Annotated in this window: 55 protein-coding genes and 1 tRNA gene (1 of these 56 running past the window's edge); 43 read left to right on the forward strand and 13 right to left on the reverse strand. The window is 46.2% G+C overall.

What is annotated here, in order from left to right:
* Positions 1-328: 328 nt before the first annotated feature.
* Together G9G57_RS00005 and gyrA are read right to left on the reverse strand one after the other, a co-directional pair.
* Positions 329-1,417, reverse strand: a complete 1,089-nt coding sequence (locus G9G57_RS00005; protein ID WP_126666364.1) for an HD-GYP domain-containing protein — start codon at positions 1,415-1,417, stop codon at positions 329-331.
* Between the two features lie 206 nt (positions 1,418-1,623).
* Positions 1,624-4,188, reverse strand: a complete 2,565-nt coding sequence (gyrA, locus tag G9G57_RS00010; RefSeq protein WP_016822436.1) for a DNA gyrase subunit A — start codon at positions 4,186-4,188, stop codon at positions 1,624-1,626.
* Positions 4,189-4,654: 466 nt separating this feature from the next.
* On the opposite strand from gyrA, the gene G9G57_RS00015 reads away from it, so the two are divergent.
* A complete protein-coding gene (locus tag G9G57_RS00015) occupies positions 4,655-5,482 on the forward strand; it encodes a YheC/YheD family protein (protein WP_016822437.1) in 828 nt (275 codons plus the stop codon).
* Between the two features lie 141 nt (positions 5,483-5,623).
* Here the strand turns inward: G9G57_RS00015 and gyrB are convergent, their stop codons facing one another.
* From gyrB to dnaA, 6 genes are all read right to left on the reverse strand, one after another.
* Positions 5,624-7,534: a DNA topoisomerase (ATP-hydrolyzing) subunit B gene (gyrB, locus tag G9G57_RS00020; protein ID WP_016822438.1), complete on the reverse strand. Its 1,911-nt coding sequence runs from the start codon at positions 7,532-7,534 to the stop codon at positions 5,624-5,626.
* Positions 7,535-7,565: 31 nt separating this feature from the next.
* Positions 7,566-7,817 (reverse strand): extracellular matrix regulator RemB, encoded by a 252-nt coding sequence (gene remB, locus G9G57_RS00025; RefSeq protein WP_007433255.1) that lies wholly within the window; start codon positions 7,815-7,817, stop codon positions 7,566-7,568.
* 16 nt (positions 7,818-7,833) lie between these two features.
* Positions 7,834-8,949 (reverse strand): DNA replication/repair protein RecF, encoded by a 1,116-nt coding sequence (gene recF / locus G9G57_RS00030; protein WP_016822439.1) that lies wholly within the window; start codon positions 8,947-8,949, stop codon positions 7,834-7,836.
* A 54-nt stretch (positions 8,950-9,003) separates the two neighbouring features.
* Positions 9,004-9,222 (reverse strand): S4 domain-containing protein YaaA, encoded by a 219-nt coding sequence (yaaA, locus tag G9G57_RS00035; RefSeq protein WP_016822440.1) that lies wholly within the window; start codon positions 9,220-9,222, stop codon positions 9,004-9,006.
* Between the two features lie 37 nt (positions 9,223-9,259).
* Entirely contained in the window at positions 9,260-10,402 is a 1,143-nt protein-coding gene (dnaN, locus tag G9G57_RS00040; RefSeq protein WP_016822441.1) for a DNA polymerase III subunit beta, read from the reverse strand.
* 186 nt (positions 10,403-10,588) lie between these two features.
* Positions 10,589-11,935 (reverse strand): chromosomal replication initiator protein DnaA, encoded by a 1,347-nt coding sequence (gene dnaA, locus G9G57_RS00045; protein WP_013368644.1) that lies wholly within the window; start codon positions 11,933-11,935, stop codon positions 10,589-10,591.
* Positions 11,936-13,014: 1,079 nt separating this feature from the next.
* On the opposite strand from dnaA, the gene rpmH reads away from it, so the two are divergent.
* From rpmH to G9G57_RS00100, 11 genes are all read left to right on the forward strand, one after another.
* Positions 13,015-13,149, forward strand: coding sequence for a 50S ribosomal protein L34 (gene rpmH / locus G9G57_RS00050; RefSeq protein WP_007433250.1), 135 nt, complete (start codon positions 13,015-13,017; stop codon positions 13,147-13,149).
* Positions 13,150-13,407: 258 nt separating this feature from the next.
* Positions 13,408-13,758, forward strand: a complete 351-nt coding sequence (gene rnpA / locus G9G57_RS00055; protein WP_013373922.1) for a ribonuclease P protein component — start codon at positions 13,408-13,410, stop codon at positions 13,756-13,758.
* Positions 13,759-13,829: 71 nt separating this feature from the next.
* Complete coding sequence (locus G9G57_RS00060; RefSeq protein ID WP_016822442.1) at positions 13,830-14,699, forward strand: YidC/Oxa1 family membrane protein insertase; 870 nt, start codon at positions 13,830-13,832, stop codon at positions 14,697-14,699.
* Positions 14,696-15,454, forward strand: coding sequence for an RNA-binding cell elongation regulator Jag/EloR (jag, locus tag G9G57_RS00065; protein WP_016822443.1), 759 nt, complete (start codon positions 14,696-14,698; stop codon positions 15,452-15,454). The genes G9G57_RS00060 and jag overlap by 4 nt, the downstream gene beginning before the upstream one ends.
* A 128-nt stretch (positions 15,455-15,582) precedes the next feature.
* Entirely contained in the window at positions 15,583-16,959 is a 1,377-nt protein-coding gene (gene mnmE / locus G9G57_RS00070) for a tRNA uridine-5-carboxymethylaminomethyl(34) synthesis GTPase MnmE (RefSeq protein ID WP_164964349.1), read from the forward strand.
* Positions 16,960-17,056: 97 nt separating this feature from the next.
* A complete protein-coding gene (mnmG, locus tag G9G57_RS00075) occupies positions 17,057-18,946 on the forward strand; it encodes a tRNA uridine-5-carboxymethylaminomethyl(34) synthesis enzyme MnmG (RefSeq protein ID WP_113050390.1) in 1,890 nt (629 codons plus the stop codon).
* Entirely contained in the window at positions 18,946-19,668 is a 723-nt protein-coding gene (gene rsmG, locus G9G57_RS00080; protein ID WP_031462540.1) for a 16S rRNA (guanine(527)-N(7))-methyltransferase RsmG, read from the forward strand. Before mnmG ends, rsmG begins: the two co-directional genes overlap by 1 nt.
* Before the next feature lie 386 nt (positions 19,669-20,054).
* Entirely contained in the window at positions 20,055-20,873 is an 819-nt protein-coding gene (gene noc / locus G9G57_RS00085; protein WP_013373916.1) for a nucleoid occlusion protein, read from the forward strand.
* Positions 20,874-21,059: 186 nt separating this feature from the next.
* Positions 21,060-21,821 carry a ParA family protein gene (locus G9G57_RS00090; protein ID WP_013373915.1) on the forward strand — a complete coding sequence of 254 codons (762 nt, stop codon included), beginning with the start codon at positions 21,060-21,062 and terminating at the stop codon, positions 21,819-21,821.
* Positions 21,814-22,656 (forward strand): ParB/RepB/Spo0J family partition protein, encoded by an 843-nt coding sequence (locus G9G57_RS00095; RefSeq protein ID WP_016822448.1) that lies wholly within the window; start codon positions 21,814-21,816, stop codon positions 22,654-22,656. Before G9G57_RS00090 ends, G9G57_RS00095 begins: the two co-directional genes overlap by 8 nt.
* Positions 22,657-22,860: 204 nt before the next feature.
* A complete protein-coding gene (locus tag G9G57_RS00100; RefSeq protein WP_164964350.1) occupies positions 22,861-23,382 on the forward strand; it encodes a DUF4446 family protein in 522 nt (173 codons plus the stop codon).
* Here the strand turns inward: G9G57_RS00100 and yyaC are convergent.
* Positions 23,336-23,938: a spore protease YyaC gene (gene yyaC / locus G9G57_RS00105; RefSeq protein WP_019689093.1), complete on the reverse strand. Its 603-nt coding sequence runs from the start codon at positions 23,936-23,938 to the stop codon at positions 23,336-23,338. The two genes, G9G57_RS00100 and yyaC, sit on opposite strands and share 47 nt — an antisense overlap.
* 250 nt (positions 23,939-24,188) lie before the next feature.
* On the opposite strand from yyaC, the gene G9G57_RS00110 reads away from it, so the two are divergent.
* The 3 genes from G9G57_RS00110 to G9G57_RS00120 all read left to right on the forward strand — a co-directional run bounded on the left by G9G57_RS00110 (position 24,189) and on the right by G9G57_RS00120 (position 25,521).
* Complete coding sequence (locus G9G57_RS00110; RefSeq protein ID WP_019689092.1) at positions 24,189-25,139, forward strand: mechanosensitive ion channel family protein; 951 nt, start codon at positions 24,189-24,191, stop codon at positions 25,137-25,139.
* A complete protein-coding gene (locus G9G57_RS00115) occupies positions 25,129-25,353 on the forward strand; it encodes a DUF951 domain-containing protein (protein WP_016822452.1) in 225 nt (74 codons plus the stop codon). The genes G9G57_RS00110 and G9G57_RS00115 overlap by 11 nt, the downstream gene beginning before the upstream one ends.
* A gap of 77 nt (positions 25,354-25,430) precedes the next feature.
* Positions 25,431-25,521: transfer RNA gene (locus G9G57_RS00120), tRNA-Ser, on the forward strand.
* Between the two features lie 206 nt (positions 25,522-25,727).
* On the opposite strand, the gene G9G57_RS00125 is transcribed toward G9G57_RS00120, so the two are convergent.
* The gene (locus G9G57_RS00125) at positions 25,728-26,045 is read right to left on the reverse strand and encodes a hypothetical protein (protein ID WP_016822453.1); all 318 of its coding nucleotides are present in this window, start codon (positions 26,043-26,045) and stop codon (positions 25,728-25,730) included.
* 366 nt (positions 26,046-26,411) lie between these two features.
* A complete protein-coding gene (locus G9G57_RS00130; protein ID WP_013373906.1) occupies positions 26,412-26,606 on the reverse strand; it encodes a YjzC family protein in 195 nt (64 codons plus the stop codon).
* Between the two features lie 318 nt (positions 26,607-26,924).
* On the opposite strand from G9G57_RS00130, the gene rpsF reads away from it, so the two are divergent.
* From rpsF to G9G57_RS00250, 24 genes are all read left to right on the forward strand, one after another.
* Entirely contained in the window at positions 26,925-27,209 is a 285-nt protein-coding gene (rpsF, locus tag G9G57_RS00135) for a 30S ribosomal protein S6 (RefSeq protein ID WP_007433230.1), read from the forward strand.
* A gap of 49 nt (positions 27,210-27,258) precedes the next feature.
* Entirely contained in the window at positions 27,259-27,750 is a 492-nt protein-coding gene (gene ssb / locus G9G57_RS00140) for a single-stranded DNA-binding protein (protein WP_010346813.1), read from the forward strand.
* Between the two features lie 21 nt (positions 27,751-27,771).
* A complete protein-coding gene (gene rpsR, locus G9G57_RS00145) occupies positions 27,772-28,044 on the forward strand; it encodes a 30S ribosomal protein S18 (protein ID WP_013312800.1) in 273 nt (90 codons plus the stop codon).
* A 529-nt stretch (positions 28,045-28,573) separates the two neighbouring features.
* Entirely contained in the window at positions 28,574-30,313 is a 1,740-nt protein-coding gene (locus tag G9G57_RS00150) for an ABC transporter substrate-binding protein (protein WP_164964351.1), read from the forward strand.
* A gap of 68 nt (positions 30,314-30,381) precedes the next feature.
* Complete coding sequence (locus G9G57_RS00155; RefSeq protein ID WP_016822455.1) at positions 30,382-31,344, forward strand: ABC transporter permease; 963 nt, start codon at positions 30,382-30,384, stop codon at positions 31,342-31,344.
* An 11-nt stretch (positions 31,345-31,355) separates the two neighbouring features.
* Positions 31,356-32,279, forward strand: a complete 924-nt coding sequence (gene opp4C / locus G9G57_RS00160; RefSeq protein ID WP_016822456.1) for an oligopeptide ABC transporter permease — start codon at positions 31,356-31,358, stop codon at positions 32,277-32,279.
* Between the two features lie 13 nt (positions 32,280-32,292).
* Entirely contained in the window at positions 32,293-33,276 is a 984-nt protein-coding gene (locus G9G57_RS00165; protein ID WP_016822457.1) for an ABC transporter ATP-binding protein, read from the forward strand.
* The gene (locus G9G57_RS00170; protein WP_016822458.1) at positions 33,273-34,238 is read left to right on the forward strand and encodes an ABC transporter ATP-binding protein; all 966 of its coding nucleotides are present in this window, start codon (positions 33,273-33,275) and stop codon (positions 34,236-34,238) included. The genes G9G57_RS00165 and G9G57_RS00170 overlap by 4 nt, the downstream gene beginning before the upstream one ends.
* 160 nt (positions 34,239-34,398) lie before the next feature.
* Complete coding sequence (locus G9G57_RS00175; RefSeq protein WP_019689089.1) at positions 34,399-35,340, forward strand: D-alanyl-D-alanine carboxypeptidase family protein; 942 nt, start codon at positions 34,399-34,401, stop codon at positions 35,338-35,340.
* Positions 35,341-35,573: 233 nt separating this feature from the next.
* Positions 35,574-36,635, forward strand: coding sequence for an LCP family protein (locus G9G57_RS00180; RefSeq protein WP_019689088.1), 1,062 nt, complete (start codon positions 35,574-35,576; stop codon positions 36,633-36,635).
* A gap of 45 nt (positions 36,636-36,680) precedes the next feature.
* Positions 36,681-37,109 (forward strand): CBS domain-containing protein, encoded by a 429-nt coding sequence (locus tag G9G57_RS00185; RefSeq protein ID WP_013373897.1) that lies wholly within the window; start codon positions 36,681-36,683, stop codon positions 37,107-37,109.
* Positions 37,110-37,298: 189 nt separating this feature from the next.
* The gene (locus G9G57_RS00190) at positions 37,299-37,601 is read left to right on the forward strand and encodes a MazG-like family protein (RefSeq protein ID WP_013373896.1); all 303 of its coding nucleotides are present in this window, start codon (positions 37,299-37,301) and stop codon (positions 37,599-37,601) included.
* A gap of 5 nt (positions 37,602-37,606) precedes the next feature.
* A complete protein-coding gene (locus tag G9G57_RS00195) occupies positions 37,607-38,524 on the forward strand; it encodes a DUF2232 domain-containing protein (protein ID WP_164964352.1) in 918 nt (305 codons plus the stop codon).
* A gap of 11 nt (positions 38,525-38,535) precedes the next feature.
* Complete coding sequence (locus tag G9G57_RS00200; RefSeq protein ID WP_016822462.1) at positions 38,536-40,524, forward strand: DHH family phosphoesterase; 1,989 nt, start codon at positions 38,536-38,538, stop codon at positions 40,522-40,524.
* Positions 40,521-40,964 carry a 50S ribosomal protein L9 gene (gene rplI, locus G9G57_RS00205; protein WP_016822463.1) on the forward strand — a complete coding sequence of 148 codons (444 nt, stop codon included), beginning with the start codon at positions 40,521-40,523 and terminating at the stop codon, positions 40,962-40,964. The genes G9G57_RS00200 and rplI overlap by 4 nt, the downstream gene beginning before the upstream one ends.
* A gap of 2 nt (positions 40,965-40,966) precedes the next feature.
* On the forward strand, positions 40,967-42,325 hold the full coding sequence (gene dnaB / locus G9G57_RS00210; protein ID WP_013373892.1) for a replicative DNA helicase: 1,359 nt from the start codon (positions 40,967-40,969) through the stop codon (positions 42,323-42,325).
* Positions 42,326-42,702: 377 nt separating this feature from the next.
* Positions 42,703-43,989 carry an adenylosuccinate synthase gene (locus G9G57_RS00215; protein WP_016822464.1) on the forward strand — a complete coding sequence of 429 codons (1,287 nt, stop codon included), beginning with the start codon at positions 42,703-42,705 and terminating at the stop codon, positions 43,987-43,989.
* 229 nt (positions 43,990-44,218) lie between these two features.
* The gene (locus G9G57_RS00220) at positions 44,219-44,875 is read left to right on the forward strand and encodes a hypothetical protein (protein ID WP_017425989.1); all 657 of its coding nucleotides are present in this window, start codon (positions 44,219-44,221) and stop codon (positions 44,873-44,875) included.
* 309 nt (positions 44,876-45,184) lie between these two features.
* Complete coding sequence (locus tag G9G57_RS00225; protein ID WP_044786754.1) at positions 45,185-46,708, forward strand: M23 family metallopeptidase; 1,524 nt, start codon at positions 45,185-45,187, stop codon at positions 46,706-46,708.
* A 232-nt stretch (positions 46,709-46,940) separates the two neighbouring features.
* Positions 46,941-47,672: a response regulator YycF gene (gene yycF / locus G9G57_RS00230; RefSeq protein ID WP_013373888.1), complete on the forward strand. Its 732-nt coding sequence runs from the start codon at positions 46,941-46,943 to the stop codon at positions 47,670-47,672.
* 71 nt (positions 47,673-47,743) lie between these two features.
* Entirely contained in the window at positions 47,744-49,498 is a 1,755-nt protein-coding gene (walK, locus tag G9G57_RS00235) for a cell wall metabolism sensor histidine kinase WalK (protein WP_373364934.1), read from the forward strand.
* The gene (locus G9G57_RS00240) at positions 49,495-50,835 is read left to right on the forward strand and encodes a YycH family regulatory protein (protein WP_164964353.1); all 1,341 of its coding nucleotides are present in this window, start codon (positions 49,495-49,497) and stop codon (positions 50,833-50,835) included. Before walK ends, G9G57_RS00240 begins: the two co-directional genes overlap by 4 nt.
* A gap of 18 nt (positions 50,836-50,853) precedes the next feature.
* Positions 50,854-51,618, forward strand: coding sequence for a two-component system regulatory protein YycI (gene yycI, locus G9G57_RS00245; RefSeq protein WP_013373885.1), 765 nt, complete (start codon positions 50,854-50,856; stop codon positions 51,616-51,618).
* A gap of 6 nt (positions 51,619-51,624) precedes the next feature.
* Positions 51,625-52,431 (forward strand): MBL fold metallo-hydrolase, encoded by an 807-nt coding sequence (locus G9G57_RS00250; protein WP_058712154.1) that lies wholly within the window; start codon positions 51,625-51,627, stop codon positions 52,429-52,431.
* On the opposite strand, the gene G9G57_RS00255 is transcribed toward G9G57_RS00250, so the two are convergent.
* Positions 52,400-52,606, reverse strand: coding sequence for a hypothetical protein (locus tag G9G57_RS00255; RefSeq protein ID WP_013373883.1), 207 nt, complete (start codon positions 52,604-52,606; stop codon positions 52,400-52,402). The genes G9G57_RS00250 and G9G57_RS00255 overlap by 32 nt on opposite strands.
* A gap of 503 nt (positions 52,607-53,109) precedes the next feature.
* Between G9G57_RS00255 and G9G57_RS00260 the strand changes: the two genes are divergently transcribed.
* Positions 53,110-54,345, forward strand: coding sequence for a S1C family serine protease (locus tag G9G57_RS00260; RefSeq protein WP_025366251.1), 1,236 nt, complete (start codon positions 53,110-53,112; stop codon positions 54,343-54,345).
* An 86-nt stretch (positions 54,346-54,431) separates the two neighbouring features.
* On the opposite strand, the gene G9G57_RS00265 is transcribed toward G9G57_RS00260, so the two are convergent.
* Positions 54,432-56,153 (reverse strand): cellulase family glycosylhydrolase, encoded by a 1,722-nt coding sequence (locus tag G9G57_RS00265; protein ID WP_044786752.1) that lies wholly within the window; start codon positions 56,151-56,153, stop codon positions 54,432-54,434.
* A 232-nt stretch (positions 56,154-56,385) separates the two neighbouring features.
* Here G9G57_RS00265 and G9G57_RS00270 point away from each other — a divergent pair, with 232 nt between their 5' ends.
* From G9G57_RS00270 to G9G57_RS00280, 3 genes are all read left to right on the forward strand, one after another.
* Positions 56,386-57,150: a class I SAM-dependent methyltransferase gene (locus G9G57_RS00270; protein ID WP_164964354.1), complete on the forward strand. Its 765-nt coding sequence runs from the start codon at positions 56,386-56,388 to the stop codon at positions 57,148-57,150.
* A gap of 105 nt (positions 57,151-57,255) precedes the next feature.
* Positions 57,256-57,423, forward strand: coding sequence for a CxxH/CxxC protein (locus tag G9G57_RS00275; protein WP_013373879.1), 168 nt, complete (start codon positions 57,256-57,258; stop codon positions 57,421-57,423).
* Positions 57,424-57,502: 79 nt separating this feature from the next.
* A protein-coding gene (locus G9G57_RS00280; RefSeq protein ID WP_164964355.1) for a helix-turn-helix domain-containing protein crosses the window boundary here: on the forward strand, positions 57,503-57,671 show its 5' portion. 797 nt of this gene lie beyond the right edge of the window; 169 of the gene's 966 nt are visible here — the first part of the coding sequence; it begins with the start codon at positions 57,503-57,505; its stop codon lies off the right edge, out of view.

The following is a 57,671-nucleotide window of genomic DNA, read 5'->3' on the forward strand; positions in this document are numbered from 1 at the left end:
CTCCATTAAAGACCAACCGAAGTTGGTTATAGAAAGAGCGATTAGCTCATTTTGAAACTGACGAGATAAAATATCTCATTGTTTGATTTTGCGAACAAAATCAATTCACTCACTCGTTGTTCAGTTTTCAAAGATCAAACATTCCTTGTTTGCTTTAGAGTAACTCTCGTTCCCCTCAGCAACTTTTATAGTATATCATGTTATTCAGGTTTGTGTCAACACTTTTTCAAAAGTGTTTTTCGCTTCTTTATTTCAACACTTGAAGCGACAAGAAAGAATATATCATATCTTCACTATATTGCGCAACTATTTTTTTGAAAAGACCCAGTTAAGTAACAATACACTCGATATAAAGCTCTCTTTGAAGCATAAGGTTAATGATCTCCCCCTCTACTTGAATCAACGGACGAGTCGGGTGGTCTCGATCAGCAAATATAATTTCCCCTGTACGGTTATCATTGAGACGCACCTTGGTCCCATTATTAAATTGGGTTAGCTTTTGAATGAAGACTTGCACGACACTTGGGTCCAGCTTTCCAAATGATTCTGATTTGATTTGCTCTAGAACCAGATACGGTGATTGGGCAGGTCGGTATGTTTTCTCCAGAGTCATGGCATGGAATACATCAGCCACCCCTACAATTTTAGCGTATATATGGATTTGCTCTCCCTTAAGGCGCAATGGATATCCAGTACCGTCCACTTTCTCATGATGCTGAAGAGCTGCCAAACGTACACCTTCGTTAATAGCCTTCACATTTTTAAGCAATTGGTATCCTAGTGATGTATGGAGGCGTACTTCTTCTTGCTCTTCTCGTGTTAGTTGGGAGGGCTTGTACAGAATGGACGGGTCCATCTTAGCATTCCCTATATCATGAAGCAATCCGGCAAAAGCCACCTGCATCCAATCCTTTTGAGGCAACCCAATCCATTGTGCAATGGAGTAAGAGGTAAGGGAGGTTAGCACGGCATTGTGAAAAATATAGTCCACTTCGATCATAGCAGGCGGAGTATAGGTCATTACATTATAGCGTTGGATATATGCCAGCAAGGACTCCAGTTGTCCGCGCAACTCATATATAGATAAATTAGAGACAAGTACGGATTGAAACGCATTCTTAACAAGCATCACCATTTTGTCATACTCATCCTGGAATTGTTCGGCTTCATCTCGCCCATCTAACGAAGCTCCCTGCGATTCAGCTGTCCCAGATCGAACAGTGGTAGGCTCGCTACTGGATTTTGCAATATCATCCGTCCCTACCTCTACTTGTTGAATCAGGAACGCCTCTAAAATCTCTAAGTCACGTGGTAGCAAAATACGCCCTTTCGGTAGCAGCAGGCTGCCCATTTCAGTAAAAACGTCGCTTTGCAATTTAAGTCCTGCTTTTAATTCGGATACGGGTACAGTTGTCATGGTCAACCTCTCTGTTCTCACAACAGCTGCTCCAGCTGCCAGTTATGATGTCATTATATTACTTGGAAATGATCCTGTACATTCATTTTATGCCATTTAAAACGTGCTAGTCTGAATTGGTCAACCTGAACAAGAAAAAAAGACTCTCTTGACCAAATAGCCAGAGAGTCTCTTCAATCTAAATTTGTTGCTTCTATATTCAGGGCTTATTCGTCCCCAGAAGATTCTGAACCGTTACCTTCCGTATCTTCTGCATTCGCTCCAAGAGTTGGTTCAGCAGATGACAGAGTTGGCTCCTCACCAGTTCCTCCATCCTCTAATAAATCCTCAAGCAGTTCATCTTGCTCCTCATTCTTGTTCGCCCGACAAACCGTTGCAACCGAATCATCATCGCGAATATTAATCAATCTTACCCCTTGCGTATTCCGACCCATCGTGGAGATTTCCCCCATGCTAGTCCGGATCAAGGTGCCACTAGCTGTAATAATCATCAAGTCCTCTTCCGCTTTTACTACCTTGAGGCCGACCACTGGACCATTTTTATCGGTAACGTTAATCGTCTTGATCCCCTTGCCTCCACGGCTCTGGATACGATAATCCACAGCAGGGGTACGTTTGCCATAACCCTTGGCCGTTACGATCAGAATATCCAGGTCGGTATTGACGATATCCATGCCGATTACAGCATCGCTTTCGTCAAGACTAATCCCTTTAACTCCTGTAGCGCTACGCCCCATAGATCGTACGTCACTTTCAGGGAAACGGATAGACATACCTTGTGCTGTACCGATAATCATTTCCTGCTGTCCATCAGTCAGCTTCACTTCGATCAGGGCGTCATCTTCACGCAAGTTAATGGCAATTAGGCCGCCTTTGCGGATATTCGCATAGTCATCAAGAGGTGTTTTCTTAATAATCCCATGTTGGGTCGCAAAGAATAGATAACTATCCTCCACAAATTCCTCAATTGGAATTACTGCATTGATCGACTCACCCTGCTCAATCTGAATCAGGTTAATAATCGGTGTCCCCCGAGCTGTCCGGCTTAAATCCGGAATCTCATAGGCCTTAATCCGGTATACCTTGCCCTTGTCCGTAAAGAATAACAAATGATGATGTGAATTCGTAATGAACAGATGCTCTACGAAGTCCTCATCTTTGGTATCCATACCTACTACACCACGACCACCGCGTTTTTGACTACGATACGTAGTAACAGGGAGGCGTTTGATATATCCAGTATGGGTTACAGTAATAATAACGTCTTCACGCGGAATGAGATCCTCATCCAGAATACTTTCTTCACCCACTGTAATTTCAGTGCGACGTTCATCGGCGAAGCGTCCTTTCAACTCATTCAGCTCTTCGCTAATGATGTTGAGTACCAGATGCTCATTCGCCAAAATTTCGCGGTATTCCATTATCTTTTGAATTAGCTCGTTATATTCGTTCTCGATCTTCTCACGTTCCAAACCGGTTAAGCGTTGCAGACGCATATCGAGAATAGCCTGAGCCTGCTCAAGAGTCAGTGAGAAACGCTCAATCAGTCCTTCACGGGCTGCTTCTGCAGTTTGGGAAGAACGAATCAAGGAAATAACTTCGTCCAGATGGTCAAGAGCAATACGCAAGCCTTCCAGAATATGTGCTCTAGCTTCGGCTTTTTTCAGATCAAATTCTGTCCGACGACGAATAACCTCAACCTGATGCTTGAGATAATAATACAAGACATCTTTCAGGTTCAAAATCTTCGGCTCATTGTTTACAATCGCAAGCATATTGATACCGAAATTGGACTGCATGGCCGTATGTTTAAACAAATTATTCAGAACGACGTTCGGGTTCACATCTCTACGCAACTCGATCACAATACGCATACCCGTACGGTCGGATTCATCGCGAAGATCCGTAATGCCCTCAATACGCTTGTCACGTACTAGTTCAGCAATTTTCTCGACCAGACGAGCCTTATTCACTTGGTAAGGCAGCTCATGCACGATAATCCGTGCTTTATTGCCAATTTCCTCTATGGTGGTCTTCGCACGCATAGTCACAGATCCGCGGCCAGTCTGGTACGCCTGACGAATGCCTGAGCGACCTAAGATATAACCTGCTGTCGGGAAATCGGGCCCTTGAATGTAATCCATAAGTTCCATCGGCGTAATGTCAGGGTTTTCGATCAGTGCTTGTACACCATCGATAACCTCTCCCAAGTTATGCGGAGGAATGTTGGTTGCCATACCAACTGCAATCCCGCCGACACCGTTAACCAGCAAGTTAGGATAACGTGCAGGCAATACGACAGGCTCGTTCTCTTCACCATCGTAGTTAGGCATAAAATCAACGGTCTCTTTGTTCAAATCACGGAGCATTTCCATGGCAATCTTGGACAGCCGTGCTTCAGTGTAACGCATTGCTGCTGCCATATCTCCATCCACGGAGCCAAAGTTACCGTGTCCATCCACCAACATATAACGCAAGGAAAAATCCTGCGCCATCCGCACCATCGTATCATATACAGCCGTATCACCATGAGGGTGATACTTACCGATAACTTCACCGACGATTCTTGCCGATTTTTTATAAGGCTTATCTGGCGACATGCCTAGCTCGGACATCGCGTACAGAATACGACGGTGTACCGGCTTCAGTCCGTCCCGCACATCAGGCAAGGCACGGCTAACAATAATACTCATGGCATAATCCATAAAGGATTCGCGCATTTCCACTCCGATATCCCTATTGATGATTTGCGAGTTATTTTGATCCGCCATGCTGGTCCTCCTTCTCATCCTTCAATACAGCGCTCTCTATGTGAAAAGCCTAACAAGACACTGCCTATATACTCCGCTCCTTGCGCAGGATTTTGGCTGAAATCCTCATCTGTATAATTATATTACTTTCACAAAAAGAGCACAATTAAACGCATTTGTCCTCTTTACAGCGTAAAACCCTCGTCATTCCCCTTCTGCCTGTAGCAGATTGCTATTTTCTTGTACAACTTACAAGCCCTGATTATAACAAATTCCCCTGAACTGGGGATTAGCCCCCACCCTAAGGGCCTTTTCCACATACAATACGTATACGGTCAGGGTTCTACTTAGCAAAATTCCGAAAAACGCCGTATTTCTCTATTATATCATTGTTTTACGCGCTTGTCCTTTAGTTTCCCTTGTTTTGTTAAAGGGTGTGAATTCCAGGTACATGACTCATAATTCGAAAAGAAAGGGATGAGAATACTTGTCTATTCAGCGAGTATCCAGTAAGTGGGCCAAAACAAATGCCATTCTTCCCCATCCGACATTGGCCGCTTATATACCGGAAACACGTTTGTACACGTTTGAGCATCTGAATGAAATGTTGGCGGTGTATGGAACTGTCTATATTAAGCCGGATAATGGTACCTACGGCAAAGGGGTTATGCGTGCAGAAAGGCAGACAGAGCAGCTTCCGCCGACAGAAGAAGGAATCATCGAGGAGAGAACTTGGTATGTACTTCGCTATGAAGTAGATATCCTCACCTTTGAAAGCCTGGATGAGCTGCATAGGGTGGTTTCTTCTCGTATAAAGAAACGTCCATATCTGATACAGCGCGGAATTCCTCTTCTTCAGCATGAAGCCCGTCCCTTCGATCTGAGGGTATTGACCCAGATGAACTTGAGACATCACTGGGAAACAACGCTTATTGTAGGACGTGTAGCTGCTCCTGACAAAGTCGTCACCAATCATCACAGCGGTGGGACAACGCGTTTTTTCAATGAACTGGTGGCTCCATATATGGATGTAAAGGAAGCCGTACGACTGGAGCAAAAATTATCGAAAATGGGCGAGCGAGTAGCCTGGCAGCTACAAAAAAGATACCCTCGTTTAAGGGAAATCGGGTTAGATGTGGGATTGGACCAGCAAAACTATCCATGGATTTTGGAGGTCAATACAAGACCAGCCATCAAAGTGTTCGCTTCCCTCCCAAATAAAAGCCTCTATCATAAAATATTCAGATATGCAGTAGGCTACGGCCGGTATACAGCATCCACAGGTAAACCTGTACGCTCTAAGAAAAAGGCCTAAAACATTGAAATTAAATATTCAAATCCATCCGGGCTGGTTAATGACAAGAAAAGGGACGCCCATTTGGGCGCCCCTTGTACACTCTTGCTTATACAACCCTAATGAACAGATAACATAGCCATCAGGATGGAATAACACACTTTAGAAATCTAGGTTTTTCACGTACTTCGCATGTTCTTGGATAAAGTCACGGCGAGGCTCTACATTGTCACCCATTAAGGTATTGAACAGCGTATCAGCCAGCATCGCGTCACTGACAGTTACCTGCAGCATTGTACGGCTCTCTGGGTCCATCGTGGTTTCCCAAAGTTGGGTCGCATTCATCTCACCCAAACCTTTATAGCGCTGTACATTGTACTTCGCATTTTCTCCAAATTCCTTGATGATCTCGTCACGTTCCGCTTCAGAGTTCGCATAACGCACAACTTTGTTACGCTCAACTTTGAATAGTGGTGGCTGAGCAATGTATATATAGCCTGCATCAATGATTTTGCGCATGTAGCGATAGAAGAATGTCAGCAACAATGTGCGAATATGAGCACCATCGACATCGGCATCTGTCATGATAATAACCTTGTGGTAACGGGCTTTGCTGATGTCAAAATCATCTCCAATCCCTGTACCCATTGCTGTTACCATTGACCGTATTTCATCACTGGACAAAATACGGTCCAAGCGTGCCTTTTCCACATTCAGGATCTTACCGCGAATTGGCAAAATCGCTTGAAAGTGACGATCACGCCCCTGCTTGGCCGATCCCCCTGCTGAGTCACCTTCGACGATGTACAGTTCACTGATCGAAGCATCCTTAGAGGAGCAATCCGCCAGCTTACCTGGGAGCGAACTGATTTCCAGCGCACTTTTGCGACGTGTAAGTTCACGCGCTTTGCGTGCTGCTTCCCGGGCACGAGCTGCTTGTAACGATTTATCAACTACACGGCGGGAGACGGACGGGTTCTCCTCCAGAAATTCCTGAAGTTTCTCTGCGAACAGGGACTCGACAATTCCTCGAACTTCACTGTTGCCAAGCTTTGTTTTAGTCTGACCCTCAAACTGTGGTTCAGGAATTTTGACGGAGATAATCGCTGTCAAACCTTCGCGTACATCGTCACCAGTCAAATTGGCATTGTTGTCCTTAATCAAGCCATTTTTGCGTGCATAATCGTTAATAATTCGGGTTAATGCACTCTTGAAACCTGATTCATGAGTTCCGCCCTCATGAGTATTGATATTGTTGGCGAAAGAATAAATATTCTCGGTATAGCTGTCGTTATATTGCAATGCAACTTCGACTTGAATCATGTCACGAGAGCCTTCGACATAAATCGGCTGTTCATGCAGGGCTTCTCTTTTTTGATTCAGAAATTGCACATACTCACTGATTCCACCCTCATAGTGGAATGTATCGCTGGCGCCTGTCCGTTCATCGGTCAAGCTAATTGCAATGCCTTTGTTCAGGAAAGCCAGCTCACGAATCCGCGTCTGCAGCGTATCATAGTCATATACGGTCGTTTCGGTAAAGATTTGTTCGTCCGGATAGAAGGTCGTTTGGGTACCTGTCTCTTCAGTGTCACCGATGACTCTGACATCATACTGTGGAGCACCACGATGGTATTCCTGCTCATATACATGTCCATCCCGTTTAACATGAACAATCATTTTGCTGGAGAGCGCGTTCACCACGGATACACCAACCCCGTGCAGACCACCAGACACCTTGTACCCTCCGCCTCCGAATTTACCACCTGCGTGAAGTACGGTCATTACGACTTCCAGCGCTGATTTTTTCATTTTGGCGTGTTCACTTACCGGAATACCGCGGCCGTTATCTGTAACGGTAATGCTATTATCTTTGTGAACGACAACTTGAATGCTGTTACAATAACCCGCCAGCGCTTCGTCAATACTGTTGTCCACAACTTCCCAGACCAGATGATGGAGCCCCTTGGCGCTCGTGGAGCCAATATACATCCCGGGACGTTTCCGAACCGCTTCCAGGCCTTCGAGGACCTGAATCTCGCCCGCATCATAAGACGGTTGATTCATAGACATGCCTTTCACCTACTTCTATAGATTTCTATGGTTAAGCATTGGCAACAAACTGGTTTGCCCGCTTTTTGAGTGTTGTTGAGGAGATGGGGGAATAATACACCGTATTCTGAGTCACTACGATGGACTTGGCTTCCTCTTCGCCAATCATCTCGACATGCTTTTGCTGTTGGGCGTGGTTCACGTATTGTTTGGAGATTTTAGAGGATTTTTCAATCGAGATATCGAAAATAGCCACAAGCTCGGACGAGCGGATGATCTTTTCTCCACCCAGATGAATATACATAGCGGTCACTCACTCCTTAGTGTTCCACATGCCCGTCGTGGACGTGATAAATATGGGCACCCTTAAGTCGTTCTGCGTTCAACGTCTCAATCCCGGTTGCCGTGATAAAGGTCTGTACCTTGCTTTGGAAAGTCTCGATCAGCTGAGTCTGACGATAGGGGTCCAGCTCGGACAATACATCATCCAGCAGCAGGATAGGATACTCCCCAATTTCCTCATGAATTAATTCTATTTCGGCCAGCTTCAAAGACAGGGCCGTCGTCCGCTGCTGCCCCTGAGAGCCATACGTATGCACTTCTCTGCCGTTAATGGCAAAGGCCAAATCATCACGATGGGGTCCCGCCAAAGTCATGCCACGGCGGATTTCCTGTTCCCTCATTTGGGATAACTTTATCATAAATCGCTCCAATAAGACAGCTTCATCTTCTTCCTCTGGCTCACCGAAGGAGGGAACATAGGTTAATTTTAACTCTTCTGTCCCCCCTGCAATCCCTTCATGAATGGCTTGGGCCCACTTTTGTAGCTTTGTTATAAATTGTTTCCGCTTTTTTACAATTTTAACACCATGCTCAACAAGTTGCTCATTCCATACCTCCAGCATCAGCTGCACGGACGCCATATCTTTACCCCAAGCTTGCTTGAGCAGATTATTTCGCTGAACCAGCACTTTCTGATATTGCTGCAAATGATACAAATATCCTGGCGCAACCTGTCCGATTTCCATGTCAAGAAACCGGCGGCGAACCCCCGGTGTTCCTTTGACAATTTCCAGATCCTCGGGCGCAAACATGACCACGTTTAACGAACCGATAAAATCGCTCAGCTTTCGCTGCTCTAGCCCGTTGATCTTTGCTTTTTTGCCTTGTGTGGATAACGAGAGATCCAATCTGATTTTCCCGTATTTTTTATCCACATCGGCAGCTAGATGGGTGGAAGTAGCCCCGAAAGAAATTAATTCCTTATCGCGGGACGTTCGGTGACTTTTAGTCAAAGCCAATACAAAAATCGCCTCAACCAGATTCGTTTTGCCTTGCGCATTTTGTCCGATCAGCAAATTAACGGGCCCGAATTCATTCAGCTCCAACTGTTGATAGTTCCGGTACTGCTGCAAAACAATGTTGTTCACAAACACATAGGGTCCCCCTTGTTATTCCGCACCTAAAAGGAGTCCTTACCGTTCAGGCGATCATGCTCCTGCCGTAACCTCGAAACGTCCAATGTCCTCTACTTCTACGGTATCGCCTGGGTACAATTTTCTCCCCCGACGTTCTTCTGGCTCACCATTAACGCGGACTTGTCCCTCCTGCAGCAGGGCTTTAGCCATGCCTCCTGTGGATACACAATCGGCTAATTTCAAAAATTGATCGAGCTTGATGTATTCGGTCTGTATAGATATTGGTTTCAAGGCCTATTCATCCTTTCGCTTGTTCGGGTGGGTGACGCTAGTTGGTTGTGCGATATGGCAGGATGATGTACAGCGCATTGCTGGAATCTGCCGGTTTTAAAATAATGGGGCTCATAATGCCAGTAAAAGCAATCGTCAACTGCTCGCTGTCAATCACCTTCAGCACGTCGAGCATATATTTGGAGTTGAACGAGATTTTGAGTGGCTCTCCCTCAAATTTAGACACATTTACTTCCTCACGCACTTTACCAAGCTCAGATGAGCTGGAGGAAATCTCTAGATCACCGTTTTCCAACGATTGCATTTTTACAATATTCGTTTTTTCCTCACGGGACAACAAATAAGCACGGTCAATAGACTCGCTCAAACTTTTTGTGTCCACAACCAGTTCTGTTTTGTAGGAAGTCGGAATAATTCTAGAAGTATCAGGATAGGTGCCGTCCAAGATGCGGGAATAAAATAACACGCGATCCACCTTAAATAATACCTGATTGTCCGCTACGACGATATCCACAAGCATATTTTGATCCGGAATAATTCTGCTCAGCTCATTGAGCGTTTTACCTGCAATGACAACATTGCTAAAACGCAAGCCTTCAGAGGTCTCCAAATGAGCGCTGCGGGTGGCAAGGCGGTGGCGGTCCGTGGCGACAAATTTCAATTCACCCTCAGCCAGATTCCACAATACACCCGTCAAAATAGGTGTCGTTTCATGGGTAGAGATGGAGAATACCGTCTGTTTAATCATATTTTTAAGCAAATCACCTGGCACAGAGATGACTTGATTTTCTTCAATGTTGGGCAGCACCGGGAATTCCTCAGGGTCCAAACCAACGATTTGAATTTCAGTAGCACCGGATGAGATAAAGGTTTGGAATTGGTCTTTTACCTCCATGCGGATCTCCTGAGACGGCAACTTTTTAATAATTTCGACAAAGAATTTAGCGGGCAGCACTACACTGCCAGGTTGTTCAATCTGAACGACAGTTTGGTCACCATCCTCCATCGGAATAAAGGATTGAATAGAGATGTCTGTATCGCTAGCGGTCAGTGTGACTCCCTGGTGATTCACATCCAGCTTAATACCACTCAGAATTGGAATCGTGGTCCGACTGGATATCGCTTTGGATACATGTTGTATAGCCTCGTTCAAAACGTTTTTCAGAATGCTAATCTTCATAAGTTCCTCCTACGGGTTTTAATCCTGCAAGCACGCGTTGACGCGGGCCTTATATAGGTGATGTATATCTTTAAAATATATTAGTAATAGTAATAGGCGCACTGAATATGTGGATAACTATCTGTAACCCTAATAAAATCAAGCCTATCCACATGTGTATAAATTGTGTATAGGCTCTGAACTTGTTCAGGTTGGATTTTTGATTTTTTCTATTAGGTTGTTGATAACTTTAAATAGATCCTGATCCACTTGAATGGATTTGGAGATTTTTTCGTGCGCATGAATGACAGTCGTGTGATCACGTCCACCAAAAGCTTCGCCGATTTTCGGCAAGGAATAGTCGGTTAGCTCACGGGAAAGATACATGGCAATCTGCCGTGGAAAAGCTACAGCCTTCGTACGCTTACGCGCTTTAAAATCCTCTAGCCGTAGATTATAAAATTCCCCGACTTGATGCTGTATATCCTGAATCGTGATCATTTTTGGACGGCTGGATGGGATAATATCCTTTAACGCCTCAGCCGCGAGATGGCTTGATACATCCTGATTGGTTAAGGAAGAATAAGCGACAACGCGAATGAGCGCCCCCTCCAGCTCACGGATGTTTGTATCAATTTGATTTGCAATATACATCATGGCCTCATTAGGAATATCCAGGTTTTCTGCCCGCGCCTTTTTCCGAAGAATAGCAATTCTCGTCTCCAAATCCGGCGGTTGAATATCCGTAATAAGTCCCCACTCGAAGCGAGAGCGCAGCCGTTCTTCCAGCGTTGGAATTTCTTTAGGCGGTCGATCGCTTGAGATTATAATCTGCTTGCGTTCCTCATGAAGCGCGTTGAACGTATGAAAAAATTCCTCTTGCGTCGATTCCTTGCCCGCAATGAATTGAATATCATCAATGAGCAAAATATCAATGTTGCGATATTTATTCCGGAAACTTTCCCCGCGGTTGTCCCGGATGGCATTAATGAATTCATTCGTAAACTTCTCCGACGATAAATAAACGACCTTGCTGGTCGGATTGTGCTCCAAAATATAGTGTCCGATAGCATGCATCAGATGCGTTTTCCCCAGACCTACACCACCGTATAGAAACAGCGGATTGTAAGCTTTGGCCGGCGCCTCGGCGACGGCCAGCGATGCCGCATGGGCAAAACGGTTCCCCGATCCAATGACAAATGTATCGAATGTATATTTGGGATTCAGCATATGGGATACAGCTTCTTCTTGAACGACCGGCTGCTGCTGAGGTTGTTGCTGAAGGTCGACCTCGGCGGGCTTGTTCTCTTCAATAACGAACTTGACCTCTAAATGTTTGCCCAAAATCTCATAAACCGTTGCTCCGACTAACTTGGTATAGCGGCTTTCAAGCCATTCCACGGCAAAAGTTGTCGGTGCAGAAATCACAATGGAGTGGTCATTTAGTTTCGCTGCCTTGGTAGCCTTAAACCAAGTGTCGTAACTCGGCTTACTCAGCTTGGTTTGTATGATGGATAGAATTTGCTGCCATAGTTCAGAGGTATGGCTGTCCACAGACGTCACTCCTTTTAAATCCTGACATTTTGCCGAATTAAGCTGCAGAGAGCTGCTCTCGGCGCTTCGGCAAAACGCCTAAAATCACAAAAATATTGTTGAAGGCCATAAAAAGACATACCGCCGCCTAAATCATGCGGCAGTGTAGTGAGAGAACGCAGCACAAAATGCCCTGAAAAATAGTAATGGAAAATTCCACTGCTGATCGGCAGAAGAAAGGCGATATTTCTCAGGAGGGAATGTGCGGCACGATCCGTTCTCTTGATCCCGCAGGCCAAAACGGGACTGCAATATGTCGAAATCAAATGAAAAATGTAGAATATATCCCCAGAATCCCGAATCCGCACAAAAATAAAAAGATGGATAAATTGAACTTGTTCACAACTTTATCCACAGGGTGTTGATAATATGGAGGGTAAAACAACATATTCACATTCAAAAGTAATATCATCATAGCAAAAGAAGCCTTGTATTTCAATGACTCGTGGTTATTTATCCACAAATTCAATCTGTTGTGTACAATTTTTATTCACAACACAAGATATTGTTTATAATTTGTTCAGTTTTCGACAATAACTCTTTTTCGCTCTAAAATGTTATGCACAGGTTATGACCATTTAAATCACAATTCCATTCTTTTTGTGGATCTGTGTATAACATCCGTTGCCTTTTGGTTACACCGGGTTATTTTTGTGTTGAAAATTTCCGGTAACGTTTCCGACAATATTTTTGACGAAACTGATAGTGGGGATTTGGAACGGCCTGGATTTAAGCCGTAAATGAATAGATGGTAAAAAAAGGCGTTTTTAGAATAGGAACGTAAGCTACAGTAAAATGCTGATGAATGTTGATCATGGAGAAGAAACGAAAAAATCGGGAATAAAGGGATAGAAAAGAGTAGAGTGGGTGATGCAAAAAGAGGGAGAGGACTTGTGAATGTGAAAAAGAGGGAGAGAATTCAGAAGTACATTGACTTTGACCGCTATTTGTGGTTAAATGTACAAAGGTGTTTTTTGTGGAGATTGCTATGTTAGGTATATTCCATATAAAACGTATTCCTTGTAAGGAGGTGCAGCACAATGAGACCGACTTTCAGACCGAATGTCAGCAAACGTAAAAAAGTTCACGGCTTCCGTAAAAGAATGAGCACGAAGAATGGCCGTAAAGTTTTGGCAGCTCGTCGCCAAAAAGGTAGAAAAGTATTGAGTGCGTAATGCGTGCATAAAGACCACTACGGTGGTCTTTTTTTTCATAATTGAAGTATTTATGGATCGGATGCTTCTTCTATTGTAGAAATGTAGTGTAAAAAGAGGGACAAGTCCTACATCCTGCTCTATATTAGATGAAGTTTTTGAAAACGGATATAAAATAAGCGAGATTACCATGTTGGAATATTGTCCATACTTCTTACTATATAAGAGGTAAGGATTACTTACCGATATGTGTAAAAGAAATGAGCAAGGAGAAGCGCCGTGCAAAAAAAATTGCGTCTACGAAACCGGGCGGACTTTGGGCGCGTATACCGCCATGGCAAATCTTTTGCCAACCATCAGTTTGTGGTGTACTGGTTCCGCCGCAGAGAGGTAGAGCAGTTCCGCGTCGGAATTTCGGCTAGCAAGAAGATCGGCAATGCAGTTGTACGCAACCGGATGCGCAGGATCGTTAAGGAAATCGTGCGCCATCATGAGCAGGAATTGGTGGAGCAGATTGACCTGATTTTTATCGTTCGTAAGGGTGCGGTTACTAAGTCGTATCAAGAGCTGGAGAAAAGCGTGCTGCACGTTTTGCGCAAAGCCTCGCTGCTCAAGTCTACGCGCCGATAGTCAGTATCTTTGTCCTACAGGATATGGTATGATTTACGTTGGAATGGATTGGTTAAGAAAGGGGTTATGAAGTGTCGCGTTTGAAGACTCAACGAGGAAAATGGTTCCTCCTGATTGCCTTATTGGCACTTGTTGCTGTGCTGTCCGGATGTACCCAGGCGGCTCACAATTCTTACACGACGGCAGACTTGGCCAATGGATCTTGGTGGCAAAGATATGTCGTTTACTGGTTTTCGTATGCGCTGGATACATTTGCCCAATGGTTCTCTGGAGAATATGGCCTGGCCGTACTGATTCTGGTGATCATCGTGCGTACTATTATTTTGCCGCTTACACTCAAGCAAGTACGCAGTTCCAGAGCAATGCAGGCTATTCAGCCGCAATTAAAAGAAATTCAAGCGAAATACAAGGATACACCTGAGCGAGTCCAGCAAGAAACGATGAAATTGTTTCAAGAAAACAAGGTTAACCCAATGGCGGGCTGTCTGCCTTTGTTAGTACAGATGCCCATTTTCATCGCGCTTTATAATGCCATTTATTATAACTCGGCATTGCGGGATCATGACTTTTTGTGGCTCCAGTTAGGTAAACCGGATCACTTCTTTATCCTGCCGATTCTAGCAGCGATTACGACTTTTGTCCAAACTTGGATGATGATGAAAATGAATCCGACACCGCAGCAAGGACCCATGCAATTTTTGCTGTATGTCTATCCGGTGCTGATTCTATTCATGTCGTATAACTTCCCGTCTGCTTTGCCGTTGTACTGGTTTTTCAGTAATATTTACACGATTGTTCAAAACTATTTCCTTTATCGGAATAATGATAAGGACGCAGCATTGGCTAATGTAAAAACAGCGAGTCTCGCGAAAACAGGTTCCTCTAATAATAGTAAGAAAAAAGGCGGCAAAAACACGAAGGGGGCTAAAAAGTCGAGATGACCAAAGTCGTGACATCAGGAAAAACCGTTGAAGATGCTGTAAGACAAGGACTCTCCCAGCTGGGAGTAAGCCGTGAACGGGTAACCGTAAACGTGTTGGAACAGCCGTCAAAAGGATTCCTGGGGTGGCTAGGGGTCAAAAAGGCGAAGGTGGAGCTTACGCTGCTTTCTGAGCCGTCTCCTGAAACCACACACACGGCTGAACCTCATGTATCGGCTCAAGCACCTTCTGACGTGGGACAGGCTGTATCACAAGCTGGGTCTGTTGCGCAGGAAGCACAGATGAACATGGAAGCATCCAGGGGACATATAGATCCTTATGAAGAGGCGGTGCGTTTCATCCGTGAAACAGCTGCAGGAATGGGACTCGACGTCGAAGTCGATGTCCGTCATCGCAAGGATGAAAGTACACTGGATATCTCCGGTCCATCGCTCGGTATGCTGATTGGCCGCAGAGGACAGACATTAGATGCATTGCAGTACCTGACGAATATTGTTGCTAACCGTCATTCTGATAAATTTATCCGAATTGTGCTGGATGCCGAGCAATTTCGTGCACGTCGGCGGAAAACGCTGGAGGATTTGGCGGAACGATTAGCGAACCAGGCTGTTCGTTACGGCAAGGAAGTGGTACTGGAGCCAATGCCGTCCCAGGAGCGGAAGCTGATTCATGCCAAGCTCCAGCAGCATGCGCTGGTTAGAACATACAGCAAGGGGGACGAGCCTAATCGGCGCGTTGTCATTGCCAAGAAATAATCCGACGCAATGGCTCTCTGCAAGCTGCAGAAGCCATTGCTTTTTTTCTTATATTTCACACTGAAACGGGTGCCGTCCTTGATGAAGGGCGGCAATGCCGTTTTTACTTGATAGGAGGTAGAAACGATATGCTGAGCGATACCATAGCTGCCATTGCAACGGCTGTCGGCGAGGGCGGCATTGCAGTTGTGCGGGTCAGCGGTCCAGAAGCGGTCACGGAAGTGGAGGCTTTGTTCCGTAGTAAAACGCCCTTAAGTAAGGCTCCAACGCACACGGTACACTATGGACATATTATAGATCCTCAAAGCCAAGAGAAGGTGGAGGAAGTTTTAGTTACAGTGATGCGGGCACCACGCTCTTTTACAACAGAAGATGTGGTAGAGATCAGCACTCATGGTGGGGTGGTAGCCGTTAAACGGGTGATGGATTTGTTACTACTGCAAAATATACGTCTGGCTGAGCCAGGTGAATTTACGAAACGCGCTTTTTTGAATGGTCGTATTGACCTGAGTCAAGCGGAGGGCGTTATTGACTTAATTCGTTCCAAATCGGATAAAGCCTTTTCGATGGCTCTGAAGCAGGTGGATGGGCAGCTGTCCCAGAATATTCGTCGTTTGCGTCATGTATTGGTGGAGACACTTGCTCATATCGAAGTAAACATTGATTACCCTGAGCATGATGTAGAATCCTTTACGTCTGAGTTAATCAAGGATAAAAGCAGCCAAGTCATGGCAGAAATTGATCGGCTGTTGCACACAGCGGAGCAGGGGAAAATTTTGCGTGAAGGGCTGACTACAGCGATTGTCGGAAGGCCGAATGTAGGCAAATCGTCGCTGCTAAACACGTTGGCTCAGGGCGAACGGGCGATTGTGACCGATATTCCGGGTACGACCCGTGACGTTATCGAGGAGTATGTGACGATTAATAATATTCCGCTCAAGCTGTTGGATACAGCTGGAATTCGCGAAACGATGGACGTCGTGGAACGGATTGGGGTAGAGCGTTCGAGGACGGCAGTTAGTGAAGCGGATCTGTTGCTCATCGTTATGAATGCCAACGAACCACTGCACGAGGATGAAATGGCATTAATGGAACAAATCCGCGGTAGACAAGCGATTGTTATTATGAATAAAATGGACTTACCGGCCCGAATAGACCGGGATTTGTTGCTGCGCTATGTTCCTGAAGAGCTTATTGTGCCGATGTCTGTGAAGGAAAATGAGGGAGCAGATCGGCTGGAGCAGGCTATATCGAATTTATTCTTTAGCGGCAAGCTAGAATCAGCGGATATGACGTATGTCAGCAATGTACGGCATATTGCTTTGCTGAAGAAAGCGCGCCAATCGCTGGTAGATGCCTATGAGGCCGCTGATCAATTTGTTCCAATTGACATGATCCAGATTGATGTAAGGCTGGCATGGGAGCATTTGGGTGAGATTGTAGGCGATACTGCGCATGATGCGTTAATAGATCAAATATTCTCACAATTCTGTCTGGGCAAGTAGAACATTCAAGCATGGCTGTTTTAAGCCTGCTATCGTCATAGATACAGAAGAGCATATTCGGGGTGAAGACTCGAATGTATAAGGAGGTAAGTGAGGTATGGGATATCAAGGAGGCGACTATGATGTGATCATCGTCGGTGCGGGCCATGCGGGCGTAGAATCGGCTTTGGCAGCGGCACGGATGGGCTGTCGTACATTGATGATCACAATTAACTTGGATATGGTCGCATTCATGCCCTGCAACCCGTCTATTGGTGGTCCCGCAAAGGGTCATGTAGTACGGGAAATTGATGCATTGGGTGGCGAAATGGGTCGGAATATTGACAAGACATTTATCCAAATGAGAATGTTAAATACTGGTAAGGGTCCTGCCGTGCATGCCTTGCGCGCACAAGCAGACAAGTTCTCTTATCAGCATGCGATGAAGGAAACGATGGAGAAAGAACCGAATCTGACCTTACGTCAAGGCATGGTTGAAGAGCTGATTATAGAAGACGGCCAATGCGTAGGTGTGATTACGAAGACGGGCACAGAGTATCGTAGTAAAGCAGTTGTCCTGACGACGGGCACCTATCTGCGTGGAAAAATCATTATGGGTGAGCTGATGTATGAGAGTGGTCCGAACAATCAGCAGCCTTCGCTGAGACTTTCTGAACATTTGAGAGAGCTTGGGTTTGATCTCGTTCGCTTTAAAACAGGGACGCCACCACGTGTGCATAAGGATACGATTGATTTTAGCAAAACAGAAATACAGCCAGGCGATGATCAGCCGAAGTTCTTTTCCTATGAAACGAAGTCCTCGGATAATGAGCAGTTGCCTTGCTGGCTGACGTATACTTCAGTGGAAACACATCAGATTATTAATGATAATTTGCATCGTGCACCGATGTTCTCTGGTCTGATCGAAGGAACGGGACCACGTTATTGCCCCTCTATTGAAGATAAAGTGGTGCGTTTCAGTGATAAGCCGAAGCACCAAATCTTTTTGGAGCCTGAGGGTAAAAACACATCTGAATACTATGTTCAAGGCTTGTCAACAAGCTTGCCAGAGGATGTGCAATTAGCAGTACTGCGTACCATTCCAGGGATGGAAAAGGTAGAAATGATGCGTAACGGTTACGCTATTGAATATGATGCGATGGTACCTACTCAGTTGTGGCCTACTTTGGAAACGAAAAAGGTACCTGGCTTGTTCACAGCAGGTCAGATTAACGGGACATCCGGTTATGAAGAAGCTGCGGGTCAAGGAATTATGGCTGGGATTAATGCAGCTCGCAAGGTGCAGGGAAAAGAGCCCGTCGTACTGGATCGTTCTCAAGGCTACATTGGGGTTCTGATTGACGATCTGGTGACGAAGGGGACAAATGAGCCCTATCGCTTGCTGACATCCCGTGCAGAATACCGTCTGTTGTTGCGGCATGATAACGCGGATCTGCGATTGACTCCGATCGGGCATGATATTGGCCTGATTACAGATGAACGATACGAGCGCTTTTTGGATAAAAAACAAAGGGTAGAGCAAGAAATTGAGCGTTTACGCTTAGCTAAAGTTCGCCCGGTTGATGTAAATGAGATGCTGGAGCAAGGCGGATCTGCACCGATACAGGATGGCAGTAATTTGTTAACAGTGCTGCGTCGACCTGAGATCAGCTATGCACAAGTGGCACAAATTTCACCTTCACCTGTAGCCCTTACTGAGGAAGAGCAAGAACAGGTAGAAATCCAAATTAAGTATGCAGGCTACATTGAAAAGCAATTGATGCATGTAGAACGCCTGCAAAAGATGGAGAAGAAGAAGCTCCCTGAGGATATCGCATACAATGAAGTTCAAGGCTTGGCCATTGAAGCCAAGCAGAAACTTGAGAAGATCCGTCCGATGTCCATTGGTCAGGCATCCCGTATCTCCGGTGTAACTCCTGCGGATATTTCCATTTTGCTGGTTTATCTGGAGCACTATAACCGTGTAACGGCAGCGAGGGGATCTTAATGGACGCGATACAACAGCAGTTTAAGCAGCGGCTGGCAGAGCATAGCATTGTGATTAATGACAGTCAGTTAGAGCAGTTTGAAACGTATTACCGTGTGCTGGTTGAATGGAATGAAAAAATGAACCTGACGGGCATTACTGAGCGAGATGCAGTGTACACCAAGCATTTCTACGATTCTCTTTCACTTGCCTTTTATGTTCCGTTAAATGATGTGGGGAGCCTGGCTGACATTGGGTCAGGTGCTGGTTTTCCTGGGATCCCCTTGAAAATATGCTTTCCACATATTCAATTGACCATTGTAGACTCATTGAACAAACGCATACAATTTTTAGCTCATGTTGTAGAGCAGTTGGGACTGGAAAATGTCGAACTGATTCACAGCAGGGCAGAGGAATTGGGGCGCAAAGCAGGATATCGTGATAGCTATGATCTGGTCACAGCTCGAGCCGTTGCCCGTCTCGCGGTACTAAATGAATTTTGTCTTCCTTTTGTCCGTGAGGGGGGCCACTTTGCAGCGATGAAGGGTAGCGACCCAACGGAAGAAATCAGGGAAGCCTCCTACAGTTTGAAAGAGCTAAAGGGAAAAATCAAGCATGTTCAGGCCTTTCAGCTACCTGTTGAGGATGCAGCCAGACATATGATTATTATCGAAAAAAGAGCAGCTACACCACGGAAATACCCGCGTAAGCCAGGTACTCCTTTGAAAACACCTTTAGTGTAAATGTTTGAAAAAAAGTGAATGTTTCACGTGAAACATTCACTTTTTTTATGGTTTATAAACTCCTTGCTTAAGATGGCTCCTTGCCGAATGCCCTCTACATAATTTATTCTTTTATCCTTCTGAAAAGCTGTTAGAGACGATAGGATTATGACTGGAAAAGTGATAGAATAGAGATAATCGTTTTAGTGTAAGTTGGCTGCTTCCCGTACCCATGATTTCAGATATACATATAGGGAAGTGGGACAACAAATGTCAGGGGAGTACGTGGAGTGTACCCGCTTACGGCGCTGTTTCATATAGAAGGGTCTACAATCCCCGTAAGGAACTGTTTTTCACGAAGCGCTGTTTGTATGGTGCTATTATGAAATTAGGTGGTATTATACGGAATGAAAGAACAATTTTCCAAGCTATTTGGTTTGACGGAGCGCTCCAATGGGGACGAAATAAAACAAATTCCAGTTCGGGATATTGTCAGCAGTCCTTATCAGCCCCGCACCATATTTGACGACGAAAAGATTGATGAGCTATGCCAGACTATTAAGACGCATGGTGTAATTCAACCGATTGTCGTTCGTTTCCGTAATGGACAATATGAAATTATAGCAGGGGAACGTCGTTGGAGAGCTGTCACCAAGCTGGGTATGGAGACGATTCCAGCCATTGTTCGTGAGTTTAATGATTCACAAGCTGCATCCATCGCGTTGATTGAGAATCTTCAGCGGGAGGGCCTAACTGCGATTGAAGAGGCTGTAGCTTATCAAAAGCTGATTGACCTGCATCAACTCACCCAGGAAAGCCTCGCTCAGCGACTTGGCAAAAGCCAATCCACTATTGCTAATAAGATACGGCTGCTTCATTTGCCGGAGAGAGTGAAAGAGGCTCTAATGGAGCGGAAGGTGTCCGAGCGTCACGCTCGTGCATTATTGTCGTTAGAGACCGAAGAGCTACAGTACAAGGTTTTAGATGAAGTGATTGCTAAGGAACTCAATGTGAAGCAAACAGAGGCACGAGTTGCCTTCTATAAACAAGTATCCACGATTAAGAAATCTAAGCGGATTTCCTTTACCAAGGATGTCCGGCTTGCGCTGAATACGATTCGTCAATCCATTGATATGGTGTCTGGCTCAGGGTTGGATATCAAAACAAAGGAATCTGATCATGAGGATCACTATGAGATTGTCATTCAAATTCCCAAACGTAAGTAAGGGATGAAGCGTACAGCGGCAGCAATTGCCGCTTTTTCTGTCTAACGCCAACATAAAACCGCAGCATACTCGTATTCTATTTTGAAATTGCCGTTATCCGTAAGTTAAGGACTAAGTAACGTCTTCATAGAGCTTTTGCAATCATGGAACGTAGCAGGATTCCGATTAAATTATGAGGTGAATGAAGTGTCAAAAATAATAGCCGTAGCCAATCAAAAGGGCGGAGTAGGCAAAACGACTACTTCCGTGAATTTGGGCGCCGGACTTGCTTCCCTCGGCAAAAGGGTATTGCTCGTGGATATCGACCCGCAAGGTAATACAACTAGCGGTGTGGGTATCAATAAGGCGGATGTGGCAAATTGTATTTATGATGTACTCATTAACGAAGTTGACCCTAGCGAGGCGATTATCAGTACACAGGTTGAGGGATTGGATATTATCCCGGCAACCATCCAATTAGCAGGTGCTGAAATCGAGCTGGTACCAACTATTTCTCGCGAATTGAGATTAAAAAGATCACTTCAACTCGTCAAGCATAATTACGATTATATATTAATAGATTGCCCTCCATCACTGGGGATTTTGACGCTCAATTCCTTGACGGCTTCCGATTCAGTCATTATTCCAATCCAATGTGAATATTACGCGCTGGAAGGATTAAGCCAATTGTTGAATACCGTGCGATTAGTGCAAAAACATCTAAACACCTCATTGCAAATTGAGGGCGTGTTGCTAACCATGTTTGACGCCCGCACGAACTTGGGTATTCAGGTGATTGAAGAAGTGAAAAAATATTTTCAAAGCAAAGTTTATCAGACGATTATTCCACGCAACGTGAGACTCAGCGAAGCACCATCACATGGCCAGTCCATTATTACGTATGATCCCCGGTCTCGTGGGGCAGAGGTATATATTGAGTTGGCAAAGGAAGTGGTATCTTATGAGTAAACGGTTGGGAAAGGGACTGGACGCACTTATTCCCTCCCTTACAGTCAGTGACGAGGATAAGGTTGTTGACATTCCGCTCAGTCAGTTGCGGGCGAACCCATACCAGCCTCGGAAAACGTTTGATGAGGAGTCCATTAAGGAATTAGCGGAATCCATTCGTCAGCACGGTGTTATCCAACCCATTATTGCGCGTAGTGTCTTGAGAGGTTATGAGATTATAGCCGGGGAAAGACGGTTTCGGGCCTCTCAATTTTGCGGGAATCCAACCATACCTGTGGTTGTTCGCAATTTTACAGATCAGCAGGTAATGGAGATTGCCCTGATTGAGAATTTGCAGCGTGAAAACTTAAATGCAATGGAAGTGGCGGTGGCTTATCAGGGGTTAATGGATCAGTTTTCTTTAACTCAGGAAGAGTTGTCCATGAAAGTGGGAAAATCACGTTCACACATTGCCAATTTTCTCCGTTTGCTCGCATTGCCTGAGGAGGTTAAAGATCATGTTTCACGTGGAACATTGTCTATGGGGCATGCTAGAGCAATTGTCGGGCTCAAAGATCCAGACATGGTAAAGCAGCTGGCCATGCAATGTATTGAGCAACAGTGGAGCGTTCGTGAACTTGAGGAAGCCGTACAACAGTTGGATCATAAGCCTGGAGAAACAAAAGCTAAAGCCAAGGTGCGAAAAAAGGACCCCTATATTGACCATATGGAAGAGTCCCTGCGCGAGCGTTTTAAAACAACTGTAAAGATCAAGCACAATAAAGATAAAGGAAAAATCGAATTGAATTATTACAGCCAGCAGGATTTGGAAAGATTACTGGAGCTATTACAGTAGTCTGTAAAAATATGGACATGTCTCCTTGAGTGAAATGGAAAGTGAGATATGTCTTTGCTTTGTCTGGAATTGCAGGAATTAGAATGGTTTTGATGGATAAACTAATAGCCTTGTGTTATTTGTCTCGCTGTTCTCAAACGTTTAAAATAAAAGGTAAGCAAAGCAGTAACATGATTTTTGAGGTAGAGGGGTAGAAACAAACATATGGCTGAATTGAATGGACTAATCATGGAGCAGCTTGCTGGAATTGTTGCAGGGATCGTGCTTGTTTTGTTTATCCTGTTGATTGTTGTTATTGTACAGGGATCAAAGCTAAAGAAGATGCGGCGAAAGTATGAAACCATGATGGCAGGCAGCGGGGTAGAGAATTTGGAAACGCTGCTGATTGATTTAAAGGTACAGATGGACACGATTGAAGATGAGCAGAAAGCCCACCGTGCAAGTATGAAATCACTACGCAGCAAACTGACTGGCTTGAAGGGACATATAGGCATCAAACGCTATAATGCCTTTGGTGAGAGAGGGAGCGATCTAAGCTTCTCTCTGGCTATTGTAGACGATAATCAGGACGGAATAGTATTGACCGGTATTTATAACCGGGATGGCTCATATGTGTATGCCAAGCCTCTGGAAGCGGGACAATCTTCTTATTCCTTATCACCTGAAGAGAAAGAAGCTATTACTCTTGCGCAGCAAGTAGGACAGACCGGTAATGCCACTCCTTAATTGCGGAGTATAAGCTACTAGCTATGATATCTGATAATTTCATGACCAAATTTAGTCTCGTATTTTGTAACACAAAGTATTCCATGAAGCCGCCGACGTTAACGATACCAGTCAAATGGATATCGCCGACCGGCGGTAATTCTTTATTTACACCTGCTCCAGGCTTGAGAGGACCCTCTGCAACCTGAATGCATCCAACACTGGAGGTTTGTCCAAGACATGCGTCTATACCAATGATATAAGGCTGTTCGTATCGGTCATGTATGCCGTTCAGCGTCGTTTGAAGGTTCATAGCATGTACAGGCTCATCTAATGTTCCATACAAGTTAAACAGGGGGCTTTTATAGCGTGACAAATGGGTGCCAACGAGCGGACCAAGGCAATCTCCAGTAGAACGATCGGTGCCGATGCAAATGATGACGATATTTTGCAGACTCCGTGCCTGATGCAGATGGAACAGCAAACGATGGATGATGGCTGATTGGATCCCGGGATCGGTGTGTGATATTTTTAAGCTTAGGGGTTCTTGCCCCGGAATGAAGTCAGAATGAGTCATGGAATCTTCCTTTCGTCCTGTAATGGAGCGTGCAGGTTGTGCTCGCCTACTTTTAAGATTTCACTTGGCCTGCGGGTAACAATTATTCTCAAGATAGTAGCTAGTATATGGATAAACTTGCGTTTTTATACTCGGGAAAAGTAGATTATTCATAGTCGTATGTTTGAAGTCGGGAGATATGCTTATATAGATAGGAAATAGAATGTGGGAAATAGAAAGAGTGGTTCCCTGGTTTGAGGAGGAGTACAGCATGACCTTTATACATTGGTTGGCCGGTAATTTAGACACGGATGACGTAGTGCAAGGTGCGATTCATTGGAAGGATGCTGTATGGAAATGGCTTACAGATAGTGCGATGTGGTCGACCTTTTTGTTTGTGGTTTTGAAAATCGTAATTATTTTCATCATTACACGTATCTTTATTCGAGTTATTAATAAAATTATAGATAAGTCGATGGAGCAAAAGGGAGATAACGGCAGATTCCGATTGAATACCAGACGGTTAACGACTGTGGGCGAACTGCTAAAAAATGTAACAAATATTGTGTTCAATTTCATCTTGATTATGCTGGTGCTATCGCAAATGGGTATAAATCTAGGCCCTCTGATTGCTGGAGCTGGAGTGCTTGGGTTGGCTGTAGGTTTTGGGGCACAAAGCTTGGTTAAGGATGTAATTACCGGATTCTTTATTATATTTGAGGATCAATTTGCCGTAGGAGACGTCATTCAGACGGGAACTTTCAAGGGGACGGTAGAAATGATTGGGCTGCGTACAACCAGGCTGGTGAGCTGGAAAGGTGAGGTGTATATTTTACCGAACGGCTCCATTACGACGGTAACGAACTTCTCCATGTCCAACGCGTTGGCGGTGGTAGATGTGCCGATGAAGGCGGAGCGTAGTCTGGAGGAAGCCGTCAGCTTGGTAAAACAGGCGATCCAAGGTATCGAAGAGTCCAATGCGCAGATACTTAATATGCCGGATGTGTTAGGCGTTCAGTCCATGACTACATCAGAATATATCGTACGGGTTGTGGCGGAATGTATGCCGAACACAGGGGCCTTGGTAGAGCGTGATATTCAGAATAATATCAAGAGGGCTCTAGAGGACGAGGAACATCGTCAGGCCGCACTGGAGACGGCGATCACCCTTGAAAAAGAAGATGAGTCAGGAAGAAAAGGGGGAGAGAAGGGTGGAGCGTAAGTCGTTTGAACTAGGGGATATTGTGCAGATGAAGAAGCCTCATCCGTGTGGAACGAACGAGATGGAAATTATTCGGATGGGGATGGATATTCGAATCAAATGCGTCGGATGCCAGCATAGTGTACTGATTCCGCGTGCCAAGTTCGAAAAGAATATGAAGAAAGTGTTGCGCTCAAAGTCCAGCGCTGGCGAGCAGAATTCGGAAACCATTTGAGCAGAGAAAGTGGATCATGATGAACAAGAAATCAGCTTGCGTCATGGTAGCAATGATGATATAATTATCCTTGCTGCGGAAAGGTACCCAAGAGGTCCAAGGGGGCTGACTCGAAATCAGTTAGGCGTCGCAAGGCGTGCGTGGGTTCGAATCCCACTCTTTCCGCCACTAACTTCATGAACTTGATCAATCTCTTACGTCTGCTGACGTAGGGGATTTTTTGGTTTATGGAAATAAATCATTATTAGGTTATAAGAATGAATGTAGCGATATCGAAGAATGATTAAGAACCTCTTGGTGAATGAATAAGGTGTTAAAGTAAAAGAAAGCTCCTAACAGCGTTTGAAATAATTGCCGTCAGGAGCATTCTTTTGTTATAGCTGGTTAGGCGGGTAATGATAGCGTTTTGTTCTCTTTGAGCCAGAGATCATCAGCAGGATGGCAGCGATCAAATGGAGTGCCCAGCCAACAAAAGGAATCCAGGCTAGCAAGGAAGTGAGTACTCCCCAGACAGAACCGTAGATCGCTTCCTGATTGCGTAACGACAGGATAAGTGTTACTGCATGCAGGACAAGCATAAACCCCAGTGCTGAGTAGCCAGTCCCCATGACAATAGCTCCTCCCACAATCGGTACAGCCAGCACCAATTCGAATATACCTGATATCCACTTTAATATACGAGAATAGCTCATCTTTAAACCTCCGTAGATAGTAGGTCTTTGTACTTGGATATATTCTAGCAGAAGGAGCTGAATTAATCTGCATTTTACCAGCATATGCAAAAAGTCCGATAATGCAACAAAGGAGGACCACAAAGGTCCTCCATCGTAGGCGATACATTTTTAACAGGATACGATCTGTCCAATCACATCATGAAACTCGGTGTACTGACTAGCAATACCGTGTTGAAAAGACAGTGTCCTTTTACACAAACCTAACGCTTCTAATGCCCGGAATGGATCTCCTAACAGTTTGTAAGGCTACGTCGTCCAACGGAACCACACCTCTCTGTTGTATCGCCTAATCATAATATGGCCAGGATTCCGAAGAAATATACATTAGTGGACACGAGCTTTCGTTTTTTTCTTCCACTTGCGATTATGGTTGGTGGTCTTCGGAAAAGAATCGCCTCTTTCCAACGTTATTTGCTGCGGGTTTTGGATTTCAGTATGAAAGCTTTTTTCTCCAACCTCCATATATACGCCGTCATTTGGGACCTTATCCCCGGGTACGAACTCAGTCTTTTCACCCATACGGTTGTGCCTCCTTAGATAATGAATTTGGACTGCAACGGTTATTGTGCGCTGTCTTAAACAGAAACATGCGAAATCAAGGCACACAGATAGTAGTTAATCAAAAATGATTTCCTTTATATATGCAAAATTTGTGAAGTGATATAAAAATGTATAAAGCTAATAATAGGTTGTGTGTGAACAGCTTTTAGCCTTGTGCTCGAAATTGCAGGTTGCATTCAGGTGCTCGATTTGGTAAACTGTTTTAGTGCGAGTTTAGGCTCGTTCCTTGCTCTCAACTGAGATTGAGGGCCTTATGTCCATAAGGAGGTGTAAAGAATGCGCAAATATGAAGTGATGTACATTATTCGTCCTGACATTGAACAAGAAGCTGTTCAAGCGACAGTCGACAAATTCCAAGGTATCATCTCTAACGGCGGTGGCGAAATTACGAATCACGATGTAACTAAACGCCGTCTTGCGTATGAGATCAAGAAATTCCGTGATGGTTCTTTCGTTCTGGTAAACTTCACAGCAGAACCTGCTGTTGTTACTGAGCTTGAGCGTATCATGAAAATTTCTGACGAAGTAATTCGTTATCTCATTACGAACGACGTAGCTTAATTATTGTACGTGATTATGTAATGAACAACGCTCAAAGGAGGGGATTGGATTGTTGAACCGTGTCATTCTGATCGGTCGTTTGACCAAAGATCCAGAGCTGCGCTATACACCGTCTGGTGTAGCAGTAACCCAGTTCACCCTGGCTGTAGACCGTCCGTTTACAAGTCAAGGCGGCGAACGGGAAGCGGATTTCTTGCCGATCGTAACCTGGCGTCAGCTTGCTGAAACATGCGCTAACTATCTTCGTAAAGGTCGTTTGACGGCTGTTGAAGGCCGTGTACAAGTGCGTAATTATGAGAACAATGAAGGAAAACGTGTATACGTGACTGAAATTGTTGCTGATAATGTACGTTTCTTGGAATCTAACCGCGATAGCGGCAACGGTGGCGGCAATAGCGGTGGAGGTATGCGTGAGGAGTCTCCTTTCGGAGGCGGTAACAGCAATAGTGGGCGCGGGAATAATAACTCGCGAAACAATCAGGATCCTTTTTCCGATGACGGAAAACCGATCGATATTTCGGATGATGATCTACCATTTTAATTGGGAAAGGACTGACAAAGAATGGGCTTCAGACAAAGAGAAGGCGGAGACGATAACAAAAGACCAGCTCGTCGTGGTGGTCGCAACAAACGTCGTAAAGTATGTTTCTTCACTGTGAACAAAATTACTCACATTGACTATAAAGATACAGACCTGCTTAAAAAATTCATCAGCGAACGTGGGAAAATCCTTCCTCGTCGTGTGACTGGAACAAGCGCGAAATATCAACGTATGTTGACAATCGCTGTTAAACGTTCCCGTCAAATCGCATTGCTTCCTTACACTACTGAATAGTAGTGGGTGGAAAGAAAAGATGTTCCCAATTGTGGGGGCATCTTTTTTTATGATTTATTTTATTGACAACAAGTGCCATCTATTGTAACTTACTAATAATACAATCCATGTTTACCCATTAAGTATGATTTGCCTTTTAGTGGCTTAGGAAATTTCAAGCTCCCCAACTCGCCAGAGTACACATTTCGATCATTCGAAATGTTATTTTATATTACATAACACTCGAATTTTTTGTCATTTTCCTTAAGTAAATTTCATAAACTTTACAAAAATAGATGTTTTGCAATTGCATATTACATAAAAAAAGATATTGACGTGATATTATTTTACACTTAAGATAAACCTTAATAAAAATGTAATGGTTGTCGGTGCACAAAATTGACCAAGGGTCTAAAACATGTGTTCTACGCTATCATTAGGAACAGTAAGGAGGATGTGCAAACTTCATTTTCAAACCTCGAGCTTTAACGAATCACCGCAGGAATGAGACAGGCTGTTAAATAAAGACCGACTAAGGGGGATTAACAGGATGGTGCAAACGAAGAAATGGGTTTCTTTGCTTATGGTGCTTACGATCGTTGGTGTTCTGTTTGCAGGATGTAGTGGAGGTGCTAATGAGGCACAGCCGCAGCAAGGTAATGCGGATAAGAAAACAGAGGGAAATGAAGGCAGCGCACCAGTTACAGAGGGTGTAATTAAAGCAACGGATTTGTCACAAAATCCTCCGGGAGCAACAAATCGGAAAGATAACATTGTAGTAGGTATGACATCACCTAAAGGGGTATTTAACCCGCTATTCTGGCAAACAAAGTATGATTTATTTGTAGTCAGAACGGTATTTGATTCCTTCTTACAGGTGAAGGCAGATGGTACATATGAAAATAGTTTGGCTGAAAAGGTTGATGTATCGCCGGATGGTCTAAAATACACCTTCCATCTGAAACCAGGTGTGAAGTATAGTGACGGCACTCCAGTAACCGTAAAGGATTATGCTTTTGTTCTCAAAGTGCTGCATGATCCGAATTATGATGGAGAAAGCGATATATTATCTTTTAAGATTAAAGGCGGTAAGGAATACCACGATGGCAAGGCGAATGATATCTCGGGTATCAAGGTCATCGATGATAATACAGTAGAGGTAACCGTTACAGAAGCAACAGCTTATACGAAGGATTATCTGGGTGAGCAATACTTCATGCCAGAAGCTTATTACGGAAAAGGGTTCAAGAAGGGTAACCTGGACAGCATCAAGGCGCTTAATAATAAACCAATCGGCTCCGGGCAGTATGTGCTGAAGAGCTTTTCCCCGGGTCAGCAAGTCGTACTTGAAGCGAATCCAAACTACTTCAAGGGCGCACCAAAGGTAAAATCGGTTATTTTCAAAACGACAACAGAAGAAACAAACCTGTCTATGCTGCAAACAGGGGAAACGGACATGGACAACATCACAGTTACGGAAGACAATGTAGAGGAATTAAAGGCTCTAGGCTTCTTGGACGTGAATATTATGCCGACCAATGGCTATGGATATATTGCATTTAATCACAAGGAAAAGAAATTCCAGGACCCTAAAGTACGTCAGGCTTTAACTATTGGTTTAAACCGTAAAGAGATTGTACAGGGCGTGTATGGCCCATATGCGAATGTCATTAACATTCCACAATCTACAGAATCTTGGTCTTATACGGATGAAGGCATCAACAAATATGAATTTGATACAGCGAAGGCGAAGGCTTTGCTGGATGAGGCAGGCTGGAAGGTTGGTGCTGACGGGATTCGCGAAAAGGACGGCGAAAAGCTGACCATTAACTTCTCCGCAACTGCTGATAATCCAGTAGTAGAGGCCTTGCTACCAATCATGTCCAATAACTATAAGGAGCTAGGCATCAAGCTGACTTCTGAAACTCTAGATTTTAACGCCATTATGGATAAAAAGGATACAGGCAAGTTTGATATGTTCTTCGCGGCCTGGGGCTTAACTCCAGACCCGGACACAACGACTTTTATTACGAATGGTGCACAAAACGATATCGGCTACTCTAATAAAAAGGTCGATGAATTAACGCTTGCTGGTAAGCATGAACTGGATCAAGAGAAACGCAAACAGATTTACAAACAGCTCTATCAAGAGTTGAACAAAGATCTGCCAACTATCTTTATGTACCAACGCAGAGATATGTGGCCAGTGAATGGACGTGTATCCGGCCTAGAAATTACGCCATACAAAGATTTTGAGTTCACTCTGCATAACGCTCAAATCGCTCAATAAGGGATGCCAACCGTATGCTCAGCTCTCACGAGCTGGGCATATCACTTTATTCGTCTGGAGGAATGAATATGAAGCAGTACATTATTCGAAGACTGCTGCAACTCATCCCCACACTTATTGGCATATCCATTATCGTTTTTGCGATTTCAGCCATGGTGCCGGGTGATTACATTACAGCCAAGCAGAACCCGAATATGACCGCCGAGAAGGCGCAGCAGCTACGACATATCTACGGGCTGGATAAGCCGGAATACCAACGTTATTTTATATGGGCCGGTAATATGTTAAAGGGAAATATGGGGGATTCATTACAGCATAAGCAGCCGGTAACGAAGGTCATTGGCAATTATGTATGGAACTCTTTTATTATCGCTTTTTTTAGTCTTATTTTTAGCTGGCTCATTGCAGTTGTTGCAGGGGTATTTTCAGCTAAGTTTCAATATTCCTTATTCGATAAGTTCGTGACGTTATTCATTTTCTTATGTATGTCGCTGCCTTCATTTTTTATTGGTCTATTGGTCATCAAAATATTTGCCCTTGAATGGGGAATTCTCCCGGTTGGGGGTATGACTACAGCAGGGATGGAAGCAGGTTCGTGGGCGTATATGGTGGATGTCCTCAAGCATATGTTCCTGCCGACACTCGTACTTACGATGCTGAGTACAGGAAGCCTGACTCGTTATTTCCGTACAGGCATGTTGGAGGTCATCCGTCAGGATTATATCCGTACCGCACGCGCCAAGGGCTTGAAGGAACGGACGGTTATTTTCAAACATGCACTGCGCAATGCCCTGATTCCAGCAATCACACTGCTCGGGTTCGAGCTTCCAGCCTTATTTGGTGGGGCAATGATCCTGGAAAAGGTATTTGTATGGCCGGGTGTGGGGCAGGTCTACCTGGAGTCCATTAGTATGCGGGACTATCCGTTTATGTTGGGCTTCACCATTTTCCTAGCTGTTCTCACGCTCATCGGCAATCTACTTTCTGATGTATTGTATGGCATGGCAGATCCAAGAATTCGCTTGAAGTAGGAGGGATACTATTGTCCGCAGAAACAGTCACGATTGAAACCAATCAAAAGGCGGCGATCCGTCCTGAAGCGTCTCCATGGAGAATCGCCGTTCGCCGTTTTAACCAAAACCGCTTGGCTTTGGCAGGTCTCGTTATATTAATTCTGATGGTTATCATTTGTGTATTTGGTCCCATGATTTCACCTTATCACTTAGATGATTACAAGCTCTCTGACAAAAACTTATCCCCTAATGCGAAGTACTGGCTCGGTACGGATAAGTTTGGTAGAGATATTTTACTGCGTACGATGCTGGCTGGCCGTATTTCTTTGACAGTGGGGCTGGTCGCCACGTTTATTTCGGTCATGATCGGGGCAACGTTGGGTGCGCTGGCAGGGTTTTATCGTAAAGGCGTGGATACGGTTATTATGCGGATTGCCGATATTTTTATGGCGCTGCCTACATTGCCGCTGCTTATTATTTTAGGTGCTGTTCTATCGGATTTGAAGGTTGATCCGTCGAACCGTATTTATTTTCTGATGCTTATTATTGGGGTCCTGAGCTGGACGAGCTTGTCCCGTCTGGTCAGAGGGCAGATTCTTACGCTGCGTGAACAGGAGTTCATGCAGGCGACGGAAGCGCTGGGGTTGAGAGACCGCCGCAAAATATTCCGACATCTGCTACCGAACACGATTCCTACTATTATTGTTACGGCTACGCTTGGAGTGGCTGGTGCGATTATTACAGAATCTGCGCTCAGTTACTTGGGGATTGGCGTCGTGCCGCCCACACCTTCGTGGGGGAACATGATATCGGCTGCGAATAATCTGATTGACTTCCGCAAACGGCCCTGGATATGGGTACCACCGGGAATGTGTATTCTAATTACCGTTGTAGCGATTAATCTGATTGGTGACGGCTTGCGTGACGCGCTGGACCCTAAAATGAAGAAGTAGGAGACGAACGTTTATGGAAAATGCTTTGATTGAATTTCGTAACCTGAAAACCCACTTTCATACCTCTAACGGAACTGTCAAAGCGGTCAATGACGTCAGTTTTAAAATTCGTGAGGGTGAAACGCTCTGTGTGGTAGGAGAATCTGGCTGTGGTAAGAGTGTAACTGCGATGACAATGATGCGGTTGATTGATTCTCCCCACACCTCAGACGGACAAATTTGGTTTGAGGGCAAGGATCTCCTAAAACTCAATAAAGGGCAAATGCAGCAAATTCGCGGCAATGACATTTCGATTATTTTTCAGGAACCGATGTCTTCTCTGAATCCGGTGCTTACGATCGGGGAACAGATTACGGAGCCGTTGCTGATGCATACATTAATGAGTAAAAGGGAGGCACGCGCCCGGGCAATTGAACTAATTAATTTGGTGGGCATTTCGCGATCGGAGGAAATATTCAATTCCTATCCTCATGAGTTGAGTGGCGGTATGCGCCAGCGGATTATGATTGCTATTGCTTTAAGCTGTAATCCGAAGCTGTTGATTGCGGATGAACCGACAACGGCACTGGATGTAACGATCCAGGCACAGATTCTCGATTTAATGCGGGATTTGAAGGATAAGCTTAAAACGTCCATTATGCTGATAACACATGACTTGGGTGTCGTGGCAGAAATGGCCGATTATGTGGTCGTTATGTATGCCGGGAACGTTATTGAAGAGGCTCCTGTCATTGAGCTGTTCAAAAATCCGCAGCATCCGTATACTCAAGGACTATTAAAGGCAAAGCCTGTCATTAATCAGAAAATGGATCGGCTATATTCCATCCCAGGGCAGGTGCCAAACCCCATTGAGCTGGGCGAAAATTGCCATTTTCATGATCGATGCGCACATTGTATGCAAATATGCAAGGATCAGGCCCCTCCCTTGAATGAAAAGGAGAATGGCCATAAGGTTGCCTGCTGGCTATATGAGAAAGAAGGAGGGCAACGAATATGAGCGAGCCTTTAATTCAAGTGGAAGGGCTGAAAAAGTATTTCCCAATCACAGGCGGGGTTTTTCAGCGTACGGTCGGACATGTCAAGGCGGTCGATGATGTATCCTTTCATATTCATAAGGGTGAATCGTTTGGTCTGGTAGGAGAATCGGGCTGCGGTAAAAGTACGATTGGACGCACGATTCTCAGATTGATGGATAAGACAGAGGGATCAGTACGGTACAAGGGCGAAGATTTGCACGCATTAAACAAGGAGCAGATTCGTGCGCTTCGTCCAAAGCTGCAAATCGTCTTCCAGGACCCTTTTAGTTCACTGAACCCGAGAATTAAGGTGGGTGAGGCGATCGGAGAGGCTTTGCTGGATCACGGGTTGATTGATCGTAATGAGCTACGGCAGAAGGTCAACGAAACGCTGAACATTTGTGGGCTGTCCTCATATCACTATGATCGTTATCCGCATGAGTTCTCTGGCGGTCAGCGGCAGCGGATCGGGATTGCAAGGGCCTTGATTTTGAATCCTGATTTTATTGTGGCTGACGAGCCGGTATCTGCTCTGGATGTGTCGATTCAGGCCCAGATCATTAACTTGTTAAGCGATTTGCAGCAGGAACGCCAACTGACGTACCTGTTCATCTCGCATGATCTGAGTGTAGTCGAGCATCTGTGTAGCCGGATTGGTGTGATGTATCTGGGCTCGATGGTAGAGTTGGCTTCCAAGGAGGAGCTGTTCAGCAATCCGCTACACCCATACACCAAGGCTCTGCTATCAGCAGTACCGATTCCAGATCCGACGATCAAAAGGCAGCGGATTGTGTTAAAAGGGGACATCCCGTCTCCGGCTAATCCGCCGTCAGGATGCAAGTTTCATACACGCTGTCCTATGGCGGAAGCGCGCTGTAGAACAGAGGCTCCAGTATACCGAGATGCGGGCGACCAGCATTTTGTAGCCTGTCACTTTGCCTGATACGACATACTGAAGAAGCAAAATATCCGTCATCCTGTAACAAGGATTGGCGGATATTTTGTCGTGGAATAAAAAAAGGTAAAAAAATTGTATCTTTTTTTCGAAAAATTGCAGACAAAATGGATTTTTCATCGTCTAATAAGATATGGAGGTTATTACGATGATGAAAAAACATTGGTTACGTTGGGCTATTGTCGTCCCGGTACTTATTATATTGATTTTTATTACTCTTGGACCCCGCTTGTTGATCGGAAAGCCGAATGTGGATGCAGACGCTGCAGTGCTGATGGACATGCACACCGGGGAATTACTGATGGATGTGAATGGCGATAAGCCTATGCCTTCTGCAAATATGTCCAAGCTCATGACCGAGCTGTTGGTACTGGAGGATATTCGGACCGGACGGTTAGGCTGGAATGATGAGGTGCGAATTAGTCGTTATGCCAGTACGGTGGGTGGTGTGAATCTGTCTCTTCGGTATGGGGAAAGAATGACCGTATCTGAACTGTTCCAAAGTATGGTTGTGTATTCAGCGAATGACGCCGCTGTAGCGCTGGCAGAGCGTTCATCAGGGAATGAGTCCGCTTTTGTGAAGCGCATGAATGAAAAGGCTGCTCAAATTGGGCTGTCACCCGATAGTCGCTTTAGTAATGCCTCTGGGGCTGGTCAGAGTGAATTGGGGCCGAACCATCCTAAGGATATTCGCGGAGAAACGAAAATGACGGCAAGCGATACTGCAAAGTTGGCCTCTTACTTGATTACGTCACATCCTGAGATTCTCAGAACGTCCAGCCGCACACAGATGGAATTGAAGGATAAGGGCATTTACATCAGTAATACGAACTGGATGCTGCCTTCCTTGGCTGGACCGTACTCTTATGCGGGGACGGACGGATTGAAAGCAGGGTACACAAGCGATGCTGGATACTGCTTCACTGGTACAGCTGAGCAGCATGGCAAACGATTAGTTGCTGTAGTGCTGGGTGCACCGAGCAAGGAAGAGCGTTTCGCACAGACACGGAAGCTGTTTGATTATGGTTTTTCTCTGTCCACCTCTTTTCCGGTACGATTGCAAAATTTGGTGAAACTGTCTCTGCATTAAGATAAAAGATAACTTTGAAAGCTACATAGAATACTTATATAAACGTAAATGAGGGCTTTGACCGTAAGGGCAAAGCCTTTTTTGTCATGAGTTTGAGGAACTAACCACGCCATGGCACTTTTGACAACAAGGTAGCAGACCTTTTATGCTTTGAGGGGAAGTTTCCGCTTCATGAGGGATCAATCCGGTTTAATGAAGAGATGGGATTTGTGGACGAAAGAAGGAAGGAAGCCATGATGGAGAGAAGACATAAGAGAAGGACCCGTGGAAAGCCCAAAAAGAAAAAGAGGTTTACCGCTCTATATATTTCATGTATTGTCTTGCTTTTAGTTGCAGTAGGGGGCTATCTATTCCGCAAACAGCTGACGCTCGTGGCTTTTGACTGGTTTGTGTCACCGACGCTGGAAAGCAAGCTGGAGAAATCCTACCAGCCTCGTCAATCCAAGGAACAACAGCCCCAAGAGACCATTGCTTACCAGAAGGAGCCTTTTTCGGTGTTATTACTGGGGACAGATCAACGGCCCAATGAAAAGGCACGTGGTCGCTCAGATACGGTGATATATGCTGCTGTACGGCCCGCAGAATCGCGTGTGCTCTTGATTTCTATCCCAAGGGATACGTATGTACAGATTGCCGGACATGATTCCAATCGAGATGGCGAGGATGATTTTGATAAGTTAGGGCATGCTTATGCGTTCGGAGGCGAGGATATGTCCATGGCCACTGTAGAGAAGCTGATGGAGCATAAGGTCGATTATTATGCTACGATTAATTTCCAGGGTATTCAGGATGCCGTGAATGCAGTGGGCGGAGTAGTGTTACCTATCGACCAGCCCATCGAGAATAAAAACCCGCTGCATATCAAGTTCCGTATTGAGGCGGGCAAGCCGCTTTATAATGGTGAAGAAGCCATGTATTATGTTAGGTATCGGGAAGATAGCGACTTCAACCGTACAAAACGTCAGCAAATTTTTTTGAATGCTATGGCCGATAGGCTACTGAATATCGACGGAATCACCAAGATCCCGGAGTTGCTCGATATCATGGGGGCCAATTTCACAACGGATATGGAACCTGCCTTTATTACTGGGCTTGGCAAGCAAGCTATTTCACAAGGGAATCCACAAATCTCAAGTTTTACGATTACGGGGGAAGGGTTCAAGAAGAAGGGCCTGTACTATGACCGGGCTAATGAACAGGAACTTGAATATGCCAGACTTATGATTGCGAACTGGCTAGACTCTGATACAACCCCGCAGACGCTGAGGCTTCCCGACAAACAGGACATTCAGTGAGTAATCAATGGATTTATATTTGATTTTGAGGGGGATTCGTTTCTCATGAATATTGCTTTTTTCTTGCTTCCCAAACAAGAGGTCGCTTGTGTAACGGCGGATGCTACTCTACGGCAAACATTGGAACGAATGGAATATCACCGGTTCACAGCGGTTCCTATTTTGGATAAGGAAGGTAGATATACGGGTACGGTTACAGAGGGTGACCTATTGTGGCATATGAAAGAGTCCGAGGGGAAAATCACCTTTGAAAACGCTTCTAAGTTTATGCTCAAGGACGTTCCGCTGCGGGTTTCGATGAAACCTGTATCCATTGATGCCAATATGGAGGATCTGATTAATTTGGCGAAGGTACAAAACTTTGTGCCCGTTGTGGATGATATGGAACGGTTTATCGGTATCGTGCGCCGCAGCCAAATTATTGAGTATTGTGAGAAATTTGTGTCTAAGGAATCGCTTAATACTTCAAGCTAAAATAAGCAACAAAGCCGCACTGAAGATTACTATTACCCTAGGGGCTAACAGTGTTGACATGGGCTTATAATAAGCAGCAAAGCTGCTCTGAAAATAACGATTTACCCTATGGGGTAACAGTTATTTTCAAAATAGGATATGCTATAATGGAGAATAAAGCTTTTTCAGAGGGGTGTGACTCTTCATCATATGCCTAAAGAAATGGATGTAGTTAAACGAGCCAAGGTTATTGAATGGCTTAAAACAGAGGTGCTTGACCAAGTCTCCCGTCTGTTTAAGGCGATGTGGGAAGGCAGTACAGTCCGTATTGGTGACTGTTTGGCCAGCCTGGTGATGAGCAGTTATATTCTGGGGAGGCGTCTTGGGGTGTCTTACCGTGAATTGGATGATCTACTCATCGACAAGCTAAGAAAGCACAGAAAAGAAGGACACCAGCTGGAGGATTGGTATCAGGACATTTCCGCACTGGAAGAACATATGCGTAAGAGGTGAAAACGTTGAAATTCCGCTTGGCCACTGTAGCATGGAGTGTTATTTATTTGCTTCTGCTGCTGACTCTATTGACACCATTTAAAATTATTACCGTATTTTTTCTGATTGTGCCTGGCGCTGTATTGTTTTCATCGCTGCCTTTCAAAGGATTTCTGGTTCACGTCATACCGGTGCTTTTAATTATAGCGCTACTCGATGTGTATTCGCTGCTTCCTGCGATTTACTTTCTGATTCCTTCTATATTGATGGGACGGATATATAAAAAGGGAGGATCTGCTTTTCAGGCTTTGATGACCGGAACGGGCATTATTTTAGCCGAATTGTTGTTTGTACTGTTTATCGCTACGTATTCCTTCGGGTTTGATCTTTCGCAGTCCCTTCGGGATCAGGCTGAGATATCGGCCAGTATTGTACAGCAGATTTTAAGTGCGAATCCGATGTTTGCGAATATGAGCTGGACAGCTGAAGATACGCAGAAACTCGGTACAATGCTGATTGGTAAAGTTCCATATGTGATGATCGTCAGCTCGTTTATACTGGCAGTGATCACACATGCTTTGGCACGTCCAGCATTGAGCAGTCTCGATGTGCCGGTACGTAAAATGGAGCCTGCCCGCGAGTGGATGCTACCACGCACGCTGATCTGGTACTATCTGCTGGCAATTGTAATTGGATGGATAGCGGATTCCTCCGATAGCAGCTGGATTCAAACGGTTTCCATTAGTATGCTACCGCTGATCCATGCATGTTTTATTATCCAGACAATTGGTTTTGTATACTTCTGGACGCATAGCCGTAAAATGAGCCCAGTGATTGCGTTGCTGCTGTCGCTCGTCGTTCTGGTGTTCCAGCCGCTCCGCATTATAGGTATTATTGATTTGGCCTTTCCGCTGCGTGAAGCTATTACAAGATCAAAGAAATAGGGTGAACAGTCATGCCTAAATTTCTACAAAAACGCTGGCACGGCTATCAGACGGTCTGGGCGTTTTTACTGCTGCTGGTGCTTGTCATATGTATTTCCATGTACAACTGGGAACTGGGTGTGATAGGACTGCTGCTATCATTCTTGCTCGGCGGATTGATGCTGAAGACGGAGCTGGATTTCCGTCGGGAACTGAATCAATATATCAGTGGCCTTTCCTTCCGGATCAAGCGGGTGGAGGGAGAAGCGATCAGTACACTGCCGTTCGGTATCATTTTATACAGTGAAAATCGAACGGTAGAATGGCACAATCGCTTTGCCAGTGAGATGTTCGAGGAGCAATCGTTGATTGGAGAGCCCCTTCAAGATTTGTTTCCTCAACTCGCAAACGCTCTAAGCACTAAAAAGGAAACGAAAGAGTCTGCTCGTGAACTAAAGGTGGAATTACAGCATGATGAGCGTCATTATCAGTTTCTAATCGTGCCTGATGAGCGTCTGATATATTTGTATGAAGTGACGGAGCTCGCGGTACTGCGCAAGCAGTATGAGAATGAGCGGTTAGCGCTTGGTATTGTCATGCTTGATAATATGGACGAGGCTGCTCAGGGAATGGACGATCAGCAGCGTACCGCGCTTATTGCGAAGGTTTCCAGCGAGATTACGTCTTGGGCCAATCAATACAATATTTATTTGCGCCGGTTGTCATCTGAGCGTTATCTTATTATGCTGAATCATAAAGCACTCCAGGAGCTGGAGCAAAGCCGATTCGTCATTTTGGATACCGTGCGGGAAATGACAGCAGATTTGAAAGTACCGATGACATTGAGCATTGGTTTGTCTTTCGGCGCAGAGAGTATCAAGGAGCTGGGCGAGCTAGCTCAATCCAGTCTAGATATGGCGCTTGGACGTGGGGGAGATCAAGCAGCAGTGAAAGCGGGACAGCGCCTGTCCTTTTACGGAGGCAAGTCCAATGCTGTCGAGAAGCGTACCAGGGTGCGTGCCCGAGTCATTGCGCATGCGCTGCGTGATCTGATGCAGGAGAGCGACCGTGTGCTGATTATGGGACACAAAATACCGGACATGGATGCAATAGGAGCAGCTATCGGTGTGTGGAAGGCTGCGGCACTTTACAATGTAGAGGCCCATATCGTACTGGACAAATCCAATCCGTCTATTGACCGAATGATGGAGCAGGTAAACAAGGATGAGAAGCTGTCGCAAGCGCTCATGACACCGGAGCAGTCGCTTCAGGTGATGACCGAGCATAGCCTGCTGGTTGTGGTGGATACGCACAAGGCGTCAATGACGATTGAGCCGCGTCTGGTGCAGACGGCCAGCCGGGTGGTGGTTGTGGATCATCACCGTCGGGGCGAGGAATTTATTAATGATTCTGTTCTGATCTATTTGGAGCCATACGCGTCATCGGCCTGTGAACTGGTGACTGAGCTGCTGCAATATATCCATGAAAAGGTCCAGCTGACACCGCTGGAGGCAACATCACTGCTGGCGGGGATTACGGTGGATACCAAGCATTTCTCCCTGCATACAGGCTCACGCACGTTTGAGGCAGCTGGCTTCTTAAGACGTAGTGGAGCAGATACAGTGATGATCCAGCGCATGTTAAAAGAGGACCTGGATGAATATATTGCTAAGGCGGAAATTATTAAGCATGCTAAAATGATATATGGGCATATCGCAATTGCGGTGACCGAGCCCGGACAAAAAATACCGCAGCTCCTGATTGCTCAGGTGGCGGATTCATTACTCAATATGACGGATGTACTGGCCTCCTTTGTGGTCAGTGAACGTCCTGACGGTCTGGTGGGGATCAGCGCCCGATCACTCGGACGCATGAACGTACAGGTCGTCATGGAACGGCTAGGCGGCGGAGGACATCTGACGAATGCGGCGGTTCAGCTGGATTGCTCGCTGGAGGAAGCTAAGCGCAGAGTGGTCGACGTACTGGCCGAAATTGATGGGGAAGAGGGGTTATTTGAATGAAAGTAATATTCATTAAAGATATGAAGGGCCAAGGTAAGAAGGGGCAGGTTAAGGAAGTATCCGACGGTTATGCAGCGAATTTTCTGTTGCCGCGTGGGATTGCCCGTCCAGCAACGGAAGGAAATATGAAGACGCTGGAAAACCAAAATGCTGCTGAGGAGAAACGCAAGCAAGAGGAAAAGGAAGAGGCACAAGTACTCGGCAAAAAGCTGGAAGAGACTACAATTCAGCTCAAAGCAAAGGCTGGAGAAGGCGGACGTCTGTTCGGCGCGATTACAAGCAAGCAAATCGCAGAGGCTGTTGCTAAAACAGGCATCAAGCTGGACAAACGCAAAATCGAGCTGGAAGAACCGATTCGTACGTTGGGCGTGACTCAAATGACCGTCAAGCTTCATCCTGAGGTCAAAGCTACGCTGAAAGTACAGGTGACTGAAGAATAATTATGGGCGGCGAATTTTTTGATCGGATTCCTCCGCAAAATCTGGAGGCTGAACAGGCGGTTATTGGGTCTATTTTGCTTCAGTCTGAAGCACTGATTACCGCAATGGAGCGGGTGCAGACCGAGGACTTTTACGATAAAGCTCATCAAATGATTTACGAAGCAATGATTGAGCTGGGTGAATCCGGACAGCCGATTGACTTGGTTACGCTGACCTCGAAAATTCAGGACAAAGGTCAGCTAGAGGATATCGGCGGTGTCAGTTATCTGGCGAAGCTGGCTCACGGGGTGCCAACAGCGGCTAACGTGGATTACTATGCCCAGATCATTGAAGAAAAAGCGATGCTTCGTCGCTTGATTCGTGCAGCTACACAGATTGTAAGCGAAGGCTATAGCAGTGGCGAGGATGTCGCCGGTATGCTGAGTGATGCTGAGCGCAAGATTATGGAAATCTCCAACGGGCGCTCAGGCAGTGGTTTTATCGCCATCCGCGATGTCGTGATGGAAGTGTTCGACCGCGTTGAATTGCTGCATCAGAACAAGGGAAACACGACCGGAATTCCGTCCGGATTCGTTGACCTGGACAAGATGACGGCGGGTTTCCAGCGCAATGACCTGATCATTGTGGCTGCCCGTCCATCTGTAGGTAAAACGGCATTCGCCCTGAATATTGCACAAAACGTTGCAGTACGGGCAAAAGAGACGGTTGCCATCTTCAGTCTGGAGATGTCGGCGGCTCAGCTCGTGCAGCGGATGATCTGTGCCGAGGCTAACTTGGACGCGAACGTCATGCGGACAGGTGAATTTAAAGGCGACGACGATTGGGCGAAGCTGACCATGGGCATTGCAGCCTTGTCAGAGGCGGAAATCTATATCGATGATACGCCCGGCATCACTGTGGCTGATATCCGTGCCAAATGCCGCCGTCTCAAGGCGGAAAAGGGACTGGGTATGATCGTTATTGACTACTTGCAGCTCATTCACGGACGCGGCAAAGCGGGCGAGAACCGGCAGCAGGAGGTATCCGAAATTTCACGGACATTGAAACAAATCGCCCGTGAGCTTGAAGTGCCTGTAATTGCCCTTTCCCAGCTGAGCCGGGGTGTGGAGCAGCGTCAAGATAAGCGGCCCATGATGAGTGACTTGCGGGAATCGGGTTCCATTGAGCAGGATGCTGACATCGTTGCGTTTCTGTACCGGGATGATTATTATAATCAGGAAACAGAAAAGAAAAATATTATTGAAATTATCATTGCCAAGCAGCGTAACGGCCCGGTCGGTACGGTAGAGCTGGTATTTCTCAAAAATTATAATAAATTCGCTAATTACGAGCGTGCCCATTCGGATGCGTTCGCCGGTTAATATATTAGTATGATTAGAAAAGGCTCTTTCGACGCGGGTATCGCGATTACGAGAGAGCCTTTTTTATAGAATTCATATATTTTCATAGAACGATTGAAACTCTCAATTACGAACAATACTATTTTCATGTAATATAATGTTCGCTTTTTATTTGACTTTGAAAAATGGTACTGGTACACTTATAGTGCTGCTTCAACGCAGTGGGGAGATCATTACGCCCGGGGCTTTCCGAACTTACGGAATGTCTGCGACGGACGTTTTTTCCTGCTGTCCGAGAACGCTCCATACCTGCCCGCTGAGGCGGTTGAAGCCAGATATGTGTTAGCGCGTCAGCTCAAAATCAGAGTGTCTGTGGGCACTCCACGGAGGAATGAAACATGTCAACTGTAGTCGTTGTGGGGACACAATGGGGAGACGAAGGCAAAGGTAAAATCACGGACTATCTGGCGGAAAGCGCTGAAGTAGTGGCCCGTTACCAAGGCGGAAACAATGCTGGTCATACGATTCTCATTGACGGTAAAAAGTATAAGCTGAGCCTGATTCCATCCGGCGTTTTTTATGAAGATAAAAAGTGTGTTATTGGCAACGGCATGGTAGTGAATCCAGCCGCTCTTATTGAAGAAATTACTTATATTCATGATAATGGATTTTCCACGAAAAATTTGGTCATTAGTGACCGCGCACATGTCATTATGCCTTACCATATGACGTTGGACGTGCTGGAAGAAGACCGCAAAGGTCCTAACAAAATTGGTACTACCCGTAAAGGGATTGGCCCTGCTTATATGGATAAAGCTGCTCGTAACGGTATTCGTATTGCTGATTTGCTGGAAGCAGAAGAATTCGAAAAGAAACTGCGCCATCTAACGAAGGAAAAGAATCAAGTGATTGAGCAAGTATACGGCGGCGAGCCGCTGGATGTTGAAGAAATATTGAAACAGTATCTGGAATATGCTGAGTTTATTCGTCCTTATGTAGCGGATACGTCTGTTGTGCTGAACGATGCAATTGACGCCAATCGTAAGGTGTTGTTTGAAGGTGCACAAGGCGTTATGCTCGATATCGACCAAGGTACGTATCCATACGTTACGTCCTCTAACCCGTCAGCTGGCGGCGTATGTATCGGTTCTGGTGTAGGCCCATCCAAAATTCAACAAGTGATCGGTGTAGCTAAATCGTACACAACTCGTGTAGGGGATGGACCTTTCCCAACGGAACTACACGATGAAGTCGGCGATTACATTCGTGAAACAGGCCATGAGTACGGTACGGTTACAGGTCGTCCTCGCCGCGTAGGCTGGTTTGACAGCGTTGTTGTGCGCCATGCCCGTCGTGTTAGTGGATTAACTGGTCTTTCCCTGAACTCGCTGGACGTATTGACAGGCCTGAAAACAGTTAAGATCTGTACAGGCTACAAATACCGCGGCGAGATCATCACGCATTATCCAGCTAGCTTGAAAATGCTGGCAGAGTGCGAGGCGGTATATGAAGAAATGCCAGGCTGGAACGAAGACATTACTGGCGTGAAGACGCTGGAGGAACTGCCGGAGACTACCCGCCATTACGTACAACGCGTATCCGAGTTGACAGGTATTCCAATCGCTATTTTCTCGGTTGGTCGTAACCGCGATCAAACGAACCAAGTGCTTCCGATTTATTTGTAAAATATCCGTAGGATTCTATGAGGGCGTCATGCCTGTTTAATCATATAACTATTCCTGCTAAATCAAGGGGAGAGGGGCAATTCATGCCTCCCTCTTCTTTTTTATATGGATGTGTTGGTGCTAGTTTTACATATTCCAAGGGTTAAAAATCGTCATATCTCGTCAATACTGGTCTATATGCACTTCATGATGTACACATGGCAAGATGCGTATAAGGAGGTAACGGGATATGAGGTGGCTTGGATGGCTGCTTAAAAAAGGAATGACGGTGGTGCTGGTCAGCGCGCTGACACTGGCAGTGACCGGTGTGGTCGTGAATGCTTATGTTCAATCGTTGCTACGGCAATTTAACATTCAGCTCGATCATCAGCCGATATGGGGATGGGGCTGGCTAAAAGGCAGCGCTGGTACTGATCAAAGTACAGGTACAGGGAAGAGCAAGACGACAGGGAGCGACTCTGGAAGTGTAACACCGCCTGATAATGCTTTGCCTGTCATGGGACAGGGCTTAGAAGAAAGCGGAAATAAGACAGGTGGTGCATCCAACGACAAGGGATCTCAGGAAGGGGCCACGTCGGCGGGAACACCAGACAGCGAGCCGCGTCAGCAGGCAGAAGGTACAGCTACACCTGAAACGAGTATCGAAGGCCATGATTTGGTCATTACGCCCGACCATCTGACGGAGAAAAAGAACAATTTACCGGCGGCTCAGAAGCAGGAGATTTTTACGATTCTTATGAATAAACTTCCGCCGGAAGAGATGCAGAAAATATCAGCTGCGATGGAAGGCGGTCTCACCGAGCAGGAGCTGCAAGATATTCAGCAGGTGCTTGCGAAGTATTTGACCAAAGAGGAATATAACAAATTGATGGGTATGCTTAAATAATGCATAAATAAAACGCATAAATATATGGGCAATGTTAATGCTCAAAACAGGACTGTAGAATCCGCGCCGGGCGCGGATTTTTTTGCGTGCTAGGAAGTAATTGGAGTGCAGTTGAATTCTTTGTAAAAGCTATGTTAAAGTAAACTGTGTTGTGAAAAGGTTAAATTTTTGAAACCTTTTACATAACTATGCAATGCTAGATAGCGACTATTATCATAGATAAGCTTGTAAAACGGCTACTTTTATCATGTAAAAGGACAATAATGAACGCATTTAATAGAGATAGGATATGCTGAAAAGGAGAGAACCATGGAGGTTTCTAAGGGGAAGTTATCACCAGACCACAGGAATGGGAATTCAAGTGTTGAAAGCAATTCTGCCGATAAAGCAGGGAAAATAGCAACATGGTGGAACGGACGGAAAAGATGGTTAAGTTGGACGGCAGGCGGCATTGTGATTGTTGGCGGTCTTATTTTTGCTAGCAATCAGTATGTTGGTGCCAATACGGTTCCTTATTATAAAGTGTATGTTAAAGGCGTTGAGGTCGGCAGTATCCTGAATGAACAACAGCTTAAGCAACTGTACACAACGAAGAGCAAACAGTATAAAGACAAGTATCCTGACGTGCAAATGGTGCTCAATACGAGCGCGGTCACGACGAGCACGGAAAAGGCATATAAGGCAGATATCGATAGCGCAGCCACGTTGAAGAAGCTGGATGGCATGCTGACTGCCTATGCCAAAGGAGTAGAAATGAAGGTCAACGGACAGACGGTTGGCATTGTAAAGGATAAAGCGACGGCACAAGCGGCTTTAAAGCAAGTGCAGAAGAAATACACACCTGCGGGTGAAGGTACGGCGACAGGCATTAAGGGGCTGGTTCGCAAAACATCCGTGGGGAGTAGTCATGCTAGCGCAAGCACGAAGGCGCCTAAAGCATGGCTGGAGTCTGCCAGTATCCGTGAAAAGATTGCGTATGAGCCTGTGAAAGCAGATCCGAACAAGGTGCTGACGGAGGAAGAAGCGGTTAAAGTATTGACCGAGGGACGTGAAGCTCCTACAACCTATACGGTGCAAGAAGGCGATTCTTTGTCGTCGATTGCTACGAAGTTCGATACGACGGCTTGGGAGATTAAGCAGAACAATCCCGGTCTGCGTGAGTTGTATTTGCAAATTGGGGACGAGTTAAAGGTCACGGCTCCCAAGGTACCTGTTACGGTACGAACGGTAGAAAAGGTCGTCGAGCAGATTGCTATCGAGCCTGAAGTAGAGATTCGCCAGAGCGATGAATTGAAGGCAGGAGTTACGAAAGTCGTCAGACCGGGACAAGCAGGTCTTAAAGAGATGGACTACCGTTTGACCAAGGAGAACGGTGAGGTCGTGCAAGAGGAATGGCTCGGTCAAAAGGTGTTACAGCCGTCTGTTACCGAGGTGGTTCTGAGAGGAACGAAAGTCGAGGGGGAAGGCTCGGGCCAATTTGCCTGGCCGACTGCGGGTGCAATCATGACGAGTAGCTTCGGAGGACGTTGGGGACGTATGCATGAAGGTGTTGACTTGGTCGGCGATCATACGATTCAAGCTTCAGATGAAGGTGTCGTCACATTTGCCGGTCAGCAGAATGGCTACGGTAATGTCATTATGATTGATCATCGCAACGGCTATCAAACAGTATACGGGCATTTGAACAGTATTGGTGTCCATGTGGGACAGGTTGTTCAGCAAGGTGAAGCGATTGGTATCATGGGAAGCACCGGACGTTCCACAGGCACACATGTTCACTTTGAGATTCGCAAAAATAATACGCCACAAAATCCAATGACGTATTTAAGATAGATTGGATGTTTAAATCGAGAGTTATGTGATTCGATGAGGATCAAGGAGGAAGACCATGTTTTCTGCATGCTTAATAGCCAGGTGCAGGCATGGTTTTTTCTGCGTAAAGAAAAGGGTCTGGAAAAGTAATGGAATAGCATACGGGTATGATAGAATAGAATAAGCATCTTATGGGTACTGACAAACGAAAGTTAATAATAGATGATGATCCGTGAGAAGAGGTGAGCGCTGTATGCAAGGGACGATTCTAGTAGTGGATGATGAACAACCTATCGCTGATATTTTGAAATTTAATTTGGAAAAAGAAGGATACGAGGTCATTTGCGCCTTTGATGGAATCAGTGCGGTGGATATCGCGGTTAAGCAACAGCCAGACCTGATTTTGCTGGACCTGATGCTGCCGGGCATGGACGGTATGGACGTATGCCGCGAGGTGCGCGGACATCAGCTTCAGACGCCAATTATTATGCTGACTGCGAAGGATGGGGAAATCGACAAAGTGCTAGGGCTGGAGCTGGGTGCGGACGATTATGTGACGAAGCCGTTCAGCACACGCGAATTGCTGGCACGGGTAAAGGCACAGATGCGTAGACAGCAACGCGGCGTAGCAGGCACGCCGGAAAGCCGCCCACAGGAGGATAAGCAGGGGCTGCGCGTAGGCGATCTCTTTTTTGATGCGGATATGTATACAGCCTATAAAAACGGAACTCCACTTGACCTGACGCACCGCGAGTATGAGCTCCTGTACTATATGGCGAAAAATGCAGGCAAGGTCATGACTCGCGAGCATTTGCTTCAAGCGGTATGGGGATTTGAGTACTACGGGGATGTGCGGACGGTAGACGTGACGATCCGGCGACTGCGCGAGAAGATTGAGGAGAACCCGAGCAAGCCGGAGACGATCCTGACACGGCGTGGCCTCGGATATATCGTTAGCGGGGGCAAAGGTGGCCTGCGGGCATGAGATGGCTGTCCTTCTTTCGCACCATTCATGCCAAGCTGATTATTATCTATGTGCTGCTAATCTTGGTGGCCATGCAGTTGATTGGAGTCTATTTTGTCAGCTCGATGAAGAACTCGTTGACGAGTAATTTTACGCAGGATTTGCAAGCACGGGCGGAGATGCTGTCCGTGCTGGCGGAGCAGGATCTGAGTGGCAGTGATGGCAAAATGGAGGAAGATAGCGTCGAAAGTCTGCGTGCACGCGTGAATAACTTGTTTGATTTCAGCGGCGCGGAAATTCAGGTGCTGGATGCCAGTGGCAAAGTACTGATTACTTCTCAAGGCTCTCATGCTGACTATGTCGGACGTAAAAATACGCAGACAGTGGTTAGCCGCGCACTCCAAGGAATTCGTGATAACGAGGAATATATGGTGGACGAAGATAACGTCCGCAAGAAGGTCGTCGCCAAGCCTGTCATCAGCCAAGGCAAAATCGTCGGTGCAGTGTACATCGCTGCTTCGATGGCTGAGCTGTACGATACGATGAAACGCATTAACAATGTGTTTCTCTCAGGTATGCTGATTGCGCTCGCGTTGACGGCTGTGCTGGGCGTGGTGTTGGCCCACACGATTACGCATCCAATCAAAGTGATGACACGTCATGCAACGGAGGTCGCTGAGGGCAAGTTTGACCAGCAGATGCCAGTGTTTGGCGAAGATGAAATCGGCAGGCTGAGCGTGGCCTTTAACTATATGACAGGACGTCTACGTGAGGCTCTGTCGCAGAATGAGGAGGAGAAGGAAAAGCTCTCCTCCATCTTGACCAATATGAGCGACGGTGTGGTCGCTACCGACGATCATGGCCGGGTCATTCTGGTCAACCGCCGGGCCAGCGCCATGCTGGGCGTGAACGAGAATGAAATGACCGGTAGACATATCGCGGTACTTCTGGGGATCGACCCGGAGGAAACCGAGGCCCTGTACAGCGGATCGTCCGCTTCTACGCTCTTGCAGCTGGAGCCGGCCGGTCAGGATGAACCCATCGTCATCCGCGTGACCTTTACACCCATTCATCGGCGGGAATTTGGCATTACGGGCACGATTGCTGTGCTTCAGGACGTGACGGAGCAGGAGGAGATGGAGACGACGCGGCGGGAATTCGTCGCTAATGTATCTCATGAGCTGCGCACACCGCTGACGACGATCCGTAGCTACGCTGAAGCGCTGGATGACGGCGCGATGGCTGAGCCGCAGCTCGCAGAGCGTTTTGTAGGTGTCATCCGTAACGAGACGGAGCGTATGATCCGGCTGGTTACGGATTTGCTGCATCTGTCGCGGCTCGATTCCAATGAGGCGCCTCTGCGGATGCAGCCTGCCGATGTGATGGAGATGCTGGACGAGGTCGCGGATCGGTTTTCTTTTCAAATGAAGCAAAAACACATTCGCTCAGGCATGTTCGTAGAGCAGGGGATTGGCAAGGTCGTGATCGACCGCGATCAGATTGATCAAGTGCTGGACAATTTGATGTCCAATGCATTGAAATATACGCCGGAAGGTGGAAGTATCCGGATCGAGGCTCGTCGCAACCATGAGGGAATGCTGGCTATTTCGGTACAGGATACCGGAATTGGTATTCCCAAAAAAGATTTGGACCGGATTTTTGAACGGTTTTATCGTGTGGACAAAGCGAGATCGCGCAATATGGGTGGCACAGGACTGGGACTGTCGATTGCCCGGGAAATTGTAAAGGCCCATGGAGGTCAGATTTTCCTGGAGTCTGAATATGGTCAGGGAACTTGTACAACCTTTACGCTGCCTATGTCGGGTGAAGGGAGGGAAGCACAGTGAAGGAACGTTTGAAGTCCTGGACGCTTGTTTTGCTGGTGGCTTCCAGTCTGGTTCAGACTTATTTTTTGATCTACCGTCTTCCAGGCAGTGATTCTGTACTCACTTCAGAAACGAACTATGTCAAAACTGAAAGCATGGGGCAGGAGAGAAAGATTGAAAATCTTGTATTCCCTGATAGGATGCTAATTCATCAAGGTGAGAAGAAACATACCGTTTTTTATCCGGGGGTTACTTTTTACGATTTGATTTATACACGGCTGGAAAGCCGAAGCTTTAACAATTTCCAACGTCGGAGTATCCAGTCAGCGGACTGGGCACGGATTCGCAGTGAGAATGAGGGGATCGAATTATCATTTTCCGGCGGGGTTCCGGTTTCATTACTGGAGCGGGTCATGCGTCTGACGCCGGATTCAGTATTTCAGGGGGAGACGATTAACCGCATCTGGATCTACATCGACGAAAAGAATGCCAAGCCGCACGCACTCTTTTTCAGTGCCAGAGGTGATGTGGTGTATGAGGCGAACCAGTTCGATATGACGGTAGAAGACATTCGGCAGCATGTGAATTTTGGAAAAAATGCCCCGTTGTACAAGCTGGTGAATAATCAGTATTACATTCCCGTGGATGACCTGGAGACTGTACAGCCTGTGGTATATGCCGGGTTGTTTACGACAGAACAGATGCAGCGGAATTTATTTTTCGATCCGGGCATTACGCGCAATATTCAGGAAAAAGATGGTTCACAGATTTATACAGATAGCAAGCGTAGCTTACAGATCAAGCAGGATCAACGTTGGATGAGCTATACCGATCCTAGTGCACCGGGAGCGGATGGAAGCAGCCCAATTAGGGACGTGTTGGCCGCAGTTGATTTTGTGAATCAGCATGGCGGCTGGGATGCTGCGTATCAGCTGAAATTGAGAAGCAGCAATGAAAATCGCACGAGCGTGATGTTCCAGCAGTATTATGGCGCTTATCCGGTGCTGGACACGCCATCGTTCCGCTTTGGTACGATCTCCTTGCAAATCCAGCAGGAAACGGCATCTGTCTATGATCGTTCGTTGCTGTATCTCAAGGGCGGGGAGCAATCCTCAAAGAAAGTGATGCTGCCAGGTGGTGAGACCTTGGAGAAGCAACTGCAAACGGTAGGCGACGGCAAGTCGATTAGAGATCTAACTCCTGTATATCAGCCAGAGCTGATCAATGACGGATTGAAGCTCATCCCAGAGTGGCGTGTTACGTTCAACGACGGTTCTGTTGCAGAGATTCATGCTGTTCCTGTAACGACAGCATCCAATACAACATTAAAAAAGTCAGACCAAGAGACAAAGCGATGATAGGAAGGGGGAAAGGGAATGGATTGGAGCCGCGCTAAAAACGTACTGATCTGTACATTTTTGCTGCTCAATGTGGTATTGGGTTATCAACTGTGGCATGATGCGCAGGAAACGGCCGGGCCGAATCTGGATTTTACTTCACTGGATGAAAACACGCAGCGTTTAATGGAAGAGAAAAGCATTCAGGTGTTGGCTCCGATTCCCGGAGATACCCCGCAGCTGCCCAAGCTGTCTTACACCTATGTCCATAGTGGAGAGAAAGATGAACTTGTGCAGTTGCTGAGACCGGTCGACAGCAAGCTGGTATTCACTCATGATGCGCTAGTGGAGGCACTGGAGCCGCAAATCAAGGATATCGATAGCTATCAGTATGATCCGCTGGATGTTCAGGAGGAGCTCGTATCCGGACAGGCAGATGCTTTTGTGCTGCATCCATTGGTACAGGGCAAGTGGCCGCTCTTTAATGTGAAGCTGGCTCTGTTTTACAGCAATCAGAAGATTACAGGGTATCGCAAAATTCAGGTGGAGCTCCAGCCCTCGGATGAGGCAAAGAAAATGCTGCCTGCGTCCAAAGCCTTGGCGAGGTTGATCGACGGCTATTTGCCGCGTGACTCCGTAGTGAAGGATATCCGGCTAGGGTATTACGGACAGACCTTTAACTCCGATAGCCAGGTGGCTGCCCCGGTGTGGCGGTTTATGCTGGACAACGGAAAAGGTGTGTATTATGTACAGATGAACGGAGATGTCATTAGTCCAAAGACAGAACATACAGAAGGGTCTTGAACAGATATGGGGATTTCTTTTACCGTGCTGTCGAGCGGTTCGACCGGCAACGCTACCGTTGTGCGGAACGAAGACACGACATTGCTCATCGATGCAGGTCTCAGCGCAAAGCGTATTGACGAATTGCTGAAAGAACGCGATCTGAGCGGAGAAGAGTTGGATGGTATTTTGGTCACACATGAGCATTCCGATCATGTTAAAGGACTAGGCGCCATGGCGCGTAAATATAATTTACCTATATATGCTAACGAGAAGACATGGTTTGCCATCAGCAACGCTGTTGGGCAAATTGCGGATGATAACCGCAGAATATTGGAGACAGGCGCGACAAGGGAATTTGAGTCATTGCGTGTAGAGTCTTTTGGCATCTCCCATGATGCGGCTGAGCCCGTAGGGTACAGCTTTTATGATGGGGCAGAGAAGCTTAGCGTAGCAACCGATCTCGGCTATGTCAGCGATAAGGTAAAACAAGCGATATCAGACGCAGATGTATTGGTGCTGGAGGCTAATCATGATGTAGAAATGCTGCGTATGGGCCGTTATCCTTGGAACATCAAGCGCCGTATTCTCAGTGATATCGGCCACTTATCCAATGAGATGGCAGGTGCGATTCTTAGCGAGTTGTTGACCGGACGGACAAAGCGAACGTATCTGGCACACTTGAGCCGCGACCACAATATGATGGAACTTGCGAAGATGACTGTACGCGATGCGATGGAAGACCGCGGCTGTTTTTACAAGGATAGTGAGTTTCGATTGTGTGATACGTATTATGATCGTCCTACACCTTGGGATAAGGTAAGTGAGCCATAAAGCTGTCCAACTCGGCGGCTTTGCGCTCGACCTCTTCACGGGTCACTATGCCTTTGTCCACCAGTAGCTCAATCAATGTACTTAGCGCCAGTGTATTACGGTAGTGCTCGTCTTTCAAATCCGCAAGCTTGGCTGCCATGCGAACTTCATCCATAGCGGAACGATGGGAATTCATCCTATATTCCTCCTGTAAAAATATTTTTAAAATGGCGTGCAATAAGCTTGGTTCTGCCTGTGGTTTTGCCAAGTGCTGTGATACAATAAAGCTAACAACAGAAAGCTTTCTGAAGGAAGGCTCTCATCGAAAGTATAGGCTGCTTTAAGCGGACGGGAACAAGCCAGAACGTCTCTATGAGACGATCATTTTGTAATAGAATAGAAGACTTGTTACTATTGTAGTCCATTGGTTTGGAAATCATTCCTCTTTTTTCCTCTATTCGGGGTCAGATTCGGCGTGTATGCTAATTTATGAGATTTGGTTGCTTAGGAAGGTTCCATTTGTGGTGATTAATAAGTAGACCGGAACGATTAGTTGCTGAATTCCGATGGTAGGGGATATTCAATCCATTTGAGATGTTCAACGGAGCAGGTTCTCTGTAGCATAGGTTGGCGCAAGCCCGAATAGCCCTAATTTTTTAGTGAGTGTCGGTGCATGACAACGAAGGGGAGAGGATTAGCATGGGCTTGTTTGATGATGATTTTTATTCAACGAAGGTGTCCACACGTGCGGCTAAAAAAACGGCATTTAAGGCGCGTCGCGGAGGACGAGGACGTTGGCCGCACAGGAATCGTCGGGTAAGTCCGGTGCAGGCTGCTGTCATTAGCGGTGCGGTGAGTGCAGTGGTTTCCGTGCTGCTGTTCAGCTTTGTTACAGGTCTGCCCTCCACTACAGCGGTAACCGGAGCAAGTCACTATCCCTTGCGGCAAGCAGCGGGCGATCCGTATGATCGGATTGTGCAGGCGGCAGCCAAGGTACGCCCAGCCGTCGTCAGCATCGTAAACCTGAAGGGGGAAGACGGTAAAAGTACGGAACAATCCGCGCTTGGATCGGGCGTCATTTTCCGTGTGAGCTCAGGCAAAGCCTTTATTATGACAAACAACCATGTCATTGAAGGATCGGATGATCTGGATATTGTAACCGTAGACGGTGTCAGAAAAGAGGCGAAGCTGGTCGGAAAGGATCGCATTAGTGATATCGCCGTACTGGCCGTTGATGATAAAGGCATTAGCACAGTAGCGGATATCGGGGACTCCAACAAACTTCGTCTGGGCGAGACGGTCATTGCGATTGGCAACCCGCTCGGATTGGGAGACACCCTGACCTCCGGCATTGTGAGCTATACGAATCGCATCATTCCGATCTCCATTAATCAGGATGGTGTATATGACTGGGAACAGCATGTGATTCAGACCGATGCAGCGATTAATGAAGGAAACAGCGGCGGAGCGCTGGTCGATCTGGACGGACGGGTGATTGGCATCAATACGATGAAAATCGCCGATACAGGTGTTGAAGGACTGGGCTTCGCCATTCCTGCTAATGAGGTAATGAAGACGGTGAATGAACTGGTTGAGGACGGCAAGATTACCCGCCCTTATTTGGGGGTGTACACGGTGGACCTCAATAATGAATATGCACCGCTGGATGAAACTCAGCGCAAGGAACTCAAGCTGCCTGACAGCGTCAAGGATGGAGCCGTTGTTCTGGAGGCCCATGGTCCTGCCAAGGAGGGCGGCTTGAAGCTGAACGATGTCATTACAGCGTTTGATAGCGAACCGATTAACTCTACGCTTGATTTGCGTCGCTACCTGTACGATAACAAGAAGATTGGCGATGAGCTTAAAGTTACCTTTTACCGGGCAGGCAAGGAAGAGTCGGTGACGTTAAAATTAACAGATAAGCCGGAAGGCTAAGGTTGAATGATAGACTTAACTATAAAGAAGGCGCTCTCCGGCTTATTTCCGGGAACGCCTTTTTTTGATTTCTGCAGTGCCTTGGATTAAGATGTCGTACCCGTCACGCGGGTTCCGTTCTTGGTGATTTTGTATGTCACTACATCGCCGCTCCAGAAGTGGAACTTCAACGTGACTTCACCATCCTTCACACTGTTGAAAAATTCAGGCAGCAGCTTGATGCCATTCGTATCATAGGAAGGGGCAAAAGTATTGCCAAACTCTTTATAAGGTGTCCAATCCTGTGGACCGGCATTGCCTCCATTCGTATACACGGCTTCCATCGTCGCAAGCAGGCTACCACGGAAGTCTGTTGGAATGGTAAAGGCTTGTGTAGTCCCTTCGACAGCACTTAATTTCGGCGTATCATACACGACGACTTTAAAATTCCAATCTGCCCCCTTATTAAACTTGGCGGTAATGACGGCATTCTCACCATATTTACCGGAAGTAATTAGGCTGGTGAGCAAGCTGGCTTTGAAGGTTAATGTATCTCCACTCAGCGTATAGTCGGTGCCCTGTTTCAGCTGCTTGCTGTTGGCATTGAGCGATTTCAACTGGTTGCCGTTCAGGTTTAGAGTGATCTTGGTATCCTGAACAGAAGAGCCTTTCTTCAAGTGAATGAGATCACTAGCTGCATTGGAGGAACGTCCTTTCAGGCTGGCCTTAATGACATTAAAGAGTTCAGGATCAGACCACTTGTAAGTGCTCCGATTCAAATGCTGGCCGTTATCCCAGAGCATGCCTGTTACTTTCTTCACTTTCATGTAATAAGTCAAAAATTCAAAAAACTTCAGCTTTTCGCCCTGTTCAATAACACCTGTATGTTTATCAAAACCGAGCAGGCCATATTCACCGACAATAACCGGGATTCCCTTGGCTACAAAGGTGTTATAGACATTATCAAAGGTTTGAATAATATCGTCTTGGGCAGCTTTATCAAAAGTTGTATTCCCGGCAATGTTCACACTGAAAGGCCAAAAGCCATAATAGTGAACAGTCGCAATCAGATTAGGATCGTTCAGCCCAGTAATCGTGTTGGCAAGTTGGCTGATCTTGGCTTGGGCAGGTGCAGCATCCAGACCGGATAGGACAAGGGGACGAGTGGCATTCTTACCACCGGAGGCGCGAACGATTTTGTGGAAGGATACATTTAGCTCATGAAGCATCTGATTCATTTTCGCTTCATCCGTGGTTCCCCCTTCAGAAAAGCGGGGCTCGTTAATACTTTCAAACATCAACTTGTTGGGCTGATTTTTAAAGCGGTCGGCAATTTGTGTCCATAATGCGTTATAGCGAGCTAACACTTCATCATGCTTGGGCTCCATACTGCTTACCCACGTCCATGAATCATGATGGACATTAATCATGACATACAGATTGGCATCCAGTGCCCAGCGAACAACCTCTTCCACACGGTTCATGTAAGCAGATTCAACGGTATAATGGGGTGCGGCTCCAATATGCTTATCCCAGGTGACGGGAATCCGAATACTTTTGTACCCTTGGGCAGCAATTTGCTGGATCAAAGCTTGGGTAATGCGCGGATTGCCCCAGGCGGTTTCATCCGCCCCGACAGCATCCAGCGAATTTCCTAAATTCCATCCAGGCTGCATGGCTTCCACGTATGACTGCATATTGCTTGTGGCAGCAGCTGGCTGTGCTTGTCCGTCCGTTTCAGCAGCAGCGGCCACGGATGCGAACGTGGATAACAATAGGGTGATGGCAAGCGTCAACGACAGCAATGAAATGGGTCTTCGTTTTAACATAACAGGCCCCTTTACAAAGTTATTTTTGAAAGCGCTTTCTAATAAACATTACCATATTATCCTAATCTGGAATACCTGCATAATTCAAGTAAAAATCATATATGAATTAGTTATTTTACAATTGTAAGCGTTATTATTGAAAAAATACAGAAATGAGTGTAGAATCTATGACCCTACGCGAAAGATGGATTCGCAAAGGGCTAATGAGTACGGAAGGGAGATGGAGCTAAATATGGGGACATGGAACACCGAAGAGGCCATTCGACGCTGGAATATGCATGCGGAAAATTTTACTGCTAAGTACACTGAAGAAGGGGATCGGTCTCGTGAAGTGCTGCTAAATCCTGCTTTGCAAGAGTGTATGGGACTGATCGCAGGCAAAAAGGTGCTGGATGCCGGCTGTGGCGAAGGTTATCTGAGCCGGAAAATGGCCAGGGCGGGTGCTTTGGTGGAGGCTGTCGATTACTCGACAGAGATGCTGAGGCTAGCCAAAGAGCGAACACCATCAGCGTTGGGAATTACATATCACCATGGCAATCTGGAGAAGCTGGAGATGTTCGGGGACCAGAGCTTTGATCTGATCGTGTCCAATATGGTCATACAGGACTTGGCTCATTATGAGCAGGCGATTGCCGAAATGCAGCGATTATTAGTTCCAGGAGGCCGCTTTATTTTTTCTATTCTGCATCCGTGCTTTCTGACGCCGCAGAGTGGATGGGTGAAGGATGAGACAGGGAAAAAGCTGTATTGGAAAGTGGATCAATATTTCAATGAAGGCCCATTGGAGCAAGCCATTCCTTATGATCAGGAGGAAAAGCTTTTGTATTTTCATCGTACGCTGGGCAGCTATGTACAGACCATTGTTGAGGCTGGCTTGTTGTTGGATGGGATGGTCGAACCGAAGCCGTCTGCTGACATGCTGGAGAAATATCCCCATTTCCGTGAAGACCTGAACGTCAGTAATTTTCTCATTTTTAAGACCAAACGTCAGGGATAGTGGGCAAGCCCTTTCCTTTCCGCGTCAAGTGTGGTAGAACAAAGGAAGACGGTTTAGTCACACCTACAACAGGAAGAGCTTCAAACGGAAAGGGATGCAACTGGAATGTACGTGGTATGTAAAGAGCATGTGGAACTGGCAATTGATATGTTCGTCGATGAATACGAGGATGCACCGGATGTCGTCGATCTCAAAGAAACGAAATTTTCGGATTGGGACCCTCCAGTGAAGTGCAAGGAATGTGAGAAGAAAGCAGAGTTTTTGGTCGTCTAAAAAACAAGCACGGGCGTTTCGGGCAGAAACGTCCTTTTTGTATATATCCCCCACGTACTGAGACAGGAGTGAACGTTGGATGGACCCTTTGCTGCATTCACTGTTTCGTCCGCTTCAGGTCAATGGAAGTGATCCCTATGCATATTATATTGAACAAAAGCCGTCTGCTGCGCTGAGAGCTTACGTAGCCTGCTATTGGGAGTCGGGTCCAGCTACTAGAGAAGTTTCCGAACGGAATGTGGCAGTAT

It is taken from the genome of Paenibacillus sp. EKM211P (assembly GCF_011066175.1).
Classification (GTDB): domain Bacteria; phylum Bacillota; class Bacilli; order Paenibacillales; family Paenibacillaceae; genus Paenibacillus; species Paenibacillus polymyxa.

Excerpts from the sequence above, each read along its gene's own strand:
- G9G57_RS00005 (WP_126666364.1), bottom strand. The coding sequence starts at position 1,417 with ATGACAACTGTACCCGTATCCGAATTAAAAGCAGGACTTAAATTGCAA.
- gyrA (WP_016822436.1), bottom strand. The coding sequence starts at position 4,188 with ATGGCGGATCAAAATAACTCGCAAATCATCAATAGGGATATCGGAGTG.
- gyrB (WP_016822438.1), bottom strand. The coding sequence starts at position 7,534 with ATGTCTATGAATCAACCGTCTTATGATGCGGGCGAGATTCAGGTCCTC.
- remB (WP_007433255.1), bottom strand. The coding sequence starts at position 7,817 with ATGTATATTCATCTGGGTGGAGAAAAGATCATCCGCTCGTCCGAGCTT.
- dnaN (WP_016822441.1), bottom strand. The coding sequence starts at position 10,402 with ATGAAGATTAGCATTCTGAAAAACGTTTTGAACGAGGCTATACAACAT.
- rpmH (WP_007433250.1), top strand. The coding sequence starts at position 13,015 with ATGAGACCGACTTTCAGACCGAATGTCAGCAAACGTAAAAAAGTTCAC.
- jag (WP_016822443.1), top strand. The coding sequence starts at position 14,696 with ATGACCAAAGTCGTGACATCAGGAAAAACCGTTGAAGATGCTGTAAGA.
- mnmE (WP_164964349.1), top strand. The coding sequence starts at position 15,583 with ATGCTGAGCGATACCATAGCTGCCATTGCAACGGCTGTCGGCGAGGGC.
- mnmG (WP_113050390.1), top strand. The coding sequence starts at position 17,057 with ATGGGATATCAAGGAGGCGACTATGATGTGATCATCGTCGGTGCGGGC.
- rsmG (WP_031462540.1), top strand. The coding sequence starts at position 18,946 with ATGGACGCGATACAACAGCAGTTTAAGCAGCGGCTGGCAGAGCATAGC.
- noc (WP_013373916.1), top strand. The coding sequence starts at position 20,055 with ATGAAAGAACAATTTTCCAAGCTATTTGGTTTGACGGAGCGCTCCAAT.
- G9G57_RS00095 (WP_016822448.1), top strand. The coding sequence starts at position 21,814 with ATGAGTAAACGGTTGGGAAAGGGACTGGACGCACTTATTCCCTCCCTT.
- G9G57_RS00100 (WP_164964350.1), top strand. The coding sequence starts at position 22,861 with ATGGCTGAATTGAATGGACTAATCATGGAGCAGCTTGCTGGAATTGTT.
- yyaC (WP_019689093.1), bottom strand. The coding sequence starts at position 23,938 with ATGACTCATTCTGACTTCATTCCGGGGCAAGAACCCCTAAGCTTAAAA.
- G9G57_RS00110 (WP_019689092.1), top strand. The coding sequence starts at position 24,189 with ATGACCTTTATACATTGGTTGGCCGGTAATTTAGACACGGATGACGTA.
- G9G57_RS00125 (WP_016822453.1), bottom strand. The coding sequence starts at position 26,045 with ATGAGCTATTCTCGTATATTAAAGTGGATATCAGGTATATTCGAATTG.
- G9G57_RS00130 (WP_013373906.1), bottom strand. The coding sequence starts at position 26,606 with ATGGGTGAAAAGACTGAGTTCGTACCCGGGGATAAGGTCCCAAATGAC.
- rpsF (WP_007433230.1), top strand. The coding sequence starts at position 26,925 with ATGCGCAAATATGAAGTGATGTACATTATTCGTCCTGACATTGAACAA.
- rpsR (WP_013312800.1), top strand. The coding sequence starts at position 27,772 with ATGGGCTTCAGACAAAGAGAAGGCGGAGACGATAACAAAAGACCAGCT.
- G9G57_RS00150 (WP_164964351.1), top strand. The coding sequence starts at position 28,574 with ATGGTGCAAACGAAGAAATGGGTTTCTTTGCTTATGGTGCTTACGATC.
- G9G57_RS00155 (WP_016822455.1), top strand. The coding sequence starts at position 30,382 with ATGAAGCAGTACATTATTCGAAGACTGCTGCAACTCATCCCCACACTT.
- G9G57_RS00165 (WP_016822457.1), top strand. The coding sequence starts at position 32,293 with ATGGAAAATGCTTTGATTGAATTTCGTAACCTGAAAACCCACTTTCAT.
- G9G57_RS00170 (WP_016822458.1), top strand. The coding sequence starts at position 33,273 with ATGAGCGAGCCTTTAATTCAAGTGGAAGGGCTGAAAAAGTATTTCCCA.
- G9G57_RS00175 (WP_019689089.1), top strand. The coding sequence starts at position 34,399 with ATGATGAAAAAACATTGGTTACGTTGGGCTATTGTCGTCCCGGTACTT.
- G9G57_RS00180 (WP_019689088.1), top strand. The coding sequence starts at position 35,574 with ATGATGGAGAGAAGACATAAGAGAAGGACCCGTGGAAAGCCCAAAAAG.
- G9G57_RS00185 (WP_013373897.1), top strand. The coding sequence starts at position 36,681 with ATGAATATTGCTTTTTTCTTGCTTCCCAAACAAGAGGTCGCTTGTGTA.
- G9G57_RS00190 (WP_013373896.1), top strand. The coding sequence starts at position 37,299 with ATGCCTAAAGAAATGGATGTAGTTAAACGAGCCAAGGTTATTGAATGG.
- G9G57_RS00200 (WP_016822462.1), top strand. The coding sequence starts at position 38,536 with ATGCCTAAATTTCTACAAAAACGCTGGCACGGCTATCAGACGGTCTGG.
- rplI (WP_016822463.1), top strand. The coding sequence starts at position 40,521 with ATGAAAGTAATATTCATTAAAGATATGAAGGGCCAAGGTAAGAAGGGG.
- dnaB (WP_013373892.1), top strand. The coding sequence starts at position 40,967 with ATGGGCGGCGAATTTTTTGATCGGATTCCTCCGCAAAATCTGGAGGCT.
- G9G57_RS00215 (WP_016822464.1), top strand. The coding sequence starts at position 42,703 with ATGTCAACTGTAGTCGTTGTGGGGACACAATGGGGAGACGAAGGCAAA.
- G9G57_RS00220 (WP_017425989.1), top strand. The coding sequence starts at position 44,219 with ATGAGGTGGCTTGGATGGCTGCTTAAAAAAGGAATGACGGTGGTGCTG.
- G9G57_RS00225 (WP_044786754.1), top strand. The coding sequence starts at position 45,185 with ATGGAGGTTTCTAAGGGGAAGTTATCACCAGACCACAGGAATGGGAAT.
- yycF (WP_013373888.1), top strand. The coding sequence starts at position 46,941 with ATGCAAGGGACGATTCTAGTAGTGGATGATGAACAACCTATCGCTGAT.
- walK (WP_373364934.1), top strand. The coding sequence starts at position 47,744 with ATGCAGTTGATTGGAGTCTATTTTGTCAGCTCGATGAAGAACTCGTTG.
- yycI (WP_013373885.1), top strand. The coding sequence starts at position 50,854 with ATGGATTGGAGCCGCGCTAAAAACGTACTGATCTGTACATTTTTGCTG.
- G9G57_RS00250 (WP_058712154.1), top strand. The coding sequence starts at position 51,625 with ATGGGGATTTCTTTTACCGTGCTGTCGAGCGGTTCGACCGGCAACGCT.
- G9G57_RS00255 (WP_013373883.1), bottom strand. The coding sequence starts at position 52,606 with ATGAATTCCCATCGTTCCGCTATGGATGAAGTTCGCATGGCAGCCAAG.
- G9G57_RS00260 (WP_025366251.1), top strand. The coding sequence starts at position 53,110 with ATGGGCTTGTTTGATGATGATTTTTATTCAACGAAGGTGTCCACACGT.
- G9G57_RS00265 (WP_044786752.1), bottom strand. The coding sequence starts at position 56,153 with ATGTTAAAACGAAGACCCATTTCATTGCTGTCGTTGACGCTTGCCATC.
- G9G57_RS00270 (WP_164964354.1), top strand. The coding sequence starts at position 56,386 with ATGGGGACATGGAACACCGAAGAGGCCATTCGACGCTGGAATATGCAT.
- G9G57_RS00275 (WP_013373879.1), top strand. The coding sequence starts at position 57,256 with ATGTACGTGGTATGTAAAGAGCATGTGGAACTGGCAATTGATATGTTC.